We start from the raw sequence: 55250 nt of genomic DNA, 5'->3' as shown, positions 1-55250 counted from the left end.
TGCACCCCCTGCTGCCGGTCCTGCGGCTCCTCGTCCCCCGTGGCCTGGTCGGACGGGGTCTCGCCCTTGCTGACCGCGACCTGCTGGGAGGTGCCGGGCGCGGCCTCGGTCACCAGACCCCGGTAGTAGTCCTGCTCGTCGGTGCCGGGGTAGATGGCGTGCGGGGAGTCGACCATCCCGTCCTCGAGGCCCGCGAGCAGCTCTTCCTTGGTGTAGATGAGCGAGGTGCGGCTGCGGTCGGCGAGCTCGTACTCATTGGTCATGGTCAGCGCCCGGGTGGGGCACGCCTCGACGCACAGGCCGCACAGGATGCAGCGCAGATAGTTGATCTGGTAGACGCGGCCGTAGCGCTCACCCGGGGAGTAGCGCTCCTCGTCGGTGTTGTCCGCGCCCTCCACATAGATCGCGTCGGCGGGGCAGGCCCAGGCGCACAGCTCGCAGCCGATGCACTTCTCCAGCCCGTCCGGATGCCGGTTGAGCTGGTGGCGTCCGTGGAAGCGGGGCGCGGTGGGCTTCTTCTCCTCTGGGTACTGCTCGGTGAGCCGCTTCTTGAACATGGCCTTGAAGGTCACGCCGAAGCCGGCCACCGGATTCTGGAAGTCAGACACCGTCGGCCTCCTTTCCGTCACTGGCAGTGTCGGGCCCACCACTGACAATCAACTCGCGCTCGGTGCGCGGACGTCGGCGGGGGACGGGCGGCAAGGTCTGGCCGGGCAGCGGCGGCACCGGGAAACCTCCCGCCATCGGATCGAAGGCGGGCTCCGGTCCCTGTTCCGCTCCGGCCTCGGCCTCGGTCGCCGAACGGTCGCGGAAGAAGTCGACCACGAAGGACAGCAGCAGCAGCGCGATCACCGCGCTGCCCACGTACAGCACGATGTCCTGGTAGTCGTAGTTCTCGTTGCGCAGCGCCCGGACGGTGGCGACCAGCATCAGCCAGACCATCGAGATCGGGATGAGCACCTTCCAGCCCAGCTTCATGAACTGGTCGTAGCGCACGCGCGGGAGCGTGCCGCGCACCCAGATGAAGACGAAGAGCGAGGTGACGACCTTGCCGACGAACCACAGCATCGGCCACCAGCCGTGGTTGGCGCCCTCCCAGAAGGTGCTGATCGGCCAGGGCGCCCGCCAGCCGCCGAGGAAGAGGGTGACGGCGACCATCGAGACGGTGACCATGTTGATGTACTCGGCGAGCATGAACATCGCGAACTTGATCGACGAGTACTCGGTGTTGAAGCCGCCGACCAGGTCGCCCTCGGACTCCGGCATGTCGAACGGCGCCCGGTTGGTCTCACCGATCATCGAGACGATGTAGATGAGGAACGAGACCGGCAGCAGCACCGCGTACCAGCGGTCGTGCTGCCCTTCGACGATCTGCGAGGTCGACATCGACCCGGAGTAGAGGAAGACCGCCGCGAAGGAGAGCCCCATCGCGATCTCGTAGCTGATCATCTGGGCGCAGGAGCGCAGGCCGCCCAGGAGCGGATACGTCGATCCGGAGGACCAGCCCGCGAGCACGATGCCGTAGATGCCGACCGAGGCGGTGGCGAGGATGTAGAGGACGGCGATCGGCAGATCGGTGAGCTGCATCGCGGTGCGATGGCCGAAGATCGAGACCTCGCCGTCCGAGGGGCCGAACGGCATCACCGCGACCGCCATGAAGGCGGGGATGGCCGCGACGATCGGCGCCAGGACGTAGACCACCTTGTCCGCGCCCTTGACGACCACGTCCTCCTTGAGCATCAGCTTCACGCCGTCCGCGAGGGACTGCAGCATGCCCCAGGGGCCGTGGCGGTTGGGCCCGATGCGCAACTGCATCCAGCCGACCACCTTGCGCTCCATGACGATGGAGATCAGCACCGTCACCATCAGGAACGCGAAGCAGAAGACGGCCTTGATCAGGACCAGCCACCACGGGTCGGTGCCGAACATCGACAAGTCCTCTGCGGCGAGATACCTCACTGGGTCACCTCCGTCGCGGGGGCAGTGATCGTGACCACATCACCGGGGCGGGCTCCTAGATCGCGGTGGACACCGCCGCCGACGGAGGCCAGCGGCAGCCAGACCACCCGGTCGGGCATCGGGGTGATGCTCAGCGGCAGTTGGACCGAGCCGGCCGGGCCGCTGACGCGCAGGATCTGACCGTCCTCGACGCCCGCCTCGCCCGCCGTGGCGGCCGACAGCCGGGCCACGGCCGCGTGGCGGGTCCCGGCCAGCGCAGGATCGCCCTCCTGCAGCCGGCCCTGGTCGAGCAGCAGCCGATGGCCGGCGAGCACCGCCTCGCCCTCGGCCGGCCGGGGCAGCGGGCCGCCCGTCTCCAGCGAGGCGGTGGCGCGCGGGCCCTGCCAGGTGCCGAGCCTGGTCATCTCGGCGCGTACGGCCTCGACGTCCGGCAGGTCCAGGGGCGCGTCCAGCGCGTCGGCCAGCATGTGCAGCACCCGGGCGTCCGGCAGCGTATGACGGCGGGTCATCTGGTCGGGTTTGAGCGCCGCCTCGAACGGCCGGGCCCGCCCCTCCCAGTTGAGGAAGGTGCCGGACTTCTCGACGACCGCCGCGACCGGCAGCACCACATCGGCCAGTTCGGTGACCTCCGAGGGCCGCTGCTCCAGGCTGACCACGAAGTCCACCGCGTCCAGGGCCTCCAGCGCCCGCGCGGGATCGGGCAGATCGGCGACCTCGACGCCCGCGATGAGCAGCGCGCCGAGCCCGCCGACCGCCGCGGCCTCGATGATCTGGCCGGTGTCCCGGCCCACCTGGTGCGGAAGGTCGCTGGTGCCCCAGACGGAGGAGACCTCCTCGCGGGCCCGCGGGTCGTGGGCCGGGCGGCCGCCGGGCAGCAGCCCGGGAAGGGCGCCCGCCTCGATCGCGCCCCGCTCCCCCGCCCGGCGCGGAATCCAGGCGAGTGTGGCCCCGGTGGCGGCGGCGGCCCGTACGACGGCGGTCAGCCCGCCGGTCACGGACGCCAGCCGCTCGCCCACGATGATCACCGCGCCCTCTTCGCGCAGCGCCTCGGCGGCCCGCTCCCCGTTCTCGTCCAGACCGGTGCGGCCCGCGATGGCGTCCAGCCACTCCGGCTCGGTGCCGGGGGCGGCCGGCAGCAGGAGGCCGCCCGCCTTCTGCAGGCCCCGGGTCGTGTGGGTGGCCAGCGAGAAGGTGCGCTGTCCGTGCTTGCGGTGCGCCTTGCGCAGCCGCAGGAAGACGCCGGGCGACTCCTCCTCGGACTCGAAGCCCACCAGCAGCACCGCCGGGGCCTTCTCCAGTGTGGCGTAGGTGAGCCCGCCGCCGTCCAGGTCACGGCCCCGGCCCGCGATATGGGTGGCCAGGAAGTCGGCCTCCTCGTCGCTGTGCGTACGGGCCCGGAAGTCGATGTCGTTGGTGTCCAGGGCGAGCCGCGCGAACTTCGCGTAGGCGTACGCGTCCTCGACGGTCAGCCGGCCGCCGGTGAGCACGCCGGTGCGGCCGCGGGCCATCCCCAGCCCCTCGGCCGCCGCGTCCAGCGCCTCGGGCCAGCTCGCCGGCTCCAGCTTCCCCGTCTCGCGGTCGCGCACCAGCGGCGTGCTGAGCCGCTCGGGCAACTGCGCGTAGCGGAAGCCGAAGCGGCCCTTGTCGCAGATCCACTCCTCGTTGACCTCGGGGTCGTCCGCCGCCAGCCGCCGCATGACCTTGCCGCGCCGGTGGTCGGTGCGGGTCGCGCAGCCGCCCGCGCAGTGCTCGCACACGCTGGGCGAGGAGACCAGGTCGAAGGGGCGGGAGCGGAAGCGGTACGCCGCCGAGGTCAGGGCGCCCACCGGGCAGATCTGGATGGTGTTGCCGGAGAAGTACGACTCGAACGGGTCGCCCTCGCCGGTGCCCACCTGCTGCAGCGCGCCCCGCTCCAGCAGCTCGATCATCGGGTCGCCCGCGACCTGGTTGGAGAAGCGGGTGCAGCGCGCGCACAGCACACAGCGCTCGCGGTCCAGCAGCACCTGGGCCGAGATCGGGACCGGCTTGGCGAAGGTGCGCTTCTGGCCCTCGAAGCGGCTGTCGGACTGTCCGGCGCTCATCGCCTGGTTCTGCAGCGGGCATTCACCGCCCTTGTCGCAGACCGGGCAGTCCAGCGGGTGGTTGATCAGCAGCAGCTCCATCACCCCGCGCTGTGCCTTCTCGGCCACCGGCGAGGTGAGCTGCGTCTTGACGACCATCCCGTCGGTGCAGGTGATGGTGCAGGAGGCCATCGGCTTGCGCTGGCCCTCCACCTCGACGATGCACTGGCGGCAGGCGCCGGCCGGGTCGAGGAGCGGATGGTCGCAGAACCGCGGGATCTCGATGCCGAGCAGTTCGGCGGCACGGATGACCAGCGTCCCCTTGGGGACCGAGATCTCGATCCCGTCGATGGTGACGGAGACCAGATCTTCTCGCGGCACCGCCGCCTCCCCGCCCGACGAGGGTGCGTTGGTGGTCACGGTCATGCGTTCACCCCCAGGTGAGTGGAGCGCGGCTCGTCGGCCCAGACGGTCGACTTGGCCGGGTCGAACGGACAGCCTCCGCCGGTGATGTGCTGCTCGTACTCCTCGCGGAAGTACTTCAGCGAGGAGAAGATGGGGCTGGCCGCGCCGTCGCCGAGGGCGCAGAAGGACTTGCCGTTGATGTTGTCGGCGATGTCGGCCAGCTTGTCGAGGTCGTCCATGCGCCCCTTGCCGGCCTCCAGGTCGCGCAACAGCTGCACCAGCCAGTACGTGCCCTCGCGGCAGGGTGTGCACTTGCCGCAGGACTCATGCGCGTAGAACTCGGTCCAGCGGGTCACCGCCCGCACCACGCAGGTGGTCTCGTCGAAGCACTGGAGCGCCTTGGTGCCCAGCATCGACCCGGCCGCGCCCACGCCCTCGTAGTCCAGCGGGACGTCCAGGTGCTCCTCGGTGAGCAGCGGGGTGGACGAGCCGCCCGGGGTCCAGAACTTCAGCCGGTGGCCGGGGCGCATCCCGCCGCTCATGTCGAGCAACTGGCGCAGGGTGATCCCGAGCGGGCACTCGAACTGTCCGGGGTTGGCCACATGGCCGGACAGCGAGTAGAGCGTGAAGCCCGGGGACTTCTCGCTGCCCATCGAACGGAACCATTCCTTGCCCTTGTTGAGGATCGCGGGAACCGAGGCGATGGATTCGACGTTGTTCACCACAGTGGGGCATGCGTACAGACCGGCGACCGCGGGGAAGGGGGGCCGCAGCCGGGGCTGGCCACGGCGTCCCTCCAACGAGTCCAGCAGCGCGGTCTCCTCACCACAGATGTACGCGCCGGCGCCCGCGTGCACGGTGATGTCGAGACCGGGAAGTCCGTCCACCCCGAGCTTGTCCCGCCGCCGTTCCGCCGTACCGAGGTAGCCCGCCTCGTACGCCTCGCGAACGGCCTCGTGCAGCCGCCGCAGCACGGGGACGGTTTCGCCGCGCAGATAGATGAAGGCGTGCTCGGAGCGGATGGCATGACAGGCGATGACCATGCCCTCGATGAGCGAGTGCGGATTGGCGTAGAGGAGGGGGATGTCCTTGCAGGTGCCCGGTTCCGACTCATCGGCGTTGACGACGAGATAGTGCGGCTTGCCGTCGCCCTGCGGAATGAACTGCCACTTCATTCCGGTGGGGAAGCCGGCACCGCCGCGTCCGCGCAGACCCGCGTCCTTCACCAGCGCGATCACCGCGTCGGGGTCCATCGCGAGGGCCTTGCGCATGCCCTCGTAGCCCTCGTGCCGCAGATAGGTGCGCAGGGCCCAGGAGTTCGGCTGGTCCCAGAAGGCGGAGAGCACGGGTGCCAGCAGCTTCTCGGGGCTGTGCCCATTGATCTCGGTTGTCACGGTCATCACTCCCCCTCCTCGGCGACCGGACCTGCGGGGTGGTGCGGATCGGAGGCGGAGGTCCGCTGCGGCGCGTCGTGCGAGCTGGGATGCGTCGGCGGCGCCTCGTCCTGCGGGGCGTCCGCGGACCTCGGCGAGACGACCCGGCCGGGCGCGGCCTCCCCCTTGGCCAGCCGCAGCCCGACCAGCGAGGCGGGGCCCGCGGAGCCGCCGGCCTCGACGGCGCCCGGACGGGCGTCGGGGAAGCCGGCCAGGATCCGGGCGGTCTCCTTGTAGGTGCACAGCGGCGCGCCCCGGGTCGGCTCGACGGTCCGGCCCGCCCGCAGATCGTCGACCAGCCCCTTGGCGGACTCGACGGTCTGGTTGTCGAAGAACTCCCAGTTGACCATCACCACGGGTGCGTAGTCGCAGGCCGCGTTGCACTCGATGTGCTCCAGGGTGACCTTGCCGTCGTCGGTGGTCTCCCCGTTGCCCACGCCCAGGTGGCTCTGCAGCTCCTCGAAGATCGCGTCGCCGCCCATCACCGCGCACAGGGTGTTGGTGCACACCCCCACCTGGTAGTCGCCGGAGGGCTTGCGCCGGTACATCGTGTAGAAGGTGGCGACGGCGGTGACCTCGGCGGTGGTCAGCTCCAGCACCTCGGCGCAGAACCGCATGCCGGTGCGGGTGACATGGCCCTCCTCGGACTGCACCAGATGCAGCAGCGGCAGCAGCGCGCTGCGGCTGTCCGGGTAGCGGGCGATCACCTCCCGGGCGTCCGCCTCGAGCCGGGTGCGTACCTCGGCGGGGTAGTCGGGGGCCGGCAGCTCCGGCATCCCCAGCTGAACATCACTCACCGGTCCACTCCTCCCATCACGGGGTCGATGGACGCGACAGCCACGATCACATCGGCGACCTGACCGCCTTCGCACATCGCCGCCACGGCTTGCAGATTGGTGAAGGACGGGTCGCGGAAGTGGACGCGGAACGGGCGGGTGCCGCCGTCGCTGACCATGTGGGCGCCCAGTTCACCCTTGGGCGACTCGATCGCCGCGTACGTCTGTCCGGGCGGCACCCGGAATCCCTCGGTCACCAGCTTGAAGTGGTGGATCAGGGCCTCCATGGAGGTGCCCATGATGTTCTTGATGTGGTCCAGGGAGTTGCCGAGGCCGTCCGGGCCGAGCGCGAGCTGCGCGGGCCAGGCGATCTTCTTGTCCGCGACCATCACCGGACCCGGCTCCAGCCGCTCCAGGCACTGCTCGACGATCCGCAGCGACTGGCGCATCTCCTCCAGCCGGATCAGGAAGCGGCCGTAGGCATCGCAGGTGTCGGCGGTCGGCACCTCGAAGTCATAGGTCTCATAGCCGCAGTACGGATCGGTCTTGCGCAGATCGTGCGGCAGCCCGGTGGCACGCAGTATCGGGCCGGTCACGCCGAGCGCCATGCACCCGGCGAGGTCGAGGTAGCCCACGTCCTGCAGCCGGGCCTTGAAGATCGGGTTCCCGGTGGCGAGCTTGTCGTACTCGGGGAGGTTCTTGCGCATCGTCTTGAGCAGGGCCCGGATCTGGTCCACCGCCCCCGGCGGCAGGTCCTGGGCGAGCCCGCCGGGCCGGATGTACGCGTGGTTCATCCGCAGGCCGGTGACCAGCTCGAAGATGTCCAGGATCAGCTCGCGGTCGCGGAATCCGTAGATCATGATGGTGGTCGCGCCGAGCTCCATACCGCCGGTGGCGATGGCCACCAGATGCGAGGAGAGCCGGTTGAGCTCCATCAGCAGCACCCGGATGACCGAGGCCCGGTCCGGGATCTGGTCCTCGATGCCGAGCAGCTTCTCGACGCCCAGGCAGTACGCCGCCTCGTTGTAGAAGGGCGTCAGATAGTCCATGCGCGTCACGAAGGTGGTGCCCTGCGTCCAGTTCCGGAATTCGAGGTTCTTCTCGATTCCGGTGTGCAGATAACCGATTCCGCAGCGGGCTTCGGTGACCGTCTCGCCGTCGATCTCCAGGATCAGCCGGAGCACCCCATGGGTGGAGGGGTGCTGGGGACCCATGTTGACGATGATCCGCTCGTCGTCGGACTTCGCCGCGGCGGCCACGACCTCGTCCCAGTCGCCGCCGGTGACGGTGTAGACGGTGCCTTCCGTGGTCTCGCGCGCCGAGGCGGAGGACGGCTGCGGCCCGGAGGGCCCCGTTGAGGGGTGGTGGCCGGGTGACGGGTGGGCGTGGGGGGCAGTCATCAGCTGTACGACCTCCGCTGGTCCGGAGCAGGGATCTGGGCGCCCTTGTACTCGACGGGGATGCCGCCGAGCGGGTAGTCCTTGCGTTGCGGGAAGCCCTGCCAGTCGTCGGGCATCATGATCCGCGTCAGCGCGGGATGACCGTCGAAGATCAGGCCGAAGAAGTCGTAGGTCTCGCGCTCATGCCAGTCGTTGGTCGGATAGACATCGACGATCGACGGGATGTGCGGATCGCTGTCGGGGGCGCTCACCTCCAGCCGGACCACCCGGCCATGGGTGAGCGACCGCAGGTGGTAGACAGCGTGCAGCTCGCGGCCCTTGTCGCCGGGGAAGTGCACCCCGCTGACGCCGGTGCACAGCTCGAAGCGGAGCGCCGGGTCGTCGCGCATGGTCCGGGCGACCCGCGGGAGGTGCTCACGGGCGATGTGGAAGGTCAGCTCACCGCGGTCCACGACGGTCTTCTCGATCGCGTTCTCCGGGAGCAGCGACTGCTCCTCGAGCGCGCCCTCGAGTTCGTCGGCGACCTCGTCGAACCAGCCCCCGTACGGCCGGGTGGCCTGGCCGGGCAGCCGTACGGGGCGCACCAGCCCGCCGTAGCCGGTGGTGTCGCCGCCGTTGTTGGCGCCGAACATCCCGCGCTGGACGCGGACGGGCTCGCCCTGGTCGCCACGGTGTCCGGGGAGGTTCTCAGCGTTGAGGTCCTTGTCCGGGTTGACCCCGTTGCCCCCGGGATTGATCCCATTAGCCTCAGTCAACGCCATTCCCCTCCGTTCGCCCCGCTGCGCCAGCAGCTCATGTCACAGCCGCCCACGAGGCGCAGAGGTGCGGCCTTCGTCGCCGTCTGCGGCCCGGTGGCCTCGTGTGCGTCGCTCACCGAAGAAGCCCCTTCATCTCGATCAGCGGCAACGCCTTGAGCGCCGCCTCCTCCGCCTCACGGGCCGCACGCTCGCGATTGACGCCGAGCTTCTCCTCGCGGATCTTCTGGTGCAGCTTGAGGATCGAGTCCATGAGCATCTCGGGGCGCGGCGGACAGCCGGGCAGATAGATGTCGACCGGGACGATGTGATCGACGCCCTGCACGATCGCGTAGTTGTTGAACATCCCTCCGGAGGAGGCGCAGACGCCCATGGAGATGACCCACTTCGGGTTCGGCATCTGGTCGTAAACCTGGCGCAACACCGGGGCCATCTTCTGGCTGACGCGCCCGGCGACGATCATCAGATCGGCCTGGCGGGGCGAGCCGCGGAAGACCTCCATGCCGAAGCGCGCGAGGTCGTAGCGCCCGGCACCCGTGGTCATCATTTCGATGGCACAGCAGGCCAGACCGAAGGTGGCCGGGAAGACGGAGGACTTACGGGCCAGCCCGGCGGCCTGTTCCACGGTGGTGAGCAGGAATCCACTCGGGAGCTTCTCTTCGATACCCATGCGATGTTTCCCCTATCTCCTCTTGAGCCCCTTTAGTCCCACTCCAGGCCACCGCGCCGCCATACGTAGGCATAGGCCACGAAGACGGTGAGCACGAAGAGGAGCATCTCCACGAGCCCGAACAGGCCGAGGGCGTCGAAGGTGACGGCCCAGGGGTAGAGGAAGACGATCTCGATGTCGAAGACGATGAAGAGCATCGCCGTCAGGTAGTACTTGATGGGGAAGCGCCCACCGCCGGACGGATGCGGAGTCGGCTCGATGCCGCACTCATAGGCCTCGAGCTTGGCCCGGTTGTAGCGCTTGGGGCCGATGATCGCGGCCATGAGCACCGAGAAGATCGCAAAACCTGCCCCGAGGGCTCCCAGTACGAGGATGGGCGCGTATGCGTTCACCGTCCTCGCTCCCTTCAGTCGACGATGACTGTTTGGCGGACCGCACGGACATGCCGGTCACCCCACGAAGATCGCGCACATGTGAGGCAGTTCACAAGCCCGTTTCGCCTGCATCCTATGCCCGTCGGTCTGTGATCTGCGACACGGGGTACGACAACGTCTTTGTGATCTCCACCACCTGACGAAGGATCATGAAGTCGGATGAGCGGTGATCTTGTACGTGAAGCATCCGAACGACCACGAGAAGTGACATTCGGAGACGTCATCACAGGTGAGCGCGTTGCGCTCCTACCAAGACATGGTACATACATGCAAATTTGCGATGGACTACGTCGCCTGATAAGCGTCCGCCATCTTCATGGGTGACTCTCATCCCGGGCGTCGATCGATCATGGGTCGATCACCGATTGATCACCGGCTCGCGCACGCGTTCACGAGCGGCTCGGAGCGAGTGAGGTATCCCACGCCCGAACCGGTTGTGGATCTAGATTTCCCGGGAACCCTTTGTACGCGGGCCGCATCGGTGGTAGATCGCCCGCAGACACCGCATGGCCGCCAAATGCCGTGCGTAGAGACATGATCGAGAAATTCGGGCATGGCTGCCGACGAGGCCACGAAGATCGTTTGGTCCGATTTTTGGACGTGTACACGCCAAATGTGGCGCACCCCACTTTTGTTGATCTGGGCCTTAGGGCCCTGGTAGCCAGGGACCTATGTCCCCAGTCGCACACATACCCAGCCACCGGAAGCCCCGCCGTGCCGCCTCCACGCGTGCACTCCGCGCAGGGATGACCGGTGGCTTCCTCACCCTCGCGGTGGCCGGTGCCGCCGTGCCCGCCTCCGCCACGGAGTCCAAGGCCGCCCCGGCCGAGTCCACCCTGGAAATGCCGACCGTCAGCGCCACGCTGGCGAGCACGGCCGCCCAGACCGCCGACGCCACACAGCAGGCCGCGTCCGACTACGAGCTCCAGGCACAGCAGGAGCAGGCGGAGGCCCACGCGAAGATCGCCGCCAAGAAGGCCAAGGCGGAGGCCGACCGTAAGGCGAAGGAAGCCCGGGAGGCGGCCCGTAAGGCGGCCGCCAAGCGTGCGGCCGAGGCCAAGTCCCAGGCGGCGAAGGCGTCGCGCTCCGCCGAGCGCACCACGCTGTCCACCACCAGCGTCAGCAACGCCACCAGCAACGCCACCAGCAACGCCACCGGCAACGCCGCCACGCTGATCAGCTTCCTGAAGGCGCAGCTGGGCAAGGCGTATGTGCTCGGCTCCAGTGGTCCGTCCTCCTACGACTGCTCCGGGCTGACCCAGGCCGCCTTCAAGCAGGTCGGCGTGAGCCTGCCGCGGGTCTCCCAGGACCAGTCCACCACCGGCACCCCGGTCTCGCTGGACTCCCTGCAGCCGGGCGACCTGCTCTACTGGGGCAGCGCAGGCAGCGCGTACCACGTCGGCGTCTACGTCGGTGGCGGCAACTTCATCGGCGCCCAGAACTCGAGCACCGGGATCGTCGAGCGCCCGCTGGACTACGACATGCCCACCGGGGCCGTGCGCGTCCTGTAAGGCGGCGCACGGCCTGGCGGCGCGTCCTACAAGGGCGCACCTCCCGTCATATGGGCCTGGGGCCGCCGTTCCCACCGCGGACGGCGGCCTCACGACCCCATCGCGCGCCTACTGCGCGTAGACCTTCTCCAGGAACTCGCCGAGGAGGTCGTCACTGAGGTGGTGGGCCAGATCCGCCTCGGAGATCATTCCGACCAGCCGCTTGTTCTGGTCGATCACCGGCAGCCTGCGGATCTTGTGCTCCTCCATCTCCCGCAGGACGTCCGTGACATCGGCGTCCGCGGAAATCCAGCGCGGAGTGCCCTTGGCGAGCGCCCCGACGGGCGTCCCGGACGGGTCGGCGCTCTCCGCGATGCATCCGACGACGATGTCGCGGTCGGTCACGATGCCGCACAGCCGCTCGTTGCTGTCGCTGACCGGCAGGGCCCCCACGCCGAGGTCCCGCATCAGCTGGGCGGCGCGCAGCACCGTCTCGTTCTCCGGAAGCCACTGCGCGCCCGGGTGCATGATGTCCGCTGCCTTCGTCATGGTGTACCTCCTGCCAGGCCCACCGGCGGTGGAACCGGCCCTGTGAGCCGCATCGATCCGGCGTCACCGCGGCTGACGCGCACGGCGCCCCCTGCCTTCATTGTCACCACCGCCCCCCGGCGACGTCATGTCGAGCCCGGCGGCGGCTGTCGGTGCCCGGTGCCAGACTGAGTAACGAGGCAATCCCGGACAGAACGAGGCAATCGCTAGCACAACTTCCCGCGTCTTCGCGCTCGACCGTCGAAGGAGCGCCCATGCTCACCACCGATTACGTCCCCGGCGCCCCCAACTGGCTCGATCTGGGCGCCCCCGACACCGAAGCGGCCGTGGCCTTCTACGGCTCCCTGATGGGCTGGCGCTTCGAGTCGGCCGGCCCCGAGGCAGGCGGGTACGGCTTCTTCACCCTGGGCCGCAAGACCGTCGCGGCCGTCGGGCCGCTCACCGAGGAGGGCGCACGGTCCGCCTGGACGCCGTATTTCCACACCCGTGACGCCGAGGAGACCGCGCGGACCGTCGAGCAGTCGGGCGGCACGGTGCGGCTCGCTCCCTTCGACGTCTTCGAGGAGGGGCGGATGGCCCAGTTCACCGACCCCGGCGGCGCCCGCTTCGCCATCTGGCAGCCCGGCAGGACGGCGGGGCTGGACGCGGTCAACGACCCCGGCACCCTGTGCTGGACCGAGCTGCACTCCCCCGATCCCCCCAGGGACCTGGCCTTCTACCGCAAGGTCTTCGGCTGGGACGCCGAGGAGATGTCCTTCCCCGGCGGGGCGTACACGGTGCTGATGACCACCGGCGCCGGCCGGGAGGGCTCCTTCGGCGGCGTCGCCCAGCTCCAGGAGGGGCATTCGACACCCCCGCAGTGGCTGCCGTACTTCGAGGTGGCGGACTGCGACGCGGTGGTGGCCAAGGGACAGGACCTGGGCGGTTCGGTGCTGATGCCGGCCATGTCGGCCGAGGGGATCGGCCGGATGGCCTGGCTGGCGGATGTGGTCCGGGCGCCGTTCGGCGTCATCGCGAGCGGCGGCCCGGGCGCCTGAGCGCCCCGCTGGAGTGCCCCAATACGCCGTCGGCCGTCTGCGGCGCCGCCGTGGCTGGTCGCGCCCCGCGGCGGAGCCGCATATTGATACGGCCCCGCGCCCTTCGGGGCGCCGGCCGCCCTTCGGTCGAGCCGAGGCCCTTACGGGGCCGTCAGGCTCGCGGGGTCACCTTGGTGAGGCCGTTGATGATGCGGTCCATCGCATCGCCGCCCGTCGGATCCGTCAGATTCGCCAGCAGCTTGAGGGTGAACCGCATCAGCATCGGATGCGTCAGCCCGCGCTGTGCCGCCAGCTTCATGACCTTCGGATTGCCGATCAGCTTCACGAACGCCCGGCCCAGCGTGTAATAGCCGCCGTAGGTGTCCTTGAGGACCTTCGGGTAGCGCTGGAGGGCCAGTTCGCGCTGGGGGGCGGTGGCGCGGGCATGGGCCTGGACGATCACGTCCGCGGCGATCTGTCCGGATTCCATCGCATAGGCGATGCCCTCGCCGTTGAACGGGTTGACCATGCCGCCCGCGTCGCCGACGAGCAGCAGCCCGCGGGTGTAGTGCGGCTGCCGGTTGAAGGCCATCGGGAGGGCGGCGCCGCGGATCGGGCCGGTCATGTTCTCCGGGGTGTAGCCCCAGTCCTCCGGCATCGACGCGCACCACGCCTTGAGGACCTCGCGCCAGTCGAGCTCCTTGAAGGAGGACGAGGTGTTGAGGACGCCCAGGCCCACATTGCTCGTGCCGTCGCCCATGCCGAAGATCCAGCCGTAGCCGGGCAGCAGCCGGTCCTGCGCACCGCGCCGGTCCCACAACTCCAGCCAGGACTCCAGGTAGTCGTCGTCATGGCGGGGCGACGTGAAGTACGTCCGCACCGCCACGCCCATCGGACGGTCCTCGCGCCGGTGCAGCCCCATGGCGAGCGAGAGCCGGGTGGAGTTGCCGTCGGCGGCGACCACCAGGGGCGCGTGGAAGGTGACGGGCGTCTTCTCCTCGCCCAGCTTCGCGTGGACCCCGGTGATCCGGCCGGTGCGCTCGTCGGTGATCGGGGCGCCCACATTGCAGCGCTCGTACAGCCGGGCCCCGGCCTTCTGCCCCTGCCGCGCCAGCTGCTCGTCGAAGTCGTCGCGCTTACGGACCAGGCCGTAGTTGGGGTACGCGGCCAGATCCGGCCAGTCGAGCTGCAGCCGCACCCCGCCGGCGATGATCCGCAGGCCCCGGTTGCGCAGCCAGCCCGCCTCCTCGGAGATGTCGATGCCCATGGCCACGAGCTGCTTGGTGGCGCGCGGGGTCAGGCCGTCACCGCACACCTTCTCGCGCGGAAAGGCCGTCTTCTCCAGCAGCAGCACATCCAGCCCCGCCTTGGCGAGGTGGTACGCGGTGGTGGAGCCGGCCGGTCCGGCGCCGACGACGATCACATCGGCGCTGCGCTCCGAGATCCCAAAGGACGCGCTCTCGGTGGGTGCGGTCTCGCTCACGCGGGGTCTCCCCAAGCCTCGGTAACAGCGTGCCGGTCACGCCGGGCACTGGACACCTGCAGTCTATGGGGGGCGTAACTCCGGCACTCGCGAAGGGGCGCGAAGGGGCGCAAGGAGCCGTCCCCCGCGGCCCGGCCGGTGGCCGCCCGTGGCCGCCTTACGGCTCGTAGGCCGCCGTTACGGCCCGTACGCCGCGTTCGTGGCCGCCTTACGGCTTGTACGCCCGGTGGAGGGCCACCACGCCGCCGGTGAGGTTGCGCCAGGCCGGCCGCTCCCAGCCCGCCGCCCGCAGCCGAGCGGCGAGACGGGGCTGATCCGGCCAGGTGCGGATGGACTCGGCGAGGTAGACATACGCGTCCGGGTTGCTGCTGACCGACGTCGCGATCGGCGGCAGCGCGCGCATCAGATACTCGCTGTAGACGGTGCGGAACGGCTCCCATGTGGGGTGGCTGAACTCGCAGATGACGACCCGTCCGCCGGGCCGGGTCACCCGCAGCATCTCGCGCAGCGCCCCCTGCGTGTCCTGGATGTTGCGCAGCCCGAAGGAGATCGTGACGGCGTCGAAGACCCCGTCCGCGAAGGGCAGCCGGGTCGCGTCGCCCGCCGTCAGCGGCAGCCGCGGATGGCGCTTCTTGCCCTCCCGGAGCATCCCGAGCGAGAAGTCGCACGGCACCACGTACGCGCCCGCCGCCTGGAAGGGCAGCGAGGACGTCCCCGTACCGGCGGCGAGGTCGAGCACCCGCTCACCGGCGCGCGCGTCCACGGCCCGGGCGACCGCCTTGCGCCACAGCCGGGCCTGCCCGAGCGACAGCACATCGTTGGTGAGGTCGTATTTGGCCGCCACGCCGTCGAACATGGCGGCGACTTCGTGCGGCTGCTTGTCCAGGGATGCTCGGCTCACGCCCCCATTGTTCACCTCCCGCGCCCCGCGCCCCCGCCCGGGGCCCGGCGTGCCTCAGCGGCGCCGGTGCACCAGCCGCCCCGCCACCACCGTGGCCAGGCACGCGCCGTCCGCGTCGAAGACGGCCAGGTCCGCGCGGCCGTCCGGGGCGAGGACGGGCGGCCGGGGCCGGTCCAGGACGGCGATGCCGCCCCGGTGGGCGGCCGCGCGCAGCTCGGCGTCGCCGAGGTGGTGCGCGAGAACGGCGGTCGCGCCCCGCCGCAGCAGGGCATGGATCCGCTCCCGCGGGCTGGGCGCGTCGGGCACCGGGCCCTCGTGGACGAGGGCGGGGCCGAGCTCCCCGGGCCACTCCCGCACCCGGGCCCGCGGATAGGCCCGCCGCAGCTCCTCCAGGGGGCCGATGGCCGCGATGCGGTCGCCGTCGACCGCGACGGCGGCCTCGTGCAGCGGCGCCGCGTCGTGGGGGGTGCACCGGACGACGGGCGCCGCGTGGAGCGTGAGCATCAGGACGCCTGGATCACCATCAGCTCGGGGTGGGCCGTGCCACCGTCGATCGCCGTCGAGGACAGATGCGAGACGACGTGGTCGTCGACCGGGTCGTTCGCCGGGTCGTCGTGCACCACCAGGTGCTCGTACGTCGTCGCACGCTGCGCGGGGACCCGGCCGGCCGCGCGGATGAGGTGGAGCAGCTCCATCCGGTTGGAGCGGTGGCGGGCGCCCGCCGAGGAGACCACGTTCTCCTCCAGCATCACCGAGCCGAGGTCGTCCGCCCCGTAGTGCAGGGCCAGCTGGCCGGCCTCCTTGCCGACGGTCAGCCAGGAACCCTGGATATGGGCGACGTTGTCGAGGAAGAGCCGGGCGATGGCGATCATCCGCAGGTACTCGAAGACGGTCGCCTGCGTCTGGCCCTTCAGGTGGTTGTTCTCGGGCTGGTAGGTGTACGGGATGAAGGCGCGGAAGCCGCCCGTACGGTCCTGCACGTCACGGATCATGCGGAGGTGCTCGATCCGCTCGGCGTTGGTCTCGCCGGTGCCCATCAGCATGGTGGAGGTGGACTCCACGCCGAGGTTATGGGCGATCTCCATGATCTCCAGCCAGCGCTCGCCGGACTCCTTCAGCGGTGCGATGGCCTTGCGCGGCCGTTCCGGCAGCAGCTCGGCGCCCGCGCCGGCGAAGGAGTCGAGACCGGCCGCGTGGATACGGCGGATGGCCTCCTCGGCCGAGACGCCCGAGATCCGCGCCATGTGCTCGACCTCGGACGCCCCCAGCGAGTGGATCACCAGCTGCGGGAACGCCTTCTTGATGGCCGAGAAGTGCTTCTCGTAGTACTCCACGCCGTAGTCCGGGTGGTGGCCGCCCTGGAACATGATCTGCGTGCCGCCCAGCTCGACCGTCTCCGCGCAGCGCCGCAGGATGTCGTCGAGATCGCGGCTCCAGCCCTTCGCCGTGTCCTTCGGCGCGGCGTAGAAGGCGCAGAACTTGCACGCCGTGACGCAGACGTTGGTGTAGTTGATGTTCCGTTCGATGATGTACGTCGCGATGTGCTCGGTGCCCGCGTAGCGACGGCGCCGGACCGCGTCGGCGGCGGCCCCCAGCGCGTGCAGCGGAGCCGAACGGTAAAGGTCGAGCGCCTCTTGTGGGGTGATCCGACCCCCGTCGGCGGCGCGGTCGAGGACTACCTGCACCTCTGCGTTTGCGGTCACCGGGGCGTACCTTTCGGAGGTTTATGGGTGGACCGACCCAGCGTACGCCAGCGCCTGTACGCCAGTACGAGTACGGGGCGGGCACATCAGCGCACCCCGCCCCCGCTCATTCCAGCTTGCGCAGAGTGCCCGTGGGGTCACCCGCCTGGTCGTCCTTCGCCTGGTAGCTGAGCGCCCCGTCGGAGGTGAGGGTGAACCGCTCGTCCGTCGAGGCGTCGCTGCACCCCTGCTGGGGTTCGGAACCCTTCAGGCGCGCGTCGAGGTGGAGTTGTTTCGGGGCCGCCGAGACCAGCTTCCAGGTGCTGTCGCAGCGCAGCACCGACAGCTTGACCCGGCCGCTGGCGACGTCCTGCCCGGTCCGCCCCTGCCGGAAGGTGATGGTCAAGGTGCCCACCGGGATACCCGAGTCGGAGGTCAGATCGCCCTGCCAGGTGCCGAGGAACGCCTTGGGCACGGCACCCTTCCCGGAGCCGTCGTGCGCTCCGTCTCCCGGGTTCCGTCCGGTGGCGGAGGGGCGGGGGTCCGCGGCGCCCTGGTCGTTGTTGTCGCCGGAGCCGCCGGGCAGCACCTTGAAGAGCACGGCGGCGGTCGTCGCGACGGCCAGCGCGCCCGCGACGGACAGCACCAGCGTGCAGCTCAGCGCCTTGGGGCGCTTCTTACCGCCGACGGCGGCGGAGAGCGCGACACTGCGGCCGCCCGGTTTCGACGACGGCGGGGAGGGGAGCGGAGGTCCGGGGTGGTCCTTCGGGGGCAGCCCGTTGGCGTACGACGGGTCGGGCGGGCCGAAGGCGCCCAGCAGGGGTGAGACCGGGGCCGGGGTGGGCGGCGGGGTCGGTGAGTCCGCGGCGGGCGGCTGGGTGGTGGAGGGCTCGGCGGCGGGTGGCTCCGTGGCCGACGGCTCGGCCGAGGACGGCCCTATGGATGACGGCCCTCTAGCGGACTGTCCTATAGCGGACGGCCCTATGGCGGGCGGCTCGGCCACGCTCGGCGGGGCCACGGCCTCCGCCTCCAGGTCGAGCAGCTCCACCACCTGTCGGCTCACCCGCTCCACCAGCGCCCCCGGCAGCCAGCCCGGCCGTGCGAGCCCCGAGGCGCCGTCCTCCGGGGCGAGGCGCCGTACGATCCGCTCGGGGGTGGGGCGGTCGGCCGGGTTCTTGGCGAGGCACGCGGCGACCAGATCGCGCAGCTCCCCCGTCAGCTCGGGGCCGAGCCGGGGCTCGTCGTGCACCACCTTGTAGAGCAGCGCGGCCGAAGTGTCGCCCGGGAACGGCGGCTTGCCCGTCGCCGCGTACGCCAGCACCGCGCCCAGGGAGAAGACATCGGCCGCGCCCTCGACGCCCTCGCCCAGGATCTGCTCGGGCGCCATATAGCCGGGCGAGCCGATGGAGGCGCCGGTCGAGGTCAGCGACACCGTGCCCTCGGTGGCCCGGGCGATGCCGAAGTCGATCAGACGCGGACCGTCGAGCGCGAGCAGCACATTGGACGGCTTGACGTCGCGGTGGACCAGGCCGAGGGCGTGCACCGCGGCCAGTGCCTCGGCGAGCCCCGCGCCCAGGGCCCGCACCGCCGACTCGGGCAACGGCCCCTCGTCGGACACCGCCTGGTTGAGCGGAGGGCCCGCGACATAGCCGGTGGCCACCCACGGAATGCGCGCCTCCGGGTCGGCGTCCAGGACCGGCGCGGTAAAGGCGCCGCCGACCCGGCGCGCGGCGTCGACCTCACGTCGGAAGCGGGCGCGGAACTCCTCGTCCAGCGCGAAATGGGCGTGCACAACCTTCACCGCTACCGTGCGCCCGCCCGCGCTGCGTCCCACAAAGACCCGGCCCATCCCGCCCGAACCGAGCCGTCCGAGCAGCCGGTACGCGCCGATGACCTGCGGATCGTCCGCTCCCAGCGGATCCATCGCGTTGCCTCCCCCTCCGTGCGCCGGTCCAGCTTAGGGGGTGTTCCCGCCATCCACGCAGGTCGGTGCGGTCCGGAAGGTCAGGTCAGGTCAGGTCAGCAGATCGACCCGGACGTCCGCCGGGTATCCGGTCGTCGGACCCGTACGGCGGGCGAACTCCGCGATGCCCTGCAACTGCTCCGCGCCGAGGCTGAAGTCGAGGGTGGTGAAGTAGCGCTCCAGCACCGACGCCTCGAGCTGCTCCCAGCGCGCCGCCTGCTCGGCGACCTTGCCGACCTCTTCCAGGGAGACGTTCCGCGACTCCAGGAACGCCTGGTGTACGCCCCGGACGATCTCCGGCTCCCGCTCCAGGTACTCGCGGCGGGCCGCCCACACCGCGAAGACAAAGGGGAGCCCGGTCCACTCCTTCCACATCTGACCCAGGTCGTGGACCTGGAGGCCCAGGCGGGGCGCGTCGTGGAGATTGGCCCGCAGCGCGGCGTCGCCGATCAGCACCGCCGCCTCGGCCTCCTGCATCATCAGGCTGAGGTCGGGCGGACAGGTGTAGTAGTCGGGAGCGAGCCCGTACCGCTCGGCGAGCAGGAGCTGAGCCAGGCGTACGGAGGTGCGCGAGGCGGAACCGAGTGCGACGCGCGCCCCGTTCAGCTGCTCCAGCGGCACCTGCGAGACGATCACGCAGGACATCACGGGCCCGTCGCAGCCCACCGCGATGTCGGGGAGCGCGACGAGATCGTCCGCATTGCGCAGATACTCCACCAGGCTGATCGGGCCGATGTCGAGATCGCCACGGACCAGCAGGTCGTTGAGGGCGTCGGGAGATGCCTTGGTGAGCTCGAAATCCAGGAGCGATCCGGTCCTGGCGAGGCCCCAGTACAACGGCATGCAATTGAGGTACTGGATGTGCCCCACTTTTGGCCGGGTGAGCCGATGACCGACAGAGGGCCTGATGCTTTCGGAGGCGTCCTGGGTACTCCGCGAGGGGGAACTCGGTGAATTGTCCACGTCTCGGAGGCTAGCCCCGCTCACCCCCGGGAATGGCGGCGGGGTGGTCGGCCGACCTTGCGCTGACCGACCGGTAAGCGCTCGACCTGCGATCTTATCCATCCTGGAAGCCAGGGAAACCCCTCGTTTTCGTGATCTTCGGCTCTTTCCTCGTGCACACGGAGCGTGCTAGGCTCGCCGCAAGTTGCAGTTTGGTTTCCTTGCAGTACAGAGCCTGCGGAGCATGTAACCGCGGGCTTTTGTAGTTTTCAGACTTCTTGCAGGTTCTGGAGCAGGGCAACCCTTTGGCCCAAGGAGGGCTTATGGCTACCGGAACCGTCAAGTGGTTCAACGCCGAGAAGGGCTTCGGCTTCATCGCCCAAGACGGCGGCGGCCCCGATGTCTTCGTTCACTACTCCGCGATCAACGCGACCGGCTTCCGTTCTCTTGAGGAGAACCAGGCCGTGACCTTCGACGTCACTCAGGGTCCGAAGGGCCCCCAGGCGGAGAACGTCAGCCCCGTCTGATCCAACAGCACCACCTAAGGAGCCCTGCTCCCCGCCTGGCGGGGAAGCGGGGCTCCTGCCTTTCTGCCTCTTCTCTGGCTTCTCTGACTTCTCTGGCTTTGCTGCCTGTTCTGCCTTTCCCGGAGGCTCGCGGGGCCGGTCAGTCCTCCAGCAGCCGGAAGTCGGCGAAGTCGAAGCCCGGGGAGACCACACAGCTCACCAGGACCTCCTCGTCCGCCGCCGGACGGGCCGACTGCCAGGTGCCCGGCGGGACGACGGCCTGGGGGCGCTGGCCGGAGGCGATATCGGGGCCCAGGACCAGCTCCGTGGGGGCCGCCTCCGGGCCGTCGCCCGTACCGCCCAGCCGGAGCCGCAGCGGGCCGCCGCTGTGCCACAGCCACAGCTCGGCCGAACGCACCACATGCCAGCGGGACTCCTCACCGGGACTCAGCAGGAAGTAGATCGCCGTGGCCGTCGCGCGCTCGCCCTCATACCCCGGCGGCCGCACCGTGACATCGCTGCGCCAGGTCTCCCGGTACCAGCCGCCCTCCGGATGGGGCTCGAGAGCAAGCCATTCGGCTGTCGCGGGCCGCCGGGTCGTGGTCATGTCCCTCACCGCTTTCACAGTCCGTCCGGGCCGTCGAGGATAGCCCGTAAGGCGCTCGCGCCGTCCTCGACTCACGGCGCTCACGCCCTCCTGAAGGGGCTCGCGCCGTCCTTAAGGTGCTCACGCCGCGTAGGGGTCCAGCGACGCACCGCTGACGCAACGCCCTGATCGGGCTACGGTTTTGACCATGGGGCGCGGGCGGCGGACGGTGACGGTGCACCATGTACGGGCCGCGCTGCGCGGTGCGCAGCGGCTCGGCCTCGACACCGTCCCCCTGCTGCAACGGGCCCGGATACCCCCGCTGTTGCTCACCGACGACCGCGCCCGCGTCTCCCCCGAGCAGTTCGCCCGGCTGGTGCGCGCCCTGCACCGGGCCACCGGGGACGAGTTCCTGGGGCTGGGGACCATCCGCAGCCGCCCCGGCACCTTCGCGATGATGTGCTACGCCTCGCTGGGCTGCCCCGACCTCGGCACGGCGGTGGAGCGCGGGGCCCGCTTCTACCGGCTCTTCCCCGGCGGACCCAATCTGGCCCTGGAGCGCGGCGCGGGCCACGGCCGGGAGGCGGTGTTGGCCCTGCGCGGCGGGCTGGGCCCGCATGCGGACGGCCTTACGGCGGCCGAGCACCACATCGTGGCCGAATGGCTCATGCTCATCTGGCACCGGCTCGCCGGCTGGCTGATCGGGCGCCGGATCCCGCTGCTGTGGGCCCAGTTCGCCTATCTCCCGCCCCCGTACGCCGACGACTACGAGCCGCTCTTCGGCTGCCCGCCCCGCTTCGGCGCACCGCGCACCGCGGCCGGTTTCGACCGGCGCTGGCTGACCGCCCCGGTCGTCCAGGACGAGTCCACGCTCCAGACGCTGCTGCGGCACGCGCCCGCCGGGCTGCTCAGCCGCCGCGCCTACGGGACGACCGTCGCCGAGCAGGTGCGGCACGCGCTCACCGGGGCCCTACGGGCGCGCGGCGGCCGGGCGATGAGCCCACGCGGCCGGCGCACCGCGCGGCTCCCGGAGCTTCCCGAGGTCGCCGCCCGGCTGGCGGTCAGCCCGGCGACGCTGCGGCGGCGGCTGCGAGAGGAGGGCACGTCCTTCCAGGAGCTCAAGGACACCGTGCGGCGTGACGAGGCGGTCAGCAGCCTGGCCGAAGGGGGCGAACCCATCGCCGACCTGGCCGCGCGGCTGGGCTTCTCCGAGGACACGGCGTTCCACCGGGCGTTCCGGCGCTGGACCGGGTCAACTCCGGGCGCATTCCGGCATGAGACATGGAGTCAGCAAATCTGAGCGCCGCGGTCAGCCACAGACATTCCGCCCGTCCTTACGGTCCTCCCACAGCGACTCGGCACCACCAGAGCGCCCCCGCACCGTTGGGAGAGCCGTATGCGCATCCGCACCACCGTGCTCGCCACCCTCGCCGCACTGGCCCTGGCCTCGGCGCCACCCGCCGCCGCGGCCGTACCGGGCGCCCCGGCCGCCGGCACCGGCAGACCCGGTGACATCGTCACCTCCGCCCCCACCGCCTTCCGGACCCTGCCCGGGGTGCCGACCGCGACCAGGGCATGGCACATCACCTACCGCTCGACCACCGCCACCGGCCGCCCCGACGTCGTCTCCGGCACGGTCGTCGTCCCCGACGACGGCAAACAGGGCCCCCGGCCGCTCCTCACCTGGGGCATCGGCGCCGTCGGCCTCTCCGACGACTGCGCGGTCTCCGGCCGGTTCCCGCAGGGCACCTCGATCGAGGCCCGGCTGATCGACCTCGCGCTGCGCCGCGGCTGGGCCGTCGCCGTCACCGACTACGAGGGCCTGGGCACCCCGGGCGACCACACCTATACGGCCGGCCGGTCCGAGGGCCATGCCGTCCTGGACGCGGCGCGCGCCGCCCAGCGCCTTCCGGAGGCGGGGCTCTCACCGGATGCTCCCGTCGGCATCATGGGCTACTCCCAGGGCGGCCAGGCGGCCGGCTGGGCCGCCGAACTGCACGCCTCCTACGCCCCCGAGTTGCGGCTGAAGGGCACGGTCGCCGGAGGCGTGCCGGCCGATCTCCCCACGACGCTCGACTACAACGACGGCGGAGCCGGCGCCGGGCTCGCCCTTATGGCGCTCACCGGACAGGACGCGGCGTTCCCCGCGCTGCGGCTCGACGCGTACCTCAACGACCGGGGCCGCGGCTATGTGGACTTCATGAAGCGGAACTGCGTGGCCCTCAGCACCATCGCGGGGCTCTTCCAGCGCATGTCCGAGGTGATCGTAAGGGACCCGCTCACCAGTCCGGCCTGGCAACTCGCGCTGCGGTCCTCGTACTTGGGCACCCGCTCCCCCGACCGCCCCGTCTACCTCTACCAGGGCTTGGTGGACGAGCTGATCCCGTACCGGGTCGGCGAGGCGCTGCGCACTCGCTGGTGCGCCCGGGGCGTGCCGGTGGAGTGGCGGGACTATCCGCTCGACCATGTCACCACGGCGCTGACCGGGATCCCGGCGGCCCTGGACTGGATGGCCGGGCGGCTGGCGGACGAGCCGACGCGGGGCAACTGCACCGCCTGACGCCCGCCTGAGGCCACACCGACCCGCACCTCAGCCGATCCGCGCCTCAGCCCATCCGGGCTCCAGCCGGCCCGAGCGCGTCAGCCGACCCACGCCTCACCCGACCCGCTCGGGCGACCATCCCGTCCCCTGGAGCAAGTTCCCCAGCCCGGCCCAGGCGAAGTTCATCAGGGTGGCCGCGGCCTCCTTGGCCGAGTGCCCGCCCGCTCTTCCGTCCCCCGCCCAGTCCGCGAGCGATTCGGCCGCGCCCACCAGCGCGTGCGCGAGCCCGGACACCTCGGTGCCCGCGAGGGTCCGGGCGCGCGCCGCGCCGCGGGCGTGCTCCCGCGCCGCCGCCCCTATCAGCTGCGTCACGAACTCCACGATCTCCGCCCGCATCGCGGCCACTTCACGCGCGTAGGGCTGCCCATGCGTACGGGCCTGCACATGCAACAGCGTCCAGCCGTCGGGATGTTCGGCCGCATGCGCGAAGAAGCCGCTCAGCCCGCTCCACAACTGCCGGTCGGCGGGCGCGTCCCGCTCCACGGCGGCGCGCACCGTGGCCACCAGCGCCGCGGCCTCCCGCCGTATGCACGCCGTGAACAGCTCTTCCTTGGAGTTGAGATAGAGATAGACCAGCGGTTTGGAAACCCCGGCCAGCTCGGCGATGTCGTCCATCGAGGCGTTCTGATAGCCGCTGCGCGCGAAGGCCCGTACCCCCGCGTCCAGCATCTGCTGCTCCCGCACCGCCCGTGGTACGCGCTTGCCCCCGTCGCCCCGCCCAAGCAGGCCGCCCCCTTCGATCGTGCCCCCGCACACATATCGCGGTTAAGCCTACGTGGGACCACTGTCGGCGCTCTTGCCACGGCCGCCCGCCGACATCAAAGTTTCAACTGACCACGCACCGTGCCCCGTTCAGCTCCGTACGCAGCACCGCGAAGGAGAACGAACGATGCCGAACCGCCGCAGAGCCGTCGCCGCGCTCACCGCGCTGGCCGCCGCGCCGCTCCTGACATCCACCGCCGAAGCCCGCTCCCGGGAGCCCGGCCCCTCGAAGGACCGTCCCGCGGAAGCCCTTGCCGGACGCCGGACGACCGCCCGCGCGCGCCTCATCGCCGCGGACCGCGTCAGCGAGCGCGTCCTCGACCTGACGATCGACTCCCCCGCCCTGGGCCGCGAGGGCCATGCCCGCGTCCTCCTCCCCACCGGCTACGACCACCGGCCCCACCACCGCTGGCCCGTCCTCTACCTGCTCCACGGCTGCTGCGATCCGGGCCCCGGCTGGGAGGCGTGGACCCGCAACACCGATGTCGAGGCCATCACCGCCGGCACCCCGGCCCTGATCGTCTCCCCCGAGGGCGGCCCCGCCGGCTTCTACTCCAACTGGTGGAACGGCGGCCACTACGGCCCGCCCGCCTGGGAGACCTTCCACCTGGCCGAGTTGCGCCCCCTCTTGGAGCGCGCCCTACGGGCCAACGGCCGCCGTGCGATCGCCGGCCTGTCCATGGGCGGCTTCGGCGCCCTGTCCTACGCCGCCCGCCACCCCCGCCTCTTCCGCGCGGCGGCGTCCTTCAGCGGTGTCATCCACACCACCCTGGATCCCGCCGGCATCCAAGGCATCCTTACGGGCCAGGGCGCCGACCCGACAGCCCTGTGGGGAGACCCCGCCGCCCAGTCCGCGCTCTGGGACGCCCACAACCCGTACGCCCTCATCCCCCGGCTCCCCCGCGGCTACCCGCTCTACCTCGCCTGCGGAAACGGCACCCCCGGCCCCCTCGACCCACCGGACCGCCCCGAGGACACCCTGGAGCGCGGTCTCGGCGAAATGGCCCAGCGCTATGTGCGCCGCGCCCGCGTCCACGGCCTGGCCGTCACCGCCCACCTCTACGGCCCCGGCACCCACACCTGGCCCTACTGGGAGCGCGAGCTCACCCGGGCCCTGCCCCTCCTCACCGCCCCGCTCACCTGACGCCGGGGTTTGCTACGGTCGAAAACAACCCGACGAGACGCGCCGTACCGGGCCCCGCAAAGACGACGCACCCCGTAACGAGAGACTTCACGGAGGTGCCGTCATGGCATGGGTCCTGCTGCTCACCGCCGGACTGTTCGAAATCTGCTGGTCGATCGGCATGAAGCTGAGCGACGGCTTCACCCGGCTGTGGCCCAGCGTGTTCACCGTCGCCGGTCTGATCGTGAGCATGGGACTGCTGAGCGTGGCGGTGAAGAGCCTGCCCATCGGCACGGCCTACGGCGTCTGGGTCGGCATCGGCGCCGTAGGCACCGCACTGCTGGGCATGATCCTCTTCCATGAACCGGTCACCCCGGCCCGGATCTTCTTCCTGCTCCTGCTGGTGGTGGCCATCGTGGGGCTGGAGGCCACGGCGGGCGAGTGAACAACGCGGTGCCCCCGGACCTTCGTGAGGTCCGGGGGCACCGTTTGTCGCTGTGCAGGGGTTACGCGGCGGCGAGCCGGCGCTCCGGCTCGTCGTAGTCGTCCAGCGGGGAGGCGCTGGCGTGGGCGTACGCCTCGTGGTCGAGGATCTTCTCGCGGGCCGAGACGATCACCGGGATCAGCGCCTGGCCGGCCACGTTCGTGGCGGTCCGCATCATGTCCAGCACCGGGTCGATGGCCATCAGCAGGCCGACGCCCTCCAGGGGGAGGCCCAGGGTGGAGAGGGTCAGGGTCAGCATGACCGTGGCGCCCGTAAGGCCGGCGGTGGCGGCGGAGCCGATGACCGAGACGAAGGCGATCAGGAGGTAGTCGCCGATGCCGAGGTGGACGTCGAAGATCTGGGCGATGAAGATCGCGGCGATCGCCGGGTAGATCGAGGCGCAGCCGTCCATCTTCGTCGTCGAGCCGAAGGGCACCGCGAAGGAGGCGTACTCCTTGGGGACGCCCAGCCGCTCGGTGACCTTCTGGGTCAGCGGCATGGTGCCGACCGAGGAGCGGGAGACGAAGGCGAGCTGGATGGCGGGCCAGGCACCCTTGAAGAAGCTCAGGGGGTTGACCTTGGCGACCGTCGCGAGCAGCAGCGGGTAGACGCCGAACATCACCAGCGCGCAGCCGATGTAGATGTCGGCGGTGAAGGTCGCGTACTTGCCGATCAGGTTCCAGCCGTAGTCGGCGATGGCGGTGCCGATGAGGCCGAGGGTGCCCAGCGGGGCGAGGCGGATGACCCACCACAGGGCCTTCTGGAGCAGTTCGAGCACCGACTGGCTCAGGGTGAGGATCGGCTGGGCCTTCTCGCCGAGCTGGAGGGCCGCGACGCCCGCGACGGCGGCGATGAAGACGATCTGCAGGACGTTCAGCTCGGTGAACGGGGTGATGACGTCGGTCGGCACGATCCCGGTGAGGAAGTCCAGCCAGGAGCCCGCGTGGTCGGGCTTGGCGCCGTCCTTGGGGGTCAGATCGGTACCGGCGCCCGGGTTGGTGATCAGGCCGATCGCGAGGCCGATGGCGACGGCTATGAGCGAGGTGGCCATGAACCACAGCAGGGTGCGGGTCGCCAGCCGGGCGGCGTTGTTGACGTTCCGCAGATTGGTGATCGAGATCAGGATCGCGAAGAACACCAGCGGGGCGACGGCCAGCTTCAGCAGCTGGACGAAGATCGAGCCGATCTTGTCGAGCGTGGTGACCAGCCAGCCGACATCACCGCTGCGGGCGATCCAGCCCAGCACCACACCGAGGACGAGGCCCAGCAGGATCTGTGCCCAGAAGGGCACCTTGGGCAGGCGGAAGGACGACGGCCCCTGGGGGGACGCCTTGAGGGCGGACGACAACGGACACACTCCGGTGGAGGTAAGAGGGCGGGAGAAAGCCAGGAGTCCGTACGGGATCTCCGGCCGCTGCGCGTGAGGTCGATCAGCGGCGACGACAGGCCGCGGACAGGCAGCGGCAAAGATCGATGTGCAGGCGCGCCACGAGCGGAACGCTCGCGGTGATGAGGGGCGCGGCTGCTGTCTTCATGACAAGTACATTAACACCGCCGCTTTGGGGCACCCAAAGGAAATCTTTGACTTCTGGCGGCTTCCGAGGGCTCCTGACGGCTCCTGAGGGGCCGAAAGACATCAACGCCCCCTGTGCCAACGGAAGCTGGCGCAGGGAGCGTCGGTGGAGTGTGTGGGGTGGTGTGAGGAGGGTTACAGTCCGGCGCGGGTCAGACGCCGTCCTCCTGGCTCTGGTTCGCCGCCAGCCGCTCCTTGGCGCGGTCCACCTTCTCGGCGACCTGGACGGCCACGGCGTCCCGCTGCCTGCGCAGCATCACCCAGCTGAGCGGCGCGGAGACGACCAGCGCGAGCAGCGCCACCCAGAAGAGGTTGGAGCTGCCGAGGCCGGAGGGCAGCACCCGGACGTAGACCAGGCCCCAGATGGCCAGGAACGAGCCGACGAAGATTCCCAGGCGCATGAGGGTGTAGCGGAACATGGCACTCGGCGTGAAGGACACGACTCGTCCTCTCTCCTGGGAACTCTGCTGGGCGTTCTGCCGGAACTGGTGCTGGGAAAAACTGTCCTCCCAGTGAACCACGGCCGGTTTCTGATCAATTCAGCGGCAGCCACATGGTGACGTCGTCCCGGAAGTCGTCGTCCGCGACCCTGATCGCGGCGGGCGCCCGCCCGACCTCCTTGTAGCCGCACGCCTCGTAGAAGCGGTCCGCCCCGGTGCCGCCGCGGCAGGTGAGCCGTATCCCCCGGATGCCGTCCATATCGCGCGCGGCGTCCTCGGCGGCGGCCATAAGGGCGCGGCCGTGTCCCCTGCCCTGGTGGGAGGGGTGCACCATCACGGTGTAGAGCCAGCACCAGTGGCGCATCAGCCGGTGGACGTTGAAGGTGAAGAAGGCGGTGGCGGCCACGGCGCCGTCCTCGTCGCGGCCGATGAGCAGGCGGGTCCGGCCCTCCGTCATCGCGGCGAGGTGCTTGAGCAGATCGGGGCGTATGTCGTCCTTGGCCACGGGCGGTACGAAACCGACGGCGCCGCCCGCGTTCGAGACGTCGGCCCAGAGGGCGCAGACGGAGTCGAGCAGCTCGGGGGTGGCCTCGGGGTCGAGTTCAAAACGCAGGGGCATGCGGCCGACGATACCCACCGGGACTGTCAGCGCTCACGCGCCTCAGGCCCCCGTACGCGACAGCGGCAGGGCTCCTGGACGCGACGGCGGCAGGGCTCCTGGACGCGACGGCGGCGGGGCTCCCGGGGCCCGTACCGGCCATGCCCCCGGGTCCCGGGTGCCCCGCTCGGCGGCCGTCGGACGGCGGCCGCCGGACGGTGGGCGGGACGGGTCACACCCGCATCGGCTGCGGGGACTCGCGGCGGGCCGCGTCCGGGCCCTCGAACTCGCGGATGATCTCGTAGCGGGTGTTCCGCTCCACCGGCCGGAAGCCGGCGTCCCGGATCAGCTCGAGCAGGTCGTCACGGGTGAGCTTGTTGGGCGTCCCATAGGAGTCGGCGTCGTGAGTGATCTTGTACTCGACGACCGAGCCGTCCATGTCGTCCGCGCCGTGATTGAGCGCGAGCTGTGCGGTCTGCACGCCGTGCATCACCCAGAAGACCTTGACGTGCGGCACGTTGTCGAACAGCAGCCGCGAGACCGCGAAGGTCTTCAGCGCCTCGGCGCCGGTCGCCATGGTGGTGCGGGCCTGAAGACGGTTGCGGATCTTGCCGTCCTTCATGTCCACGAAGTCGTGCTGGTAGCGCAGCGGGATGAAGACCTGGAAGCCGCCGGTCTCGTCCTGGAGCTCACGCAGGCGCAGCACGTGGTCCACCCGGTGGCGGGGCTCCTCGATATGCCCGTAGAGCATCGTGCAGGGGGTCTTGAGCCCCTTCTCGTGCGCGAGCCGGTGGATCCGCGACCAGTCCTCCCAGTGGGTTTCGTGGTCGACGATGTGCTGCCGGATCTCCCAGTCGAAGATCTCGGCGCCGCCGCCGGTGAGCGACTCCAGTCCGGCGTCGATCAGCTCGTCGAGGATCTCCGAGGCCGGCATGCCGGAGATCTTCTCGAAGTGGTGGATCTCGGTGGCGGTGAACGCCTTGAGCGAGACCTGCGGCAGGGCTTCCTTGAGCGCCTTGAGCGAGCGCGGGTAGTAGCGCCAGGGAAGGGTCGGGTGCAGGCCGTTGACGATGTGGAGCTCGGTGAGGTTCTCGTTCTCCATCGCCTTGGCGAGGCGGACGGCCTCCTCGATGCGCATCGTGTAGGCGTCCTTCTCGCCCGGCTTGCGCTGGAAGGAGCAGTACGCACAGGACGCGGTGCACACGTTCGTCATGTTGAGGTGGCGGTTGACGTTGAAGTGCACCACGTCGCCGTTCTTACGGGTGCGCACCTCATGGGCGAGACCGCCCAGCCAGGCCAGGTCGTCGGACTCGTAGAGGGCGATGCCGTCCTCCCGCGAGAGCCGCTCGCCCGCGCGGACCTTCTCTTCCAACTCCCGCTTGAAACCCGCGTCGTGTGTGGTCCCCGTCACCCCGGGTCGCCTCCCAATACGTCTGCTGATGTCAGCCTTCGCCGAGACTACGCCTCGATGTCCTCGGGAAGCTCGCCGACCCGGTTCTCCCACTTGGTGGAGAGCACGATCGTGGTGCGGGTGCGGGAGACGCCCTTGGTGCCGGAGAGCCGGCGGATGGTCCGCTCCAGGCCGTCCACGTCGGAGGCGCGCACCTTGAGCATGTAGGAGTCGTCGCCCGCGATGAACCAGCAGTCCTCGATCTCGGCGAGCTCGCGCATCCGGTGGGCCACCTCCTCGTGGTCGGTGGCATCCGAGAGCTGGATGCCGATCAGGGCGGTGACGCCGAGCCCGAGGGAGGCGGCGTCGACGGTCGCGCGATAACCGGTGATCACCCCGGCGGCCTCCAGGCGGTTGATCCGGTCCGTAACGCTGGGCCCGGAGAGGCCGACCAGCCTGCCCAGCTCCGCGTACGAGGCCCGGCCGTTCTCCCGCAGGGCCTGGATGAGCTGCCTGTCCACCGCGTCCATAAGCACGTACGCCTTCCATTATTCAGGGATTGAGCGAGATTACATGTAGAATCTAAGGCATCAGGGCCACAAGCCCTGTAAATCTTTTAGGCGCTACACCTGTCCTCAGGAGATGAGACTCACCGTGTACACGATCGAGGGTCTAGAGGCCCGCATGCTCGAGCTGCGGGACCTGGCCAACCGCTCGCGTGCAACCCATGCCACCGACCGGCCCGTCTCCCGTGCGGCCCGCCGCGCGGCCGTCGTCGCGGCCCGCGCCGCGCGCACCAGGAGGCGCTGGACCCGCTAGGGCCGACGCCCCTAGGCCGTTCCCCGGTCCCGGTCCCCACCGAGCTCCCCCTCCCACCGGCGGTACAGCTTGTGCGGCACCCCCGCCGCGTCCAGTACCCGCCCCGCGACGAAGTCCACCAGATCCTGGATATGCGTCGCCCCCGCGTAGAACGCCGGCGAGGCGGGCAGCACCACCGCGCCCGCCTCGTCCAGCGACACCAGGGCTTTGAGGGTCTGCCCGCTCAGCGGCGTCTCGCGCACCGCCACCACGAGCTTGCGCCGTTCCTTGAGCGTGACGCTCGCGGCCCGCTGGAGCAGATCCTTCGACAGTCCGAGCGCCACCCCGGCCACACACGCGGTGCTCGCCGGGACGATCAGCATCCCCTTGGTCGGGTACGAGCCGGAGGACGGCCCGGCCGCCAGGTCCCCGGCCGCCCAGTGGGCCACGTCCGCGACCTCGGCGGGCACCTCGAAGGCGTCGGGCCTGCCGTCCGCGCCCCGCGCCAGCCAGCGGCACAGATCCTCGCGCCAGTGGGCGTCGCGGAACCCGATCCCCGTCTCGTCCAGCAGCGTCAGCCGTGACGCCCTGCTGACCACGAGGTCGACGGCCTCCCCCGCCGCCAGCAGCGCGCGCAGCACCGAGGCGGCGTACGGCGTCCCGGACGCGCCGGACACACCGACCACCCAGGGACGGCGCCGGCTCACTTCTTCGTGCGGCCCGTACGGCTCGTGCGGTCCGTAAGGCTCGTGCGGCGTCTCCACGTCACCGAGCCTATCCGGCGGGTCTCACAGGCTGAGGCCCCGCACCATGAGGTCCAGGAGCGCGCAGGCGAAGAGGGCGATCCCGATGAAGCCGTTGACCGTGAAGAAGGCGCGGTTCAGCCGGGACAGATCGCCGGGCCGCACGATCGTGTGCTCGTACCCGAACGCCACCGCGACGATCACCAGCCCCACCCAGAAGAACGCCCCGGCGTCCGTGGCCAGCGCGTACCAGACCAGCAGGGCCGTGGTGACCACATGGCAGACGCGCGCCCCGTACAGCGCGCCCGCGATGCCGAAGCGGGCCGGCACCGACCGCACCCCGTGCGCCCGGTCGGCCGCCACGTCCTGGCAGGCGTAGATCAGGTCGAAGCCGCCGATCCAGATGCCGATCGCGAGCCCGAGGATCACCGCGTCCCACGACCACTCGCCGGTCACCCCGATCCAGGCGCCCACCGGGCCGATGGCCTGGGCCAGCCCCAGGATGGCGTGCGGATAGTCGGTGAACCGCTTGCCGTACGGATAGACCACCATCGGCACCACCGCGAACGGCGCCAGCGCCAGACAGAGCGGGCCCAGGAGCGCCGCCGCGCCCAGGAACACGGCGAGCGCGATGAGCGCGCCGGTCCAGGCGGTGCGCACCGACACGGCGCCGGTGACCAGCTCACGCCCGGCGGTGCGCGGATTGCGGGCGTCGATCTCGCGGTCGATGATCCGGTTGCAGGCCATCGCGAAGGTGCGCATGCCCACCATGGCGACCGTGATCAGCAGCAGCCGCGTCCAGTGGACGGTGCCGTCCCACAGATGCATCGCGGTCAGCGCGGCGGTGTAGGCGAAGGGCAGCGCGAAGACCGAGTGCTCGATCATCACCAGCCGCAGAAAGGCGCGGACCCGGCCGGGCGGCGCCGGTTCCGGGCCGAAGAGATCAGAGGTTGCGGAATCGGCGCTCACAGCCCGTACTCCTTCCATCGCTTTGACACCCGATCGGCGATCTCCGGGTCGGACATGACCATGCGCGGCCATCCGCCGTCGCGCGTATAGCCCTCCTCGGGCCATTTCGCGGTGGCGTCGATGCCCGCCTTGCCGCCCCAGAACTGCTGGTACGAGGCGTGGTCGAGGTGGTCGACGGGACCGTCGACCACGGTCAGATCGCGGCCGTAGTCGGTGTTCCCGAGGGCGCGCCAGGAGACCTCGTGCAGATCGTGTACATCGCAGTCGGCGTCGACCACGACGATCAGCTTGGTGAGCGACATCATGTGGGCGCCCCAGATGGCGTGCATCACCTTCTGCGCGTGCTTGGGGTACTTCTTGTCGATCGAGACGATCGCGCAGTTGTGGAATCCGCCGGACTCGGGGAGGTGGTAGTCCACGATGTCCGGGATGATGATCTTGAGCAGCGGGAGGAAGAACCGCTCGGTCGCCCGCCCCAGCGGTCCGTCCTCGGTCGGCGGACGGCCCACCACGATCGACTGGAGCAGCGGCCGCCGCCGCATCGTCACACAGTCGATGGTCAGGGCCGGGAACGGCTCCTGGGGCGTGTAGAAGCCCGTATGGTCGCCGAACGGACCCTCGGGCAGCATCTTCCCGGGCTCCAGCCAGCCCTCGATGACGACCTCGGCCGCCGCCGGGACCTGCAGCGGCACCGTCTTGCAGTCGACCATCTCGACCCGCCGGCCCTGGACGAACCCCGCGAAGAGGTACTCGTCGATGTCGCCGGGCAGCGGCGCGGTCGAGGCGTAGGTCACGGCGGGCGGCGCGCCGAAGGCGATCGCCACCGGGAGCTTCTCCCCGCGCCGGGCGGCCACTTGGTAGTGGTTGCGGCTGTCCTTGTGGATCTGCCAGTGCATGCCGATGGTGCGGCGGTCATGGCGCTGGAGGCGGTAGAGGCCGAGGTTGCGCACCCCGGTCTCGGGGTGCTTGGTGTGGGTGAGGCCGAGGTTGAAGAACGACCCGCCGTCCTCGGGCCAGGTGAACAGCGCCGGAAGCTGGTCCAGATCGACGTCCTCGCCGGTGAGGACCACCTCCTGGACGGGCGCGTCCTTCACCTTCCTCGGCGGCACATGGGCCATCGAGCCCAGCTTCCCGAACGCCTCGCGCATGCCGCCGAATCCCTGCGGCAGCTCGGGTTTGACCAGCCCGCCGATCTTCTCGCTGATCTCGTCGTACGAGCGGAGTCCGAGGGCCTTGAGGAGGCGGCGGTCGGTGCCGAAGACATTCATGGCCAACGGCATCGCCGAGCCCTTGACGTTCTCGAAGAGCAGCGCGGGGCCGCCCGCCTTGTTGACCCGGTCGACGATCTCCCCGACCTCCAGGTACGGATCGACTTCGGCCTTGACCCTCTTGAGGTCGCCTTCCTTGTCGAGCGCCCGCAGAAAGGAACGAAGATCGTCATAAGCCATGCGTCCCAGTATCCGGTACGCACTACCCTGGTCCCGTAACTGGGGGCCCGAGCCACCGCCCCGAACACCACACGCAGGGGGAATCGCCTCATGCTACGGGTGCTGATGATCCTGGTGCCGCTGGCACTGAGCATCTACGCGTTCATCGACTGCATCTCCACCGACGAACAGGACATCCGCTATATCCCCAAGCCCATCTGGGCAATCCTCGTCCTGCTGTTCCCCGTCGTGGGCTCCATCTCCTGGCTGATCGCGGGCCGTAAGCGCGCCGTCGCCGGAGGGGGCGGGCGGGGCGCTGCCCGCGGCGCGGGCGGCGGGGGCGGGTGGGTCGCGCCGGACGACAATCCCGAGTTCCTCAAGTCCCTGAACGACACGAGCCGTAAGGACGACGGGGACGCCGCACCGGCCGACACGACGGACGACCAGGAGAGCGACGAGGAGCGCCTGAAGGACTGGGAGGCCGACCTCCGCCGCCGCGAGGAGGAGCTGCGCCGCAAGGGCGAGGGGCCCGGCTCCGGTTCCGGCTCCGGCTCCGGCTCCGGTCCCGAGGACTCCCCGCCGCCGGCCGCGCCCTGAGGAGGGGTCGGACGGCCTGACGCGGCGGCCGGTGCTGTCCGCACGCACCACGGCCGGTGCCCGTGACCTGGGTCACGGGCACCGGCCGTGGTGGTGTTCCGGTCTCAGACCCCGGCGTAGGAGTGCTTGCCGGTGATGAAGATGTTGACGCCGTAGTAGTTGAACAGGTAGCAGCCGAAGGCGATCAGCGCGAGGTAGGCGGCCTTGCGGCCCTTCCAGCCGGCGGTGGCGCGGGCGTGCAGGTAACAGGCGTAGGCGACCCAGGTGATGAAGGACCAGACCTCCTTGGGGTCCCAGCCCCAGTAGCGGCCCCAGGCCGCCTCGGCCCAGATCGCGCCCGCGATGATCGTGAAGGTCCACAGCGGGAAGATCGTGGCGTTGATGCGGTACGCGAACTTGTCCAGCGACGCCGCCGAGGGCACCCGCTCCAGAACGGACTTGGCGAACCGGCCGTACTGCTTGCCCTCCGGGTTCTCGAGCTGGGCCTCGTAGCGGTCGCGGAAGAGGTACAGCAGCGTGGAGACGGCCCCGATGTAGAGCGAGGCGCCGGAGACGATCGCGCAGCTCACGTGGATCCACAGCCAGTACGAGTGCAGGGCCGGAACCAACTGGTCGCTGTCGGTGTACAAGACAGAGACGGCGAGACCGAGGTCGAGGAGGACCGTGGTGACGAGGGGCAGCCCGATCCAGCGCACATTCTTCTTCAGCGCCAGCAGCACGAGGTACGTGGCGACCGCGACCATGGCGAAGGTCGTGGAGAACTCGTACATGTTGCCCCACGGCGCCCGCTGCACCGACAGCGCGCGGAAGAGGACGCCGACGGCATGAAAGAGGAAGGCCAGTACGGTCAGGCCCACCGCGATCCGGCCGTACACATCGCCCTGTTCGGTGCCACCCGCGGCGCCCGGCCCGTCCGGGACATCGCGGCTGCCCGCCGCGGAGCGGGTGACGATCTTCGGTCGCTCCAGCACGGCGGTGCCGCCGCTCTGCCCGCCGACCTGCACGGTCACCTTGGCGCGCTGGGCGGCCGCGGCGTCGGCGGTGATCGCGGCGGCGGTGCGGCCGACGGCGCTGCGGCTGCCGAACACCCACTCGGCGATATGCGCGAGGAAGGCGAGCGTGTAGACCGCCATCGCCGAGTAGATCAGCACGTTGCTGTAATGAGCCAGGTTCTCGTTGACTTCGGCGGCGAGGTTCACGCGCGCGCTCCTTCGGCAGGATCTGCGGGATCTGCGGTGTCGGATGCGGATTCCGGGGCGGAGTCCTTGCTGGGGTCCTCGGAGGAGCCCTTGCTCGGGTCCTCGGCGGAGCCCTTGCTCGGGTCCTTGGAGGAGTCCTTACCGGCGTCCTTGGTGGAGTCCTTGCCGGGCTCCTCGGTGGAGTCCCGGCCGGGCTCCGGATCGGGTTCCGCTTCCGGGGCCGGAGGTGCGTCCGTCTGCAGACGGACGGCCAGATCGGCGAGTTCTTCGGGGAGCTTGGCGTACTCACTGCGGCCGAGCCCCGCCATCTCGACCACGGTGGTGCCGTCGTCGCCCCTCACCGCGCGCACCCATACCCGGCGGCGCTGGATGAACAGGGAGCCGGCCAGGCCCACCAGGGCGGCGACGGCGCCGATGAGGGCGCCCTGGTCACCCGGCTTGTGCGAGATCTGGAAGCTCGCCCATTCCTTGACGCCGTCGAACGACAGCGTTCCGGCGCCGTTCGGCAGCTTCATGCTGTCGCCGACCTTGAGCGCCCGGGCGAACTTGGTCTTGCCGTCGGGCTCCATGAACTGCTTCATCCGCGACTTGTCCAGCTGGTACACGCTCTGCGGAGTGCCGCCGTCGACGCCGAGGCTGCCGTGGTAGGCGGTCAGGACCAGCGTCGGGTTGTCCAGCGCCGGGAAGACGGAGAACATGCCCTGGCTGCGCACCCAGGTCGGCAGGAACTGCCCCTGGAAGCCGATCTGGTCCTTCTTGCCGTTCTTGTCCCGGTAGTCCGGGACCTTGATGACCATGCTCTCGGTGAGGTTGGCCCCGTCGATCGGCAGCCCGACCACCGGGCCCTGGTGCACCACATTGCCCTTGCCGTCCCGGATGGTGACGACGGGCGAGTAGCCGTGGTTCAGCAGGAAGACCTTGTAGCCCGAGATCTCCAGCGGCTCGTTCACCTTGATGGAGGTCTTGCGGGTGGCACCGTCCGCGCCGTCCCAGTAGGACACATCGGCGCGGAAGGTGCGCGGGGTGCGCATCTGCGGACCGCTGCGTTCATAGGTCGCGGTGAAGCGGTCGAGCTGGAAGCCGAAGGGGGCGAGATCGTCGTTGTTGAACAGCTGCCCCGACTTGATGTCGTCGTACTGGGTGACGCTGTTGGAGAAGCCACCGCCCTCGGTGATCAGGGTGCTGCCCTCGGTCTTCCACAACTGCCCGGCGGCGAAGGAGACCAGCAGCACGATCAGCGCGATATGGAAGAGCAGATTGCCCACCTCGCGCAGATAGCCCTTCTCCGCGGCCACCGCGTCACCCGAGCCGTGGATGCGGAAGCGGCGCCGCTTCATGATCTTCCGGGCGGCCTCGAGCACCTGCTCCGGCTCGGCCTCACTGCGCCAGGTGGTGTACGCGGGAAGCCTGTTCAGCCGGCGGGGCGCGGCCGGCGGGCGCCCGCGCAGCTGGCCGATGAACTGCCAGGTGCGCGGCACGATGCAGCCGATGAGGGAGATGAACAGCAGGAGGTAGATCGCCGAGAACCACACCGAGCTGTAAACGTGGAAGAGCTGCAGCTTCTCGTAGATCGGCGTGAGTGTCGGGTGCCGCTCCTGGAAGTCCTGCACCTTGAGCTGGTCGATGCTGGTCTGCGGGACCAGCGAGCCGGGGATCGTGCCGAGGGAGAGCAGCAGGAGCAGCAGCAGCGCGACCCGCATCGAGGTCAACTGCCGCCAGAACCACCGGGCCCAGCCGAGCGGCCCCAGCGAGGGGACGTTGATCTCCTCGGCCGGGGCGGTGGAGAGCTGCGACTCCGCGGCGCCGAGCTCGCGCTCCTCGGCGGTCGCGCCGCTCTCGGGCGGCGCCTCCTGGCCGGCCGCGGTGTCGGTATCGGTGGTGGACATCAGTCAGATCCCAACGTTGAAGCCCTGAGCCCAGGTCTGCATGGAGCCCATCATGGTGTCCCAGATACCAGTGAGCAGCAGCACCCCCAGGACGACGAGCATGCCGCCCCCGGATCGCATCACCCAGACGTAGTGCCGCTTGACCCAGCCGAAGGCACCCAGGGCCCGGCGGTAGGCCACGGCGACCACCACGAACGGCAGCCCGAGCCCCACGCAGTACGCGGCGGTGAGCAGGGCCCCGCGCCCCGCGCTCGCCTCATTGAACGCCAGGGCGTTGACGGCGGTGAGCGTCGGCCCCAGGCACGGCGTCCAGCCGACGCCGAACAGGGCGCCCAGCACCGGCGCCCCCGCGAGCCCCAGCGTGGGCTTGATGTGGAAGCGGAACTCCCGCTGTCCGAAGCCCCCCAGCACCCCCATGAAGGCGAGGCCCATCACGATCGTGACAACCCCGAGAACCTTGGAGATGGTCTCCTTGTGTTCCTGGAGGGTCCAGCCGAAGTTGCCGAAGAGCGCGCCTCCGGAGACGAAGACCGCGGTGAAGCCGAGCACGAAGAGCGAGGCGCCCGCGACCATCCGGCCGCGCTTGGCCTCGGCCAGATCCGTCCCCGTGACCCCGGTGACATACGACATATAGCCGGGCACCAGCGGCAGCACACAGGGGGAGAAGAAGGAGACCAGCCCGCCGAGCAGGGCGACCGGAAGCGCCAGCAGCAGCGCCCCGGTCAGGACGGTCTGGTTGGGATCGGTGGCGGCGGCCAGCGTGCTCACGGAGGTCACTTCTCCGCGATCAGCGGGGTGATCATCGAGCGCAGGCGCTCCTCGCTGAGCGGCGTCAGAGCGCGGGCCGCGATCCTGCCCTCCCGGTCCAGGACGATCGTCGAGGGGATGGCCTGCGGGTTGAGGCTGCCCTTCGGGAAGCGCAGCATGAGCTTCCCGATCGGGTCGTACAGGCTCGGGTAGTCGACGCCGTATTCCTTCTCGAACCTGAGAGCGGGGGCGCGATTGGAGTCACGGGTGTTGATCCCGACGAACTGCACGCCCTTGGCCTTGGTGTCCTTGGCGACCTTGGCGAGGTTCGCCGCCTCCGCCCGGCAGGGGGCGCACCACGAGCCCCAGACGTTCAGGACCACGATCTTGCCCTTGTAGTCCGCCACGTCCAGCGGCTTGTCCTCCAGGGTCTTCCCCGACAGCTTGGGGGCGTCCTTACGGTTCTCCTCGGAGACCGTGTCCACGCCGCCCTTGCCCTGGACGAACTTGGTATCGGCGGAGCCGCCCGAGGTGCCGCCCCCGCCGCAGGCGGTCAGGGACAGCGCGGCGATCACGGCCCCGATGGCCGGCACGGTTACGCCACGACGGGTCGCGAGGCCCCGAGGGGCACGGCAGGCACTCATGTGAAAAGTTTCGCATGGCCCTTTTGGGGATCTTCGCCACCCCCCTCCGGGCACCCCCGCCCGGGGGACGGAGGGCCTCCGCGGACCTTACGGCCCGCCGACGCGGTCAGTGACCACTCGCGCTCCACGCCTGGCCCACGCCGAGCCCGCGCAGATCGGCCAGGACCGCGGGGTCCTGTGCGTCCATCCAGTCGGTGAACTGCTTGAAGGAGACCAGCCGGACGTCCTTCCGCTTCTCGTCGGCCATATGCTTCAGCGCCTCTTCGACGGCGTCCATGTAGATGCCGCCGTTCCACTGCTCGAAGTGGTTGCCGATGAAAAACGGGGCGCGGTTGGTCTCATAGGCCCGCTTGAAGCCGGCTATGTACGCCTCGGTGGCCTGCTTGCGCCAGCCCGGGTAGTTCGCGGGCGGGGCTTTGGTGGAATTCTGCGACTGGTTCGCCAGGATGTTGTAGTCCATCGAGAGCACCTCGAAGGTGTGCCCCGGAAAGGGAATCTGCTGCAGCGGGAAGTCCCACACGCCCTGCTTTTTCGACGGCCATACCTGGAGTCCGCCGGGCGAACTGGCGTCATAGCGCCAGCCGAGTTCCCGGGCGGTCGGCAGCAAATTGGTCTGGCCCTTCAGACAGGGCGTGCGGCCGCCGATGAGTTCCTTGTGGTAGTCGAACGGCAGCGGATCCACATCGGTGAAGCGCGTATTCGTCCGCCACTCCGTGACGAAGGACATGGCCTGGTCGATCTCGGACTTCCACTGCGCGGACGTCCAGTTCTCCACCGACCCGCTTCCGGAGCAGAAATGGCCATTGAAGTGGGTGCCGATCTCATGGCCATCGAGCCACGCCTCGCGGACGTTGCGCAGCGTCTCCTTGATGTGCTCATCGGTGAGATAGCCGATGTCGGAGGCGCCCACCGGGTTGTTCGGCGGCCGATACAGCGACTTCTTCGACTCCGGAAGGCAGTAGATGCCGGAGAGGAAGAAGGTCATGGTCGCGCCGTGGTCCTTGGCCAGCTTGCGGAACCGCGGGAAGAGACCGTTGCCGACCTCTCCCGCGCCGTCCCATGAGAAGACCACGAACTGCGGCGGCTTCTGCCCCGGTGCCAGCCGCTCAGGTTTCGGGTCCGCCGGCCGCTGCTCACCCTGCGAAGTGGAACCGTCACCGATCGGCTTCGCCTGAGTGGTCTTCTTCGCAGGCTTCGGCGTCCCGGATCCCGAGGAACAGCCGGCGACGGCCAGTGATGCCGCCGTTCCCATGCCCAGACCGAGGATCCCCCTCCGGCTGACCTCACGCATAACGTCCTCAATTCGCACTCGCCGTTCTGATTGCCCGGGGTGTCCGGACAACCCTGGAGATGGCGAAGCGAATAGCGAGGTTCCGAAGGAACGCGGTCGATTACACAGCGGACACAATGTCTCCATTCGGGAACGCGCACCGTGACGCGCCGGCCACTGTGCGGCCATGTGCCGGTCACGCGCACCGCGGCCCGCGCCGCTCAGGCGCCGTAGCCCTGCCGCTCAGGCGCCGAAGCGCTGCCGCTCAGGCGCCGAAGCCCTTGGAGGCCCCCTTCACCGGCTTGGCGCCCGCGCGCAGATGTGCCGGGACAAGATCACGGGCCGGTTCGCTGTAGCCCACCGCGACGATCCGGTCACCGCGGTAGGTGAAGCTGGTGAGGCTGGCCAGGGTGCACTGCCGCTTGCGCGGGTCGTGCCACAGCCGCCGCCGCTCCACGAAGCTGCGCACGATCCAGATGGGCAGCTGATGGCTGACGCACACCGCCTCGTGCCCGCGCCCGGCGTCCCGCGCCCGGCCCAGCGCCGCCATCATCCGCACCACCTGGTCGACATAGGGCTCGCCCCAGGACGGACGGAAGGGGTTGGTGAGATGGCGCCAGTTGGCCGGTTTGCGCAGCGCGCCGTCGCCGACGCCGAAGGTCTTGCCCTGGAAGACGTTCGCCGCCTCGATCAGCCGCTCGTCCGAGGCCACGTCCAGGCCGTGCGCCTTGGCGATCGGCCCCGCCGTCTCCTGCGCCCGCTCCAGCGGGGAGGCGACGACATGGGTGATGTCACGGTCTGCGAGGTGCTCGGCGACCCGGTCGGCCATCTGCCGCCCCAGGTCCGAGAGGTGGTAGCCGGGCAGCCTGCCGTAGAGCACGCCCTCCGGGTTGTGGACCTCGCCGTGGCGCATCACATGGACGACGGTGATGTCGTTCTCGCTCTGTGTCATGTCACCCATCATTCAGTGGCCTCGGCGGCGGCCCGCGCCGCCCCCGGCAGAGCCGCGGCCACCCGCTCAAGCGCCCGCTCGTCATGCGCCGTGGAGACGAACCACGACTCGAAGGCGGACGGCGGGAGATAGACGCCCTGGGACAGCATCGAGTGGAAGAAGGCGGTGAAGCGGAACGACTCCTGCGCCTTGGCCTGCTCGTAGTTGGTGACCTCGTCGCCGGTGAAGAAGACCGAGAACATGTTGCCCGCGACCTGCACCCGGTGGGCCACGCCCGCCTTGGAGAGCGCCTCCGTCGCCATCGCCCGCAGCCGCTCGGAGGCCGCGTCGACCTGTCCGTACGCCGCGTCGTCCAGCAGCCGGAGCTGCGCGACGCCCGCGGCCGTGGCGACCGGGTTCCCGGACAGCGTGCCCGCCTGGTAGACCGGGCCGGCCGGGGCGAGGCGCTCCATGACATCGGCGCGCCCGCCGAAGGCCGCGGCCGGGAAGCCGCCGCCCATGACCTTGCCGAAGGTCATCAGGTCGGGCTCCACGCCGTCCAGCCCGAACCACCCGGCCCGGGAGACCCGGAAGCCGGTCATGACCTCGTCGGAGATGTAGAGCGCGCCATGGTCGGCGCAGAGCTGCTTGAGGCCCGCGTTGAACCCGGGCAGCGGCGGCACCACGCCCATGTTGCCCGGCGATGCCTCGGTGATCACACAGGCGATCTCCCCGGGGTGCGCGACAAAGGCCGCCCGGACCGCCTCCAGGTCGTTGTACGGCAGCACCACGGTCTCCCCCGCCTGCGCTCCCGTCACCCCCGGAGTGTCCGGCAGTCCGAAGGTCGCCACCCCGGACCCGGCCGCGGCCAGCAGGGCGTCCACATGCCCGTGATAGCAACCGGCGAACTTGATCACCTTCGACCGCCCGGTGAACCCGCGGGCCAGGCGGATCGCCGACATCGTCGCCTCGGTGCCGGACGACACCAGGCGCACCTGCTCGACGGGGGCGACCCGCGCCACGATCTCCTCGGCGAGCTCGACCTCACCCTCACCGGGCGTGCCGAACGACGTACCGCGAGCGACGGCGGCCTGCACGGCCGCGATGACCTCGGGGTGGGAATGGCCGAGGATCATCGGTCCCCACGAGCACACGAGGTCCACATACTCGCGTCCGTCGGCATCGGTGAGGTACGGACCGTCACCGGACACCATGAACCGGGGCGTTCCTCCCACGGCGCGGAACGCCCGCACCGGAGAGTTCACGCCGCCGGGGGTCACGGCGGCCGCGCGATCGAAAAGCGTCTGCGAAACTGGGGCTGCGTACGGATAGCTCACGCAAGCCATGTTGTCAGAGCCGGACAGACTCCCGCGGCCGGGCGTTTCACAGCCCGAGCGTGGGGGAGGTTGCTGTAACAGAGATCGGGTTGCGCGGTAGTGGCCGCGAGTGGTCGGGTGGAGATATGCATCGCGGTGGCGAACTGGGTGAAGGGACTGACGACCGAGGCGGCCCCGAGCGTGCCCGGCCCGGACGCCATCGGCGGGGCGAGGCGGGCAGGGCAGGCAGAAGCGGGGGCCGCATGGGGGTGACCTACAAGTACTTCGGTGCGCCCGATGGCGCCACCGCGGCCAGGGTCCCCATCTCCATGCGCCCCGAGGAGCTCGGCGGCGATGAACTCGGCCAAGGCATGTTCACGAAGATCAAGCCGGAGACGGTCGCGGCGATGGTCCTCACCGGCATCGAGGGCGTCCCGCTCCACCGGGTCCCCCCGCTCGAACTGGTCGTCCTCCACCCGGACTACGCCGTCGTCAAGCTCCCGATGACCGTCGTCGACCCGCTGCGCGGCGTGGGCGAGGAGTCCGTGGGCGCCGCGGCCTTCATCTGGTCCACGGTCCCCGACCGCGGCGGCCCCCGGGACGCCTTCACGGTCTATCAACTGCTCCATGAGTGGCAGGACTTCAGCCACCGGCTGCACGAGGCGGGGCACCAGGCGTACTGCTTGGTGTGGCCCTGAGGCCGGGGGCCTGAAGCCTGGGCTCTGAAAGCGGGGCCCCTACGTCGCGGACGCGGCGCGCAACAGGCGGAGTTGGCCGATCTCGGTGGCGTTCTTCATCAGCTCGGCGTTCACCCAGGCCGCCATGTGGGCCACGGTGTGCTCGGGGTCCCGATCCCAGGGGAACGGCGCGATGCCGTCCAGGTCCTCCTCGGTGAGCCGTCCCAGCACGGCCGTCCACGCCGCCCGCAGACCCCGCAGCCATCCGATGGCCGCCTTACCGTCGCCGGGCCAGGTGACGTCGGTCCGCTCCCGCGGCCTCCGTCCCTCCGCGTGGTCGATGGTCACGCTCCACCACCAGCCGATATGCCAGCTCAGCCATCCGATGGTGGGGACGGGCACGGGATTGGGCTCGGTCTCCGCCCAGTCCGGCACCCACGCCCCGTCAGCGCCCTGCCGCACCGTCCAGCAGTGGGCCGCGGGCTCCCACAGGAAGTCCCCGGGCTCCAACCGCTCCAGGTGGTACTCGAAGAGCGACCAGGTCAGGTCGAACTGCCAGCGCAGTAAGGCACATCGGGATGTCGTCGACGTCGTCATCGGCCGACCCTGGCACACGGCCGGATGCGCGCAAAGGGAATTTCGGCCGACGCCCGGGGCTCGGGCGGGCCATGGGTGTTCGTTCAGGTTTCATGATCGGGCCGTACCCTTCCCCCATGCTCACCGCACGTTCCATCGCTCTGTTCGCCGTGGCCGCGCTCCTGGAGATCGGAGGCGCCTGGCTCATCTGGCAGGGCGTACGTGAGCACAGGGGTTGGGCGTGGATCGGCGCAGGGGTCATCTCCCTGGGCGCCTACGGGTTCGTGGCAACGCTCCAGCCGGACGCGGAGTTCGGCCGCATCCTCGCGGCGTACGGCGGCGTTTTCGTCGCCGGATCGCTCGCCTGGGGCATGGTCGCCGACGGCTACCGGCCCGACCGCTTCGATGTCATCGGAGCGCTGATCTGCCTGGCCGGAGTCGCCGTGATCATGTACGTGCCTAGGCGGTAACCATCGGCCGGCCGTGGCCGCCCTTGCCCTCGTGGTCACCGTGGTCGTCCTGCTTGCCGTGGTCACCGTGGTGGTCGTCCTGCTCCTGCTCCTGCTCCGTACCGAGGACGCAGCCGGTTTCCGGGTCGATGAAGACGGTCGTGAGGGTGTGGTCGCACTCGACCTCCACGACCCACACCTTCTTGCCCTCCTTCTGGTGCGGGTCCTTGTGCTCGTCCTTGCGCTGCTGGTCCTTGCGCTGACCGTCGTGGTGCCGCGGGTCCTTGCGGTCGTCCTTACGGTCGTCCTTGCGCTCGTCCTGGTGGTTGCCCTTGTGGTGCGGGTCGTCCTCGGGGCAGTCCACCAGCTCGGCGTTGACGGCCCGGCCGCCGACCTCGCACTCGGCGATCTCGATCGCCTCGGCGATCGTCACCGGGTCGTTCTTCTTCGCGTCCTGGTGCTCCTTGTTCTGCTTGTTCTGCTTGTTCTCCTGGCCGTGGCGCGCCTGGTCGTCCTCGTGGGCGGGAACGGTGACGGGGCGCACGGCGCCGCGGTCCTGGGCCTCCTCAGCGGGCTGGGCGGCCTGCTGCGGCTGAGCCATCTGCTCGGTCTGCGCTGCCTCCTGCGGCTGGGCGACCTGCTCCGGCTGAGCCGCCTGCTGCGGCTGCGCGGCCTGCTCGGGGCGCGCCATGCTGCGGCCCTGGGGGCCGTGCCAGATCTTCCCGGGGAAGTAGTGGCTCATCTCCGGGCGCCCGTTGTCGTCGCGCCGGCTGTTGTCCTGGCTGCCGCTCTCCTCCTGGCCGCCGTTGTTCTCCTTGTTCTCCTGGCCGCCGTTCTCCTTGTTCTCCTGGCCGCCGTTCTCCTCGCCTCCGTTCTCCTTGTTCTCCTGGCCGCCGTTGTCCACCTGGCGCCCATGGTCGTCACGACCGCTGTTCATGTTCGCGTCGTAGCGGCCGCTGCCCTCGTGCTGGCCACTGTCCTCGCGCTGGCCACTGTCCTCGCGCTGGCCGCTCTCCTCGTGCCGCCCGCCCTCGTCGTGACGGCTGCCCTCGTCGTGACGGCTGCCCTCGTCGTCCCGGACGTGGTCGTGGCGGCCGTTCGGGTCCTGATGCCCGTTGTCGTCGTGGCGGCCATTCGGGTTCTGGTGACCGTTCTCGTGGTGCCCCTTGCTGTCGCCGTGCGCCCGGTCCTGGTGGCACTTGTTGCTCGGCGACGAGTGCGGCTCGGGGGTGCTGCCCGCGGCCCATGCGGTTCCCGGAGCGCCGGTGACCAGGGCCGCAGCCGCGATGGCACCCGCTGAGGCCACGCCCCAGCGCCGGAAAGAACGACGAGACCGCTGAAGGAATCTGCTCTGCTGCGTCATTACCTGAATTCACTCCTTGGGCATGGGTGCTCCATTACCGGCGCCGCGCCGGACGCATTGCACCCTTCCCCGAGCCCAGGGCCCGCTAGCGGATTCCGATCTTCAGTCCCCCGGTTGGAGGTAAATCAGGCCGTCATATCCTGCGTATGGATCATGCGCAGGCACCACCGTTTGCGCCACGTCGTCACAGGAGGGCCGATGACCACCCGTACCGCAGTCATCACCGGCGCGAGCAGCGGGATCGGCGCCGCGACCGCGCGCCGCCTGGCCGCCGCCGGATACCGCGTCGTCCTCGCCGCCCGCCGTAAGGAGCGCGTCGACGCGCTCGCCGCCGAGCTGACCGAGGCGGGGCACGAGGCCGAGGCGTACGTCCTGGACGTCACCGACCGTGCCGCCGTGGAGTCCTTCGCCGCCGCTCTGGACCGCTGCGACGTCCTGGTGAACAACGCGGGCGGCGCGGTCGGTGCCGAGCCCGTCGCCACCGCCGACCCGGCCGACTGGCGGGCGATGTACGAGGTCAATGTGGTGGGCGTGCTCCAGGTGACCCAGGCGCTGCTGCCCGCCCTCACCGCCTCCGGCGACGGCACGATCGTCGTGCTGTCCTCCACGGCGGGCCAGGTGGCGTACGAGGGCGGCGGCGGGTACGTGGCGGCCAAGCACGGCGCCCACGCCATCGCGGCCACCCTGCGCCTGGAGCTGTGCGGTGAGCCGGTGCGGGTGATCGAGATCGCCCCGGGCATGGTCAGGACGGACGAGTTCGCGGTGAACCGCTTCCGCGGCGACGAGGCCCAGGCCGCGGCCGTCTACGAGGGCGTGGCCGAGCCGCTGACCGCCGATGACGTGGCCGACACGGTCGAGTGGGCGGTCACCCGCCCCTCGCATGTGAACATCGACATGATGGTCATCCGCCCGCGCGCCCAGGCCGCCCAGCACAAGGTCCACCGCGAGCGCTGAGCACGTTCGCGAGCGCTGAGCACGTTCGCGAGCGCTGAAGCGCGTTTCGAGGCTGCTGAGCCCGTTCGCGAGCCCTGAGCCCGCGAACGGGCGGCAGGTAGCCGACGGCTCCGCCGTCCGCCCGTCTGACCCGGTGCATGTGCGCCGTGCCGGGGGCTCTCCGATGCTGGGAGAGACCGTCACCTCGCGGTGAAGCGGAGGCGTCATGAGAGTTGTCGTCGATCTCAACCGGTGCCAGGGCTACGCACAGTGCGCCTTCCTCGCGCCGGATGTGTTTGCGATGCACGGTGAGGAAGCGCTGCTGTACGACGGGCAGCCCGACGACACGCGGCGCCTGGACGTCCTGCGGGCGGAGGCGGCCTGTCCGGTCAAGGCCATCACCGTGGAGGGCGCGGGAGCGGCGTGGACCGTGGAGGGGGCGGGTGTCTCCGATGGCGGTTGACGGTTCCCTGGAGCGGCTCAGGCGCGAGGGCCGCATCGTCGTCGTGGGTGCCTCCCTGGCGGGGCTGCGGGCCGCCGAGACGCTCCGGGAGGAGGGCTTCACCGGCACCCTCACCATGATCGGTGACGAGCCGTACGAGCCGTACGACCGTCCGCCGCTGTCCAAACAGGTGCTGCTCGGCAGGGTGCCGGCCGACCATACGGCCCTTCCCCGGAGCCGCGCGATCGAGGCGCAGTGGCGGCTGGGTGCCGCCGCGACCGGCCTGGATCCGTCGGCCAAGCGGGTGGCTCTCGCCGATGGCACGTCGGTGGAGTACGACCGGCTGCTGATCGCCACCGGGGTGCGCTCCCGCCCGTGGCCGAACGAGCTGGAGGCCGGTCTTGACGGCGTCTTCGTGCTGCGGACCAGGGACGACGCCACCCGGTTGAGACACCGGCTGAAGGCCGGGCCCAGCCGGGTGCTGGTGATCGGTGCCGGATTCACCGGCTCGGAGATCGCCTCCGTCTGCCGCGAGCGGGACCTGCCGGTCACCGTCGCCGAACGCGGCCCGGCCCCCCTGTCGGGCGCCCTGGGCAGCGTGATCGGCGACGTGGCCGCCGAGCTGCAGCACCAGCACGGCGTCGACCTGCGCTGCGGGGTGATGGTCACCGGGCTCGAAGGCGACGGTGTGGGAAGGCTGCGGCGGGCCCACTTCTCGGACGGCGGCACGGTGGACGCGGAGGTGGCCGTCGTCGCCCTGGGGGCGACGCGCAACACCGAATGGCTCGCGGGATCCGGGCTGGCCGCGGGGCCTCGCGGGATCGCCTGCGACGCGGGCTGCCGGGCCTTCGACGTACGGGGCATCGTCGCCGACGATGTGTTCGTCGCGGGAGACGTCGCCCGCTCCCCGCATCCGCTGTTCGGCTACCGGTTCCTGTCCCTGGAGCACTGGGGCAACGCGGTCGCGCAGGCCGAGGTCGCGGCCCACAACATGATCTGCCGCGGTGAGGAGCGCCGCCCGCACCTGTGGACGCCGTATTTCTGGTCGGCCCAGTTCGGCGTCAACATCAAGTCCGTCGGGGTCCCGAACATGGCCGACCAGATCATCGTCAGCCAGGGGTCGCTGGGCGAACACCGCTTCACCGCGGCCTATGGCTACCAGGGCCGCGTCATCGCCGCCGTCACCTTCGACCAGGCGAAATGGCTGGAGTTCTACCAGCGGCAGATCGAACAGGCCGCGCCCTTCCCCCCGCCGTTCGCCACCGTCGACCGGCGGACCGAAGGCATGCGTCCGGTGCCGGCCGGATTCCCCGACCCCTCGGTGCCCACCCACGGCCCCCAGGTCACCGTGAGCGGCTACTCCCCGACCGACCAGCGCGTCACGTTCACCCCCGCCTGACACGGACGCCACGCCTGACGCCGGCAGCACCGGCTCCCGGAAGGACAGCCGGCCCGGAAGGCAATCCCGGAAGGAAACCACCATGACGTCGGTCGCACTCCTGGGCCAGATCCTCGACTACGCCAACCGCGCCGACCCCTACCCGCTGTATGCCGAACTCCGCAGGACCCCCGTGGTGCGGGACGAATCGGGCCCCTACCTGGTCAGCACCTACTGGGAGATCCACAGCCTGCTCCATGACCCCAGGGTCAGCTCCGACGTCCGCAATCTCGCCCCCGAGGCGAAGACCGCCCCCGCCATCGAGGACCCCGACCTGCCGCCGAGCTTCATCAGGCTCGACCCTCCCGACCACGACCGCCTGCGCCGGCTGATCATGCGGACGTACGGCCCCCCGCACGCCCCCCGGCGCGTCTACGGCCTGCACGGCGAGATCTCGGGAATCGTCTCCGAACTCATCGACCGCTTCGAGGGGCGGGACCGGATCGACCTCGTCGACGACTTCTCCTACCCCTTCCCCGTCACCGTGATCTGCCGCCTGCTCGGCGTCCCGCAGGAGGACGAGCAGCGCTTCCACGGCTGGGCCGACACCGTCGCCACCGCCGTCGAGCCGCTCGTCGGCACGCCCGAGGAGCAGCAGGCCCACGTGCGGGCCGTCCGGGAGGCCCGGCACCAGCTCGCCGAATACCTGTCGGGCCTGATCGCCCAGCGCCGCCGCGCACCCCGGGAGGACATGATCTCCGCCCTGGCCACCGACCGCGGAGCCGACGAGAGCCCGATGTCCCTGCCCGAGATGCTCAGCAACCTGACGCTGCTGCTGATCGCCGGCCACGAGACCACCGTCAACCTCATCACCAACGGGATGCTCACCCTGCTGCGCCACCCCGACACCCTCAAGCGGCTGCGTGCGGACCCCGACCTGGTCATCCCGCTCGTGGAAGAACTGCTGCGCTTCGAACCGCCCGTGCAGTTGCTGCCCGAGCGCACCACGCTCGACGACATCGAGATCGCCGGTACCACCATTCCCCAGGGCGCCTCGCTGTGGCTCGTCCCGGCCTCCGGGAACCGGGATCCCCAGCGCTTCTCCGAGCCCGACCGCTTCATCCCCGACCGCCCGGACAACCAGCACTTCGGCTTCGGCAGCGGCATCCACAACTGCATCGGCTCGCCCCTCGCCCGCCTCGAGGCACAGGCCGCCCTGGCCGAACTCGTCCGCCGGCTGGACAACCCCCGCCTGGTCGAGGACCCGCCCCCTTACCGCCACAACGCCGTCCTCAGAGGCCCCCGGCATCTGCCCATCGCCTTCGACGGCCTCAGCCGATAGCGCGGGGCATCACCCATGGAACACCCATGGACAAGGCGGGGCCCCCGAACCGTCGCCGGTCCGGGGGCCGTTGATCCTGTGCGGTCCCCGGGTCCCGGGGTCCCGGGCCTCAGCCCTTCACGCACACGACCTGCTTGAGCCTCGCCACCACCTCGACGAGGTCCCGCTGCTGGTCGATGACCTTCTCGATCGGCTTGTAGGCCCCCGGGATCTCGTCCACGACGCCGGAGTCCTTACGGCACTCCACGCCCCGCGTCTGCTCCTCCAGATCCCGGGTCGAGAAGCGCTTCTTCGCCGCGTTACGGCTCATCTTCCGGCCCGCTCCGTGCGAGGCCGAGTTGAACGACGCCTCGTTCCCCAGACCGCGCACGATGTACGAACCGGTGCCCATCGAGCCCGGGATGATCCCGTAGTCCCCGCTCCCGGCGCGGATGGCGCCCTTACGGGTCACCAGAAGGTCCATGTGCTCGTAGCGCTCCTCGGCGACGTAGTTGTGGTGGCAGCTGATCACCGGCTCGAAGACCGGGCGGGCCTTCCTGAACTCCTTGCGCACCACATCCTGGAAGAGCGCCATCATGATCGCGCGGTTGTACTTCGCGTACTCCTGCGCCCAGAAGAGATCGTGCCGGTATGCCGCCATCTGCGGGGTGTCCGCGATGAAGACGGCCAGGTCGCGGTCGATCAGACCCTGGTTGTGCGGCAGCTTCCGGGCCTGGCCGATGTGGTACTCGGCGAGCTCCTTACCGATGTTGCGGGAGCCGGAGTGCAGCATCAGCCAGACCGAACCCTCGTCATCGAGGCAGAACTCGATGAAGTGGTTACCGGACCCGAGCGAACCCATCTGCTTGACGGCGCGCTCCTGACGGAACTTGACCGCCTCGGCCACTCCCCCGAACCGGCTCCAGAAGTCGTCCCACCCCGCCGTCGGAAACGCGTGCAGCCGCCCCGGGTCCACCGGGTCGTCGTGCATTCCGCGCCCCACCGGGATCATCTGCTCGATCCGGGACCGCAGCCGTGAGAGATCCCCCGGAAGGTCGTCGGCGGTCAGCGATGTCTTGACCGCCGACATCCCGCAGCCGATGTCCACGCCGACGGCCGCCGGGCACACCGCGCCCGCCATCGCGATCACCGAGCCGACCGTGGCACCCTTCCCGTAATGCACATCCGGCATCACGGCGAGGCCCTTGATCCAGGGCAGCGTGGCGACATTCCGGAGCTGCTGCATGGCCACGCCCTCGACCGTCGAGGGGTCGGTCCACATCCGGATCGGCACCTGAGCGCCGGGCACCTCGACATACGACATGATGTACTCATTCCCCCGTAAAAGACAGAAAACGCAAAAGCCGGACCAATGCCCCATAGGCGGCAGGCGACCGGCAGGCACGGCAGTGCGTGCGATAGACATTGTCTCCAGCCGCCGCCCGCGGGCGGCAAGGAGTTTTCCGTCGTTCGAAGGGACACCGACAGTGCAGCCAGCGCAGCGAAGGGCGTACGGACGGCGGGCCACCCCGGCCGTCGCCGTGCTCATCACCGTGCTCGCCGCCGCGGGGCTCGGCGGATGCACCGGCTCCGATTCGTCGTCCGGCCCGGATGACGGCGCCTCCGGCGACTCCGGGGCGAACGTCTCCGCCGAGCCCGGCCGTTACCGCACCCTGCCCGAGGCATGCGGCGCGGTCAGCCGTAAGACCCTCCAGACCCTGCTGCCGGGCGCCGAGCAGGACGACAAGGTGTACGACGGCCAGGCCGCCGTGACGTATGACATAGACCGGCGGGACGGCTGCCGCTGGAAGGTGGAGACCACCAGCGGCACGCGCTACCTCACGATCGACTTCCAGCGCGTCGTCTCGTACGACCCCTCGGTCAGCGATGACGACCGGGCGCAGGAGACCTACGAGAAGAAGGCCGCCGCCGCCGACATCCCGGACGCCCCGACCGCCCCCTCGACCCCCTCCTCCAGCTCGCAGAGCGAGGGCGGCGCGAGCGGCGACAGCAGTTCCACCGCCTCCCCCGGCACGAGCTCCGGCGAGCCCGGCAAGAGCGGTAAGGGCGGCACGAGCGATGAGGCCGACAAGTCCGACGAGCCGGGCAAAGGCACCGATACCCCCTCCGCGGGGGGCGACGCGAGCGGCGAAAGTGACGAAAGTGACACCGCCTCGAACGACACCGCCCCGCGCCGGCTGGACGACCTCGGTGACGACGCCTTCCTCAACGACGAGCTGATCACCAAGGACTCGGGTATCCACCGCGATATCACGCTCGTGTTCCGGTCCTCGAATGTGATTGCCACCATTGAGTACGACCAGTGGACGACCGACAAGAAGCACATTCCCAACAGCCAGGGACTGCAGGAAAACGCCCAGGACTTGGCCGATGAGCTGACCGGTCGCCTCAACGAATAGCGGGTTCCGGTCACCCCCTGCGGGCACCGCGCTCAGACCTCGGAAATTGGGACGCCCGCGCGTCGGCCGCGTACCGTGCCGACTAATGACGCGGGCGGTACGTCCGCCCATCGACAGAGAATGAGCGAAGGACCCATGCACCGTTCAGCCCCGCGACTCGCCCGAATACTCGCCTGCGCGACCGTACCGATGGTGCTCGTCGCCGGCTGCTCCTCCGGCCCGGACGAAAAGGACGAAAAGAACACCGGCGGCTCGGCGAGACCCGGCTCGCCCAGCGCCTCACCCACCGTCGCGGCCGCGAAGTTCAGCAAGCTGCCCGATGTGTGCACCACCCTTTCCGGGAAGACGGTCGACCAGCTCGTCCCCAAGGCGCAGAACAAGAAGGGCAAGGCCCTTCCCTCGGCCGACACCAACACGTCCGCAAGCTGCCTGTGGACCGGTCTCGACGGCTTCAAGTACCGCTCGCTGACCGTCTCCCTCAAGCTGTTCCGCTCCGACCCGGGGCTCGGCTCCGGCGACCGGCGCGCCGGGGAGTACGCCGCCCAGCAGGCGAGCAGGGCCGCCACCGGCAAGGTGACCGACCCCAAGACCGAGAAGGCCGCGGGCATCGGCGACGAGGCGACCTCGGTCAGCTCCAAGGAGAAGAAGGACGGCGACGAGTTCCGCAACCAGACGGTGGTGACCCGCACCGCCAATGTCGTCATCACCGTCCAGTACGACGGCGCGGGCTATGAGAAGGAGAAGACCCCCGACGCGGCCGCGCTGCTCAAGGACGCCAAGTCCGCCGCCAAGGAGGCCGTCGGCGCCATCGCGAAGGGCTCCCAGAGCGGCACCTGATCCCCCGACACGACCCCTTCCCGCCCACGGGCCTTGACGTGTATGCGACGCTGAGGCCGCTGTTGTTGAAGACGGGGAGGGGTCGCGGGTGGCCGCGATGCAACTGACACGGACGCACCGAATACTGGCCGGGGTGGTCGTCACCGGGGCGGTGGTGATCGCGGGGATCGGCTTCGCCGGTTCCTACGCGGCGGTGCGCGATCTCGCCCTCGACAAGGGCTTCGGCAAGTTCTCCAATGTCTTTCCGATCGGTATCGACGCGGGGATCGTGGTCCTGCTCGCGCTGGATCTGCTGCTCACCTGGATCCGGATCCCCTTCCCGCTGCTGCGCCAGACGGCCTGGCTGCTGACCGCGGCCACCATCGCCTTCAACGGCGCGGCCGCCTGGCCGGACCCGATCGGCGTCGGCATGCACGCCGTGATCCCGATCCTCTTCGTCGTCTCCGTCGAGGCCGCCCGGCACGCGGTCGGCCGGATCGCCGACATCACCGCCGACCGGCACATGGAGTCGGTCCGCATCACCCGCTGGCTGCTCGCGCCGGTGCCCACCTTCCGGCTGTGGCGCCGGATGAAGCTGTGGGAGCTGCGCAGTTACGACGAGGTCATCAGGCTGGAGCAGGACCGGCTGGTCTACCAGGCCCGGCTGCGCGCCCGCTATGGGCGCGCCTGGCGCCGTAAGGCGCCCGTGGAGTCGCTGATGCCGCTGCGGCTGGCGCGGTACGGGGTGCCGCTGTCGGACACCGCCCCCGCGGGGCTCGCGGCGGCCGGTCTGGAGCCGTCCGCGGTGTCGGCGACGGCGCTTCCGCGGGGCCGGACCGACGCGGCGGACGGGGTGGGGGCCAAGAGCGCCTCCCCGGGGGCCCAGCCGGGCCCGTACGGCCCGCCCGGGGCCCTGGAGAGTGCGGGCGGCACCGGCGCCGCCGACGCCCCGCAGCAGCACCCCCAGCCGCCCCAGACGCAGGAGCTGCCGCTCTCGCTGCCCCTGCCGGTCTACCAGCAGCCCGCCGGGCAGGGCCACGACGGCCGGAACGCCGTGCCGTTCGACCCGGCGGCCGCCGCCCATCCCGCGCCGGTCGAGCAGCAGCCACAGCAGCCCCAGCAGCCGCAGTACGAGCAGGCCCCCCAGCCGCAGTACCAGCAGGTCCCGGGCCAGGCGACGCAGTTCGAGCAGCAGTCCGGGCAGCAACAGCCCCAGCTGACCGTGCCGGTCGGGCCCGGCGGCCGGGTGCGACCGCTCGGCGGTGAGGGCGTGGGCAGCCATCAGGGCGTGTACGTACCGGAGCAGCGCGAGCCGGAGCGGTACGCGTACGAGGAGCAGCCGGGGCAGCCGGGGCAGCCGGTGAACCAGCTACCGGACGACGTCCCGCGCGAGGAGGTCTACTACGCGACCTTCCGTCAGTTCCTCGCCGACCACAGCCGGTACCCCTCCGCGTACCAGTTCGGGCAGCGGCTGCGCGACTCGTACGGCGTGAGCGACCTCAGCAACAGCGAGCTGTCCGCGTACGTCGAGGACTTCAAGGAGCGCGTCCGCCTGGAGCGGGAAGCCATCCCGTAAAGCCGAGGGCGCCGGGCGGCAGCCGTAAGGCCGCCGCCCGGCGCCCGGGAGCGGAGAGGTCAGGCCGCGAGCAGCTTGCGCACCCGGTCCGCCCCCACCGCCAGCAGCAGCGTGGGCAGCCTCGGGCCGGTGTCCCGCCCGACCAGCAGGGTGTAGAGCAGCGCGAAGAACGACCGCTGGGCGACCTTCAGCTCCGGCGTCGGCTTGGCGTCCGGCGCCAGCCCCGCCTGGATCTTCGGCACTCCGTAGACCAGCGTGGTGAGACCGTCCAGCGACCAGTGGTCGTCCAGGCCGTCGAGCAGCAGCCGCAGCGACTCCCGCTCGGTGTCGCCCAGCGCGGCCAGCCGCTCGGTGTCCGGCTCGTCCCGGACCCGGGTGCGCTGGTCGGCCGGGACCTGGGTGGTGATCCAGCGCTCGGCCTTGTCGAGCCGGGGCCGGGTCTCCTCCAGGGACGTGACCGGGTTGCCCGGGTCGAGGTCGCTGAGGATGCGCAGCGTCTGCTCGTCATGGCCGGTGGTGATGTCCACCACCGAGGCCAGCGTGCGGTACGGCAGCGGGCGCGGGGTGCTCGGCAGCTCGCCCGTGGAGGTGCGGGTCGCGCGGCCATAGGCGGCCACGTCGGCGGGCTGGGCCGTGGACTCGGCGATCTTGCGCTCCAGCGCGTCCCACTCGTCGTAGGTCCGCTGAATCTCCTGGTCGAAGGCGATCTTGAAGGACTGGTTGGGCCGGCGGCGGGCGTACAGCCAGCGCAGCAGCGGCGCCTCCATGATCTCCAGGGCGTCGGCCGGGG

At 70.3% G+C, this 55250-nt stretch carries 55 protein-coding genes and 1 riboswitch (2 of these 56 only partly in view); of the genes, 18 read left to right on the top strand and 37 right to left on the bottom strand.

The features are described from left to right. The 9 genes from nuoI to CGL27_RS27250 all read right to left on the bottom strand — a co-directional run. Positions 1–608: the 5' portion of an NADH-quinone oxidoreductase subunit NuoI gene (gene nuoI / locus CGL27_RS27290; RefSeq protein WP_203348501.1), read on the bottom strand. Its footprint begins 7 nt before the window's first position; only the first 608 of its 615 coding nucleotides appear in the window; its start codon is at positions 606–608; its stop codon lies off the left edge, out of view. Then, positions 601–1929: an NADH-quinone oxidoreductase subunit NuoH gene (gene nuoH / locus CGL27_RS27285; RefSeq protein ID WP_237299944.1), complete on the bottom strand. Its 1329-nt coding sequence runs from the start codon at positions 1927–1929 to the stop codon at positions 601–603. Before nuoH ends, nuoI begins: the two co-directional genes overlap by 8 nt. A gap of 26 nt (positions 1930–1955) precedes the next feature. Continuing rightward, complete coding sequence (locus tag CGL27_RS27280; protein ID WP_119990631.1) at positions 1956–4445, bottom strand: NADH-quinone oxidoreductase subunit G; 2490 nt, start codon at positions 4443–4445, stop codon at positions 1956–1958. Continuing rightward, entirely contained in the window at positions 4442–5824 is a 1383-nt protein-coding gene (gene nuoF / locus CGL27_RS27275) for an NADH-quinone oxidoreductase subunit NuoF (RefSeq protein WP_119990629.1), read from the bottom strand. Before nuoF ends, CGL27_RS27280 begins: the two co-directional genes overlap by 4 nt. Beyond that, positions 5824–6633: an NADH-quinone oxidoreductase subunit NuoE gene (gene nuoE / locus CGL27_RS27270; protein ID WP_119990627.1), complete on the bottom strand. Its 810-nt coding sequence runs from the start codon at positions 6631–6633 to the stop codon at positions 5824–5826. The genes nuoF and nuoE overlap by 1 nt, the downstream gene beginning before the upstream one ends. 17 nt (positions 6634–6650) lie before the next feature. Beyond that, positions 6651–8033 carry an NADH-quinone oxidoreductase subunit D gene (locus CGL27_RS27265; RefSeq protein WP_119990625.1) on the bottom strand — a complete coding sequence of 461 codons (1383 nt, stop codon included), beginning with the start codon at positions 8031–8033 and terminating at the stop codon, positions 6651–6653. Further along, positions 8033–8788: an NADH-quinone oxidoreductase subunit C gene (locus CGL27_RS27260; protein ID WP_078647577.1), complete on the bottom strand. Its 756-nt coding sequence runs from the start codon at positions 8786–8788 to the stop codon at positions 8033–8035. Before CGL27_RS27260 ends, CGL27_RS27265 begins: the two co-directional genes overlap by 1 nt. A gap of 115 nt (positions 8789–8903) precedes the next feature. Continuing rightward, the gene (locus tag CGL27_RS27255; RefSeq protein ID WP_059145049.1) at positions 8904–9458 is read right to left on the bottom strand and encodes an NADH-quinone oxidoreductase subunit B; all 555 of its coding nucleotides are present in this window, start codon (positions 9456–9458) and stop codon (positions 8904–8906) included. A gap of 32 nt (positions 9459–9490) precedes the next feature. Further along, entirely contained in the window at positions 9491–9850 is a 360-nt protein-coding gene (locus tag CGL27_RS27250; protein WP_014054062.1) for an NADH-quinone oxidoreductase subunit A, read from the bottom strand. A gap of 713 nt (positions 9851–10563) precedes the next feature. Between CGL27_RS27250 and CGL27_RS27245 the strand changes: the two genes are divergently transcribed. Beyond that, positions 10564–11403, top strand: coding sequence for a C40 family peptidase (locus tag CGL27_RS27245; RefSeq protein WP_119990623.1), 840 nt, complete (start codon positions 10564–10566; stop codon positions 11401–11403). A gap of 108 nt (positions 11404–11511) precedes the next feature. Here the strand turns inward: CGL27_RS27245 and CGL27_RS27240 are convergent, their stop codons facing one another. Next, positions 11512–11931 carry a CBS domain-containing protein gene (locus tag CGL27_RS27240; RefSeq protein ID WP_119990621.1) on the bottom strand — a complete coding sequence of 140 codons (420 nt, stop codon included), beginning with the start codon at positions 11929–11931 and terminating at the stop codon, positions 11512–11514. A gap of 254 nt (positions 11932–12185) precedes the next feature. On the opposite strand from CGL27_RS27240, the gene CGL27_RS27235 reads away from it, so the two are divergent. Continuing rightward, the gene (locus tag CGL27_RS27235; RefSeq protein ID WP_119990619.1) at positions 12186–12968 is read left to right on the top strand and encodes a VOC family protein; all 783 of its coding nucleotides are present in this window, start codon (positions 12186–12188) and stop codon (positions 12966–12968) included. Positions 12969–13119: 151 nt separating this feature from the next. Here CGL27_RS27235 and CGL27_RS27230 read toward each other — a convergent pair whose 3' ends face one another. The 6 genes from CGL27_RS27230 to CGL27_RS27205 form a co-directional block, all read right to left on the bottom strand. Further along, complete coding sequence (locus CGL27_RS27230; protein WP_205587758.1) at positions 13120–14430, bottom strand: geranylgeranyl reductase family protein; 1311 nt, start codon at positions 14428–14430, stop codon at positions 13120–13122. Between the two features lie 208 nt (positions 14431–14638). Further along, complete coding sequence (locus CGL27_RS27225) at positions 14639–15331, bottom strand: demethylmenaquinone methyltransferase (protein WP_078642850.1); 693 nt, start codon at positions 15329–15331, stop codon at positions 14639–14641. Between the two features lie 54 nt (positions 15332–15385). Further along, positions 15386–15835, bottom strand: coding sequence for a hypothetical protein (locus CGL27_RS27220; protein ID WP_119990617.1), 450 nt, complete (start codon positions 15833–15835; stop codon positions 15386–15388). Then, on the bottom strand, positions 15835–17034 hold the full coding sequence (gene mqnC, locus CGL27_RS27215; protein ID WP_119990615.1) for a cyclic dehypoxanthinyl futalosine synthase: 1200 nt from the start codon (positions 17032–17034) through the stop codon (positions 15835–15837). The genes CGL27_RS27220 and mqnC overlap by 1 nt, the downstream gene beginning before the upstream one ends. Positions 17035–17140: 106 nt before the next feature. Next, on the bottom strand, positions 17141–18937 hold the full coding sequence (locus CGL27_RS27210) for a protein kinase (protein WP_119990613.1): 1797 nt from the start codon (positions 18935–18937) through the stop codon (positions 17141–17143). A gap of 90 nt (positions 18938–19027) precedes the next feature. After that, the gene (locus CGL27_RS27205) at positions 19028–19885 is read right to left on the bottom strand and encodes a menaquinone biosynthesis protein (protein WP_257790015.1); all 858 of its coding nucleotides are present in this window, start codon (positions 19883–19885) and stop codon (positions 19028–19030) included. Between the two features lie 356 nt (positions 19886–20241). On the opposite strand from CGL27_RS27205, the gene CGL27_RS27200 reads away from it, so the two are divergent. Further along, the gene (locus tag CGL27_RS27200) at positions 20242–20445 is read left to right on the top strand and encodes a cold-shock protein (protein ID WP_014054052.1); all 204 of its coding nucleotides are present in this window, start codon (positions 20242–20244) and stop codon (positions 20443–20445) included. Positions 20446–20584: 139 nt separating this feature from the next. Here CGL27_RS27200 and CGL27_RS27195 read toward each other — a convergent pair whose 3' ends face one another. Continuing rightward, complete coding sequence (locus tag CGL27_RS27195) at positions 20585–21031, bottom strand: cupin domain-containing protein (protein WP_119990611.1); 447 nt, start codon at positions 21029–21031, stop codon at positions 20585–20587. Positions 21032–21218: 187 nt separating this feature from the next. Between CGL27_RS27195 and CGL27_RS27190 the strand changes: the two genes are divergently transcribed. Beyond that, entirely contained in the window at positions 21219–22310 is a 1092-nt protein-coding gene (locus CGL27_RS27190; RefSeq protein WP_119990609.1) for an AraC family transcriptional regulator, read from the top strand. A gap of 96 nt (positions 22311–22406) precedes the next feature. After that, on the top strand, positions 22407–23570 hold the full coding sequence (locus tag CGL27_RS27185; RefSeq protein WP_119990608.1) for a lipase family protein: 1164 nt from the start codon (positions 22407–22409) through the stop codon (positions 23568–23570). Positions 23571–23666: 96 nt separating this feature from the next. On the opposite strand, the gene CGL27_RS27180 is transcribed toward CGL27_RS27185, so the two are convergent. Beyond that, positions 23667–24281 (bottom strand): TetR/AcrR family transcriptional regulator, encoded by a 615-nt coding sequence (locus CGL27_RS27180; protein WP_205587757.1) that lies wholly within the window; start codon positions 24279–24281, stop codon positions 23667–23669. Positions 24282–24501: 220 nt separating this feature from the next. On the opposite strand from CGL27_RS27180, the gene CGL27_RS27175 reads away from it, so the two are divergent. Both CGL27_RS27175 and CGL27_RS27170 read left to right on the top strand, forming a co-directional pair. After that, positions 24502–25518, top strand: coding sequence for an alpha/beta hydrolase family protein (locus CGL27_RS27175; RefSeq protein WP_119990606.1), 1017 nt, complete (start codon positions 24502–24504; stop codon positions 25516–25518). A gap of 2 nt (positions 25519–25520) precedes the next feature. Then, positions 25521–25590: riboswitch (guanidine-III (ykkC-III) riboswitch) on the top strand. A 31-nt stretch (positions 25591–25621) separates the two neighbouring features. Continuing rightward, positions 25622–25942: a multidrug efflux SMR transporter gene (locus CGL27_RS27170; RefSeq protein WP_078642840.1), complete on the top strand. Its 321-nt coding sequence runs from the start codon at positions 25622–25624 to the stop codon at positions 25940–25942. Between the two features lie 61 nt (positions 25943–26003). Here the strand turns inward: CGL27_RS27170 and CGL27_RS27165 are convergent, their stop codons facing one another. The 5 genes from CGL27_RS27165 to CGL27_RS27145 all read right to left on the bottom strand — a co-directional run bounded on the left by CGL27_RS27165 (position 26004) and on the right by CGL27_RS27145 (position 30512). Next, positions 26004–27329, bottom strand: a complete 1326-nt coding sequence (locus CGL27_RS27165) for a dicarboxylate/amino acid:cation symporter (protein WP_107439117.1) — start codon at positions 27327–27329, stop codon at positions 26004–26006. Between the two features lie 377 nt (positions 27330–27706). Continuing rightward, a complete protein-coding gene (locus CGL27_RS27160; RefSeq protein WP_078642838.1) occupies positions 27707–27973 on the bottom strand; it encodes a DUF4229 domain-containing protein in 267 nt (88 codons plus the stop codon). A 115-nt stretch (positions 27974–28088) separates the two neighbouring features. Beyond that, positions 28089–28613, bottom strand: a complete 525-nt coding sequence (locus CGL27_RS27155; RefSeq protein WP_119994571.1) for a GNAT family N-acetyltransferase — start codon at positions 28611–28613, stop codon at positions 28089–28091. A gap of 211 nt (positions 28614–28824) precedes the next feature. After that, on the bottom strand, positions 28825–30003 hold the full coding sequence (gene mqnE, locus CGL27_RS27150; RefSeq protein WP_078642837.1) for an aminofutalosine synthase MqnE: 1179 nt from the start codon (positions 30001–30003) through the stop codon (positions 28825–28827). A 47-nt stretch (positions 30004–30050) separates the two neighbouring features. Further along, complete coding sequence (locus tag CGL27_RS27145; RefSeq protein WP_014054040.1) at positions 30051–30512, bottom strand: Lrp/AsnC family transcriptional regulator; 462 nt, start codon at positions 30510–30512, stop codon at positions 30051–30053. A 112-nt stretch (positions 30513–30624) separates the two neighbouring features. On the opposite strand from CGL27_RS27145, the gene CGL27_RS50225 reads away from it, so the two are divergent. Continuing rightward, positions 30625–30801: a hypothetical protein gene (locus CGL27_RS50225; protein WP_162953078.1), complete on the top strand. Its 177-nt coding sequence runs from the start codon at positions 30625–30627 to the stop codon at positions 30799–30801. Between the two features lie 11 nt (positions 30802–30812). On the opposite strand, the gene CGL27_RS27140 is transcribed toward CGL27_RS50225, so the two are convergent. From CGL27_RS27140 to CGL27_RS27130, 3 genes are all read right to left on the bottom strand, one after another. Continuing rightward, complete coding sequence (locus CGL27_RS27140) at positions 30813–31487, bottom strand: UbiX family flavin prenyltransferase (protein WP_078642836.1); 675 nt, start codon at positions 31485–31487, stop codon at positions 30813–30815. 81 nt (positions 31488–31568) lie between these two features. Next, positions 31569–32492 (bottom strand): menaquinone biosynthesis prenyltransferase MqnP, encoded by a 924-nt coding sequence (gene mqnP, locus CGL27_RS27135; RefSeq protein ID WP_078642835.1) that lies wholly within the window; start codon positions 32490–32492, stop codon positions 31569–31571. Beyond that, the gene (locus CGL27_RS27130) at positions 32489–33940 is read right to left on the bottom strand and encodes a menaquinone biosynthesis decarboxylase (RefSeq protein ID WP_078642834.1); all 1452 of its coding nucleotides are present in this window, start codon (positions 33938–33940) and stop codon (positions 32489–32491) included. The genes mqnP and CGL27_RS27130 overlap by 4 nt, the downstream gene beginning before the upstream one ends. A gap of 90 nt (positions 33941–34030) precedes the next feature. Here CGL27_RS27130 and CGL27_RS27125 point away from each other — a divergent pair, with 90 nt between their 5' ends. Beyond that, entirely contained in the window at positions 34031–34516 is a 486-nt protein-coding gene (locus tag CGL27_RS27125; RefSeq protein ID WP_119990604.1) for a PLD nuclease N-terminal domain-containing protein, read from the top strand. Between the two features lie 104 nt (positions 34517–34620). Here CGL27_RS27125 and ccsB read toward each other — a convergent pair whose 3' ends face one another. From ccsB to hemL, 7 genes are all read right to left on the bottom strand, one after another. Further along, positions 34621–35715 (bottom strand): c-type cytochrome biogenesis protein CcsB, encoded by a 1095-nt coding sequence (gene ccsB, locus CGL27_RS27120; protein WP_078642832.1) that lies wholly within the window; start codon positions 35713–35715, stop codon positions 34621–34623. After that, a complete protein-coding gene (locus CGL27_RS27115; RefSeq protein WP_119990602.1) occupies positions 35712–37601 on the bottom strand; it encodes a cytochrome c biogenesis protein ResB in 1890 nt (629 codons plus the stop codon). The genes ccsB and CGL27_RS27115 overlap by 4 nt, the downstream gene beginning before the upstream one ends. A gap of 3 nt (positions 37602–37604) precedes the next feature. Then, positions 37605–38369 carry a cytochrome c biogenesis protein CcdA gene (locus tag CGL27_RS27110; protein ID WP_119994570.1) on the bottom strand — a complete coding sequence of 255 codons (765 nt, stop codon included), beginning with the start codon at positions 38367–38369 and terminating at the stop codon, positions 37605–37607. Positions 38370–38374: 5 nt separating this feature from the next. Beyond that, on the bottom strand, positions 38375–38992 hold the full coding sequence (locus tag CGL27_RS27105) for a TlpA disulfide reductase family protein (protein WP_119990600.1): 618 nt from the start codon (positions 38990–38992) through the stop codon (positions 38375–38377). A 106-nt stretch (positions 38993–39098) separates the two neighbouring features. After that, positions 39099–40283, bottom strand: coding sequence for a hypothetical protein (locus CGL27_RS27100; RefSeq protein WP_078642829.1), 1185 nt, complete (start codon positions 40281–40283; stop codon positions 39099–39101). Between the two features lie 244 nt (positions 40284–40527). Then, entirely contained in the window at positions 40528–41214 is a 687-nt protein-coding gene (locus CGL27_RS27095) for a histidine phosphatase family protein (protein WP_205587756.1), read from the bottom strand. Positions 41215–41222: 8 nt separating this feature from the next. Beyond that, on the bottom strand, positions 41223–42539 hold the full coding sequence (hemL, locus tag CGL27_RS27090) for a glutamate-1-semialdehyde 2,1-aminomutase (protein WP_119990596.1): 1317 nt from the start codon (positions 42537–42539) through the stop codon (positions 41223–41225). Positions 42540–42655: 116 nt separating this feature from the next. On the opposite strand from hemL, the gene CGL27_RS27085 reads away from it, so the two are divergent. Continuing rightward, positions 42656–43207, top strand: a complete 552-nt coding sequence (locus CGL27_RS27085) for a hypothetical protein (RefSeq protein WP_237299092.1) — start codon at positions 42656–42658, stop codon at positions 43205–43207. 39 nt (positions 43208–43246) lie between these two features. Here the strand turns inward: CGL27_RS27085 and CGL27_RS27080 are convergent, their stop codons facing one another. Next, positions 43247–43783, bottom strand: a complete 537-nt coding sequence (locus tag CGL27_RS27080; RefSeq protein ID WP_119990594.1) for a DinB family protein — start codon at positions 43781–43783, stop codon at positions 43247–43249. Positions 43784–43899: 116 nt separating this feature from the next. Here CGL27_RS27080 and CGL27_RS27075 point away from each other — a divergent pair, with 116 nt between their 5' ends. Further along, positions 43900–44232: a YnfA family protein gene (locus CGL27_RS27075; RefSeq protein ID WP_078642826.1), complete on the top strand. Its 333-nt coding sequence runs from the start codon at positions 43900–43902 to the stop codon at positions 44230–44232. Here the strand turns inward: CGL27_RS27075 and CGL27_RS27070 are convergent. Next, positions 44222–45517 carry a hypothetical protein gene (locus tag CGL27_RS27070; protein ID WP_119990592.1) on the bottom strand — a complete coding sequence of 432 codons (1296 nt, stop codon included), beginning with the start codon at positions 45515–45517 and terminating at the stop codon, positions 44222–44224. The genes CGL27_RS27075 and CGL27_RS27070 overlap by 11 nt on opposite strands. Before the next feature lie 255 nt (positions 45518–45772). On the opposite strand from CGL27_RS27070, the gene CGL27_RS27065 reads away from it, so the two are divergent. From CGL27_RS27065 to CGL27_RS27050, 4 genes are all read left to right on the top strand, one after another. Then, positions 45773–46528: an SDR family NAD(P)-dependent oxidoreductase gene (locus CGL27_RS27065; protein WP_078642824.1), complete on the top strand. Its 756-nt coding sequence runs from the start codon at positions 45773–45775 to the stop codon at positions 46526–46528. Positions 46529–46733: 205 nt separating this feature from the next. After that, positions 46734–46970: a ferredoxin gene (locus CGL27_RS27060; protein ID WP_119990590.1), complete on the top strand. Its 237-nt coding sequence runs from the start codon at positions 46734–46736 to the stop codon at positions 46968–46970. Next, entirely contained in the window at positions 46960–48348 is a 1389-nt protein-coding gene (locus CGL27_RS27055; protein WP_119990589.1) for an FAD-dependent oxidoreductase, read from the top strand. Before CGL27_RS27060 ends, CGL27_RS27055 begins: the two co-directional genes overlap by 11 nt. An 82-nt stretch (positions 48349–48430) precedes the next feature. Further along, positions 48431–49669 (top strand): cytochrome P450, encoded by a 1239-nt coding sequence (locus CGL27_RS27050; RefSeq protein ID WP_119990587.1) that lies wholly within the window; start codon positions 48431–48433, stop codon positions 49667–49669. Between the two features lie 109 nt (positions 49670–49778). Here CGL27_RS27050 and CGL27_RS27045 read toward each other — a convergent pair whose 3' ends face one another. Then, on the bottom strand, positions 49779–50972 hold the full coding sequence (locus CGL27_RS27045) for an RtcB family protein (protein ID WP_119990585.1): 1194 nt from the start codon (positions 50970–50972) through the stop codon (positions 49779–49781). A 163-nt stretch (positions 50973–51135) separates the two neighbouring features. Between CGL27_RS27045 and CGL27_RS27040 the strand changes: the two genes are divergently transcribed. The 3 genes from CGL27_RS27040 (at position 51136) to CGL27_RS27030 (ending at position 54460) form a co-directional block, all read left to right on the top strand. Continuing rightward, entirely contained in the window at positions 51136–52068 is a 933-nt protein-coding gene (locus tag CGL27_RS27040; RefSeq protein WP_240450646.1) for a DUF3558 domain-containing protein, read from the top strand. Between the two features lie 135 nt (positions 52069–52203). Beyond that, positions 52204–52905 (top strand): hypothetical protein, encoded by a 702-nt coding sequence (locus CGL27_RS27035; RefSeq protein ID WP_119990583.1) that lies wholly within the window; start codon positions 52204–52206, stop codon positions 52903–52905. Positions 52906–53002: 97 nt separating this feature from the next. Continuing rightward, complete coding sequence (locus tag CGL27_RS27030) at positions 53003–54460, top strand: DUF2637 domain-containing protein (RefSeq protein WP_237299087.1); 1458 nt, start codon at positions 53003–53005, stop codon at positions 54458–54460. 59 nt (positions 54461–54519) lie between these two features. On the opposite strand, the gene lysS is transcribed toward CGL27_RS27030, so the two are convergent. Then, on the bottom strand, positions 54520–55250 hold the 3' end of the coding sequence (gene lysS, locus CGL27_RS27025; protein WP_078647572.1) for a lysine--tRNA ligase. 1021 nt of this gene lie beyond the right edge of the window; 731 of the gene's 1752 nt are visible here — the last part of the coding sequence; its start codon lies off the right edge, out of view; its stop codon occupies positions 54520–54522.

The organism is Streptomyces sp. 11-1-2, assembly GCF_003595545.1.
Lineage (GTDB): Bacteria > Actinomycetota > Actinomycetes > Streptomycetales > Streptomycetaceae > Streptomyces > Streptomyces hygroscopicus_B.
Note: the sequence above shows the minus strand (reverse complement) of the source record. Positions and strands in the feature narration are given on the sequence as shown.

Excerpts from the sequence above, each read along its gene's own strand:
- CGL27_RS27035 (WP_119990583.1), top strand. The coding sequence starts at position 52,204 with ATGCACCGTTCAGCCCCGCGACTCGCCCGAATACTCGCCTGCGCGACC.
- CGL27_RS27190 (WP_119990609.1), top strand. The coding sequence starts at position 21,219 with ATGGGGCGCGGGCGGCGGACGGTGACGGTGCACCATGTACGGGCCGCG.
- CGL27_RS27045 (WP_119990585.1), bottom strand. The coding sequence starts at position 50,972 with ATGTCGTATGTCGAGGTGCCCGGCGCTCAGGTGCCGATCCGGATGTGG.
- CGL27_RS27240 (WP_119990621.1), bottom strand. The coding sequence starts at position 11,931 with ATGACGAAGGCAGCGGACATCATGCACCCGGGCGCGCAGTGGCTTCCG.
- CGL27_RS27180 (WP_205587757.1), bottom strand. The coding sequence starts at position 24,281 with ATGCTGGACGCGGGGGTACGGGCCTTCGCGCGCAGCGGCTATCAGAAC.
- CGL27_RS27185 (WP_119990608.1), top strand. The coding sequence starts at position 22,407 with ATGCGCATCCGCACCACCGTGCTCGCCACCCTCGCCGCACTGGCCCTG.
- CGL27_RS27145 (WP_014054040.1), bottom strand. The coding sequence starts at position 30,512 with ATGGACGCGGTGGACAGGCAGCTCATCCAGGCCCTGCGGGAGAACGGC.
- CGL27_RS27255 (WP_059145049.1), bottom strand. The coding sequence starts at position 9,458 with ATGGGTATCGAAGAGAAGCTCCCGAGTGGATTCCTGCTCACCACCGTG.
- CGL27_RS27160 (WP_078642838.1), bottom strand. The coding sequence starts at position 27,973 with ATGTTCCGCTACACCCTCATGCGCCTGGGAATCTTCGTCGGCTCGTTC.
- CGL27_RS27280 (WP_119990631.1), bottom strand. The coding sequence starts at position 4,445 with ATGACCGTGACCACCAACGCACCCTCGTCGGGCGGGGAGGCGGCGGTG.
- CGL27_RS27050 (WP_119990587.1), top strand. The coding sequence starts at position 48,431 with ATGACGTCGGTCGCACTCCTGGGCCAGATCCTCGACTACGCCAACCGC.
- CGL27_RS27170 (WP_078642840.1), top strand. The coding sequence starts at position 25,622 with ATGGCATGGGTCCTGCTGCTCACCGCCGGACTGTTCGAAATCTGCTGG.
- hemL (WP_119990596.1), bottom strand. The coding sequence starts at position 42,539 with ATGGCTTGCGTGAGCTATCCGTACGCAGCCCCAGTTTCGCAGACGCTT.
- CGL27_RS27155 (WP_119994571.1), bottom strand. The coding sequence starts at position 28,613 with ATGCCCCTGCGTTTTGAACTCGACCCCGAGGCCACCCCCGAGCTGCTC.
- CGL27_RS27130 (WP_078642834.1), bottom strand. The coding sequence starts at position 33,940 with ATGGCTTATGACGATCTTCGTTCCTTTCTGCGGGCGCTCGACAAGGAA.
- CGL27_RS27220 (WP_119990617.1), bottom strand. The coding sequence starts at position 15,835 with ATGCTCACGCTCCACGCGGCGCCCGTCGTCCGGTGCACCCCCCACGAC.
- nuoH (WP_237299944.1), bottom strand. The coding sequence starts at position 1,929 with ATGTTCGGCACCGACCCGTGGTGGCTGGTCCTGATCAAGGCCGTCTTC.
- CGL27_RS27055 (WP_119990589.1), top strand. The coding sequence starts at position 46,960 with ATGGCGGTTGACGGTTCCCTGGAGCGGCTCAGGCGCGAGGGCCGCATC.
- CGL27_RS27115 (WP_119990602.1), bottom strand. The coding sequence starts at position 37,601 with ATGTCCACCACCGATACCGACACCGCGGCCGGCCAGGAGGCGCCGCCC.
- CGL27_RS27235 (WP_119990619.1), top strand. The coding sequence starts at position 12,186 with ATGCTCACCACCGATTACGTCCCCGGCGCCCCCAACTGGCTCGATCTG.
- CGL27_RS27200 (WP_014054052.1), top strand. The coding sequence starts at position 20,242 with ATGGCTACCGGAACCGTCAAGTGGTTCAACGCCGAGAAGGGCTTCGGC.
- CGL27_RS27075 (WP_078642826.1), top strand. The coding sequence starts at position 43,900 with ATGCTCACCGCACGTTCCATCGCTCTGTTCGCCGTGGCCGCGCTCCTG.
- CGL27_RS27245 (WP_119990623.1), top strand. The coding sequence starts at position 10,564 with ATGTCCCCAGTCGCACACATACCCAGCCACCGGAAGCCCCGCCGTGCC.
- CGL27_RS27195 (WP_119990611.1), bottom strand. The coding sequence starts at position 21,031 with ATGACCACGACCCGGCGGCCCGCGACAGCCGAATGGCTTGCTCTCGAG.
- CGL27_RS27175 (WP_119990606.1), top strand. The coding sequence starts at position 24,502 with ATGCCGAACCGCCGCAGAGCCGTCGCCGCGCTCACCGCGCTGGCCGCC.
- CGL27_RS27265 (WP_119990625.1), bottom strand. The coding sequence starts at position 8,033 with ATGACTGCCCCCCACGCCCACCCGTCACCCGGCCACCACCCCTCAACG.
- CGL27_RS50225 (WP_162953078.1), top strand. The coding sequence starts at position 30,625 with ATGAGACTCACCGTGTACACGATCGAGGGTCTAGAGGCCCGCATGCTC.
- nuoF (WP_119990629.1), bottom strand. The coding sequence starts at position 5,824 with ATGACCGTGACAACCGAGATCAATGGGCACAGCCCCGAGAAGCTGCTG.
- CGL27_RS27065 (WP_078642824.1), top strand. The coding sequence starts at position 45,773 with ATGACCACCCGTACCGCAGTCATCACCGGCGCGAGCAGCGGGATCGGC.
- CGL27_RS27060 (WP_119990590.1), top strand. The coding sequence starts at position 46,734 with ATGAGAGTTGTCGTCGATCTCAACCGGTGCCAGGGCTACGCACAGTGC.
- CGL27_RS27080 (WP_119990594.1), bottom strand. The coding sequence starts at position 43,783 with ATGACGACGTCGACGACATCCCGATGTGCCTTACTGCGCTGGCAGTTC.
- CGL27_RS27100 (WP_078642829.1), bottom strand. The coding sequence starts at position 40,283 with ATGCGTGAGGTCAGCCGGAGGGGGATCCTCGGTCTGGGCATGGGAACG.
- CGL27_RS27210 (WP_119990613.1), bottom strand. The coding sequence starts at position 18,937 with ATGGATCCGCTGGGAGCGGACGATCCGCAGGTCATCGGCGCGTACCGG.
- CGL27_RS27105 (WP_119990600.1), bottom strand. The coding sequence starts at position 38,992 with ATGAGTGCCTGCCGTGCCCCTCGGGGCCTCGCGACCCGTCGTGGCGTA.
- CGL27_RS27095 (WP_205587756.1), bottom strand. The coding sequence starts at position 41,214 with ATGACACAGAGCGAGAACGACATCACCGTCGTCCATGTGATGCGCCAC.
- CGL27_RS27085 (WP_237299092.1), top strand. The coding sequence starts at position 42,656 with ATGCATCGCGGTGGCGAACTGGGTGAAGGGACTGACGACCGAGGCGGC.
- nuoE (WP_119990627.1), bottom strand. The coding sequence starts at position 6,633 with ATGCCGGAGCTGCCGGCCCCCGACTACCCCGCCGAGGTACGCACCCGG.
- CGL27_RS27125 (WP_119990604.1), top strand. The coding sequence starts at position 34,031 with ATGCTACGGGTGCTGATGATCCTGGTGCCGCTGGCACTGAGCATCTAC.
- CGL27_RS27030 (WP_237299087.1), top strand. The coding sequence starts at position 53,003 with ATGCAACTGACACGGACGCACCGAATACTGGCCGGGGTGGTCGTCACC.